Below are 42387 nucleotides of genomic sequence, written 5' to 3' on the forward strand. Positions count from 1 at the left end.
TTGCGCGGGTGGCATTCGCCTTGCTGAAAGGGCAAAGCGAATATCAGTCAAAGGTCAGTTGAGGGTTTCCCCTCAACCATAGAATCTCCCACAGTGGATTTTGTGGTGGGGTTGACGCTTAGGCGGCTTGCTGAAACTGCTGCCGATACTGATTCGGCGACAACTCGGTGTGCTGGCGGAACAGCCGCGCAAAGAAGCTCGCATCGTCATAGCCGACTTCATAGCTGATGGTCTTGATGCTCTTGCGGCTGCCCGACAGCAAACCCTTGGCGGTTTCGATGCGCAGGCGTTGCAGGTAATGCAGGGGCTTGTCGCCGGTGGCGGTCTGGAAGCGCCGCATGAAGTTGCGGATGCTCATGCCGTGTTCGCGGGCGACGTCTTCGAAGCGGAATTTGTCGGCGAAGTGTTCTTCGAGCCAGTGCTGGATCTGCAGGATGATCACGTCCTGGTGCAATTTCTGTCCGCCGAAGCCGATGCGTCCTGGCGAATAGCTGCGCTGCACTTCGTAGAGAATGTCCCGGGCCACGGCCTGGGAGACGTTGGCGCCGCAGAAACGTTCGATCAGGTAGATGTAGAGGTCGCATGCCGAGGTGGTGCCGCCTGCGCAATACAGGTTGTCGGCGTCCGTCAGGTGCTTGTCCTGATTGAGATAAACCTGTGGGAAACGCTCGGCGAAGGCATTGAAGAAGCGCCAATAGGTGGTCGCCTCCTTGCCGTTGAGCAGGCCGGCCTCGGCAAGCCAGAACACCCCGGTGGCCTCACCGCAAAGCACGGCGCCGCGAGCGTGTTGCTGACGCAACCAGGGCAGGACCTGTGGATAACGTTGGCAAAGGGTATCGAAATCGTCCCAGAAGGCCGGGAGGATAATGACGTCGGCATTTTCCAGGCCGCCGTCCACCGGCATGATCACATCGCTGAAGCTGTTCACCGGTTTGCCGTCGGGGCTGACCAGCCGGGTTTCGAACGCCGGTGTCAGGCCCTGGCCCAGTTGTTTGCCGTATCGCAGGCTGGCCAGATGAAAGAAATCCTTGGCTTGCATGAGGGTGGAAGCGAAAACCCGGTCGATAGCCAGGATGCTGACGCGCCGCAAGGGCGTGGAGACTTGGTTAGACATAATTCAACTTTATTCTTATAGGGGAAAGTGGTCACCAGACGGCTGGATCGTCTTATTTTTTGTCTGATGTGTCCAGTGTCCTGTATCGGATGCGGGGCTTAGTCTCTGAAGGTCAACTTCTTCCAACAATTAATGACAGGTGCCGCATGATCCCCAGAACCTTGTTCAGTTCCGAGCACGAATTGTTTCGCGACAGCGTACGAACGTTCCTCGAAAAAGAGGCCGTGCCGTTCCACGGGCAATGGGAAAAACAAGGCTACATCGACCGTAAACTCTGGAACAAGGCGGGGGAGGCGGGGATGCTTTGCTCGCACCTGCCGGAGGAATACGGTGGGCTGGGGGCGGACTTTCTCTACAGCACGGTGGTGATCGAAGAGGTCGGTCGTCTCGGCCTGACTGGCATCGGTTTTTCTCTGCATTCGGACATTGTGGCGCCGTACATCCTGCATTACGGCAGTGAAGCGCTGAAGCACAAATACCTGCCGAAACTGGTGTCCGGCGAAATGGTTACCGCGATTGCCATGACCGAACCGGGCGCCGGTTCCGACTTGCAAGGGGTGAAAACCACCGCCGTGCTGGATGGCGACGAGTACGTGATCAACGGCTCCAAGACCTTTATAACCAATGGCTTTCTGGCCGACTTGGTGATTGTCGTGGCCAAGACCGATCCGAAGGCTGGCGCGAAGGGCACCAGTCTGTTTCTGGTCGAGGCCAACACCCCGGGCTTCGACAAGGGCAAGCGCCTGGAAAAGGTCGGCATGAAGGCTCAGGACACGTCGGAGTTGTTCTTCCAGGACGTGCGGGTCCCCAAGGAGAATCTGTTGGGGCAGGCGGGCATGGGCTTCGCTTACCTGATGCAGGAGTTGCCGCAGGAGCGCCTCACCGTCGCCATTGGCGGGCTGGCGTCGGCCGAAGCTGCGTTGAAATGGACGCTCGATTACACCCGTGAACGCAAGGCGTTCGGCAAGGCGATTGCCGATTTCCAGAACACACGCTTCAAGCTGGCGGAGATGGCGACTGAAATCCAGATCGGCCGGGTCTTCGTTGATCGCTGCCTGGAGCTGCACCTGCAAGGCAAGCTGGATGTGCCGACCGCCGCGATGGCCAAGTATTGGGGGACTGACCTGCAATGCAAGGTGCTCGACGAATGCGTGCAGTTGCATGGCGGTTACGGATTCATGTGGGAATACCCGATCGCCCGAGCGTGGGCCGATGCGCGGGTGCAACGGATTTATGCGGGGACCAATGAAATCATGAAGGAGATTATTGCGCGGTCGCTTTGATTTTGCGGTGACTGTCAGGCCCTCATCGCGATCAGACTCACTCCTACAGGGATTGTGCAAAACCTGTGGGAGCGAGCTTTTCGCGATGGGGACTATGAGTCGATCAAGGCGCCGGGTTCGGGTGATCCTTGTGAATCGCCTCAATCCCCGCCAGCACTTCATCGGAAAGTTTCAGCTCGAAACTGGCGATGTTGCTCTCCAGTTGCTCCAGGGTTGTGGCGCCGATGATGTTGCTGGTCACAAACGGCTGCTGATTGACAAACGCCAACGCCATTTGCGCCGGGTCCAGGCCGTGTTCCCGGGCCAGTGCGACATAACGGCTGCACGCTGCTTCCGATTGCGGGTTGAAATAGCGGCTGAAGCGGCTGTAGAGGCTCAGGCGGCCTTTTGGTGGACGTGCGCCACCTTCGTACTTGCCCGACAGGAAACCGAACGCCAGCGGCGAATAGGCGAGCAGGCCGCACTGTTCGCGGATGGCGATTTCCGCCAGGCCGACTTCGAAGCTGCGGTTGAGCAGGTTGTACGGGTTCTGGATAGACACCGCGCGCGGCCAGCCACGGGCTTCGGCCAGGGCGAGGAAGCGCATGGTGCCCCATGGCGTTTCGTTGGACAGGCCGATGTGGCGGATCTTGCCGGCCTTGACCTGCTCGTCCAGCGCTTCGAGGGTGTCCTCCAGCGGCGTGAGGTTGGCTTCGGTCTGGTGTTTGTAACCGAGCTGGCCGAAGAAGTTGGTGCTGCGTTCCGGCCAGTGCAGCTGATAGAGGTCGATGTAGTCGGTTTGCAGGCGCTTGAGGCTGGCATCCACGGCTTCAGTGATGTGCTGGCGGTTGTGTCGCAGGTTTTTATCGCGGATGTAATCGATGGTGTTGCCGGGGCCGGCGATTTTGCTGGCGAGGATCCAGTCGGAGCGATCACCGCGACTTTTGAAGTAATTGCCGATGTAGCGTTCGGTAGTGGCGTAGGTTTCGGCCTTCGGCGGCACCGGGTACATTTCGGCCGTGTCGATGAAATTGATCCCGGCGTTCTTGGCCCGTTCGATCTGGGCGAAGGCTTCAGCTTCAGTGTTTTGCTCGCCCCAGGTCATGGTTCCGAGGCAGATGGCACTCACGTTCAGATTGGTTCGGCCTAGCTGGCGATAGTCCATCGGGTGCTCCTTGGGCAAAACAATCATAAAAGCAGGTTGAATTATTTTTCGCAATCTGCATAATTGCGCACCTCTTTCTGCAGTGGAAGTGATGCGCCGCCGCCGAAGAATCTTGCCGTTGAACGGACGCGCCGACCCGAGCCCCCGAAAGCGTCTGTATCCGGCTGCCTTTGACTTGTCAAAGTACGCACTATTCAGTAAGATCCGCCGTCTAATTTACAGGGCGGCCCCTGAGGCTATAAAGAATGAAAACTTTTACTGCTAAACCGGAAACAGTACAGCGCGACTGGTTTGTCGTCGACGCTGCAGGTCAGACCCTGGGTCGTCTGGCCACCGAAATCGCGAGCCGTCTGCGTGGCAAGCATAAAGCTGAGTACACTCCTCACGTTGACACCGGCGATTACATCGTCGTTATCAATGCCGAGCAGATTCGTGTAACCGGTGCTAAAACCACCGACAAGATCTACTACTCCCACTCCGGTTTCCCGGGCGGCATCAAGTCGATCAACTTTGAAAAGCTGATCGCCAAAGCCCCTGAGCGCGTGATCGAGACCGCGGTCAAAGGCATGCTGCCTAAGAACCCGCTGGGTCGCGACATGTATCGTAAGCTGAAAGTCTATGCGGGCGCTGTACACCCTCATACTGCTCAGCAGCCCCAAGAACTGAAGTTTTAACGGAATAGTTCATTATGTCGGCGACTCAAAATTACGGCACTGGCCGTCGCAAGACCGCAACCGCACGCGTTTTCCTGCGTCCGGGTACTGGTAACATCTCGATCAACAACCGCTCCCTGGATAATTTCTTCGGTCGCGAAACTGCCCGCATGGTAGTTCGTCAGCCGCTGGAATTGACCGAGACAGTTGAAAAGTTCGACATCTACGTCACCGTTATCGGTGGCGGTGTAAGTGGTCAAGCTGGCGCAATCCGCCACGGTATCACTCGCGCTCTGATGCAGTACGACGAAACCCTGCGTGGCGCTCTGCGCAAAGCTGGCTTCGTTACTCGCGATGCTCGTGAAGTTGAACGTAAGAAAGTTGGTCTGCGTAAAGCGCGTAAGCGTCCGCAGTACTCGAAGCGTTAATTCGCTTTCGCGTTCAAAAAGAACGCCCAGTTTCCTCGCGAAGCTGGGCGTTTTTTTATGGGCGCGATTTATCAAAGAATTGCGCTGTGACAACTTGCCACAGCCGTAGAAGCCCTATACTGCAAGGCTTGGCAGTGAAGCCCCTCGGTAATTACCTTGTCAGAATTGGGGCTTTTCATTACCATTCGGCAAAATTTTTATAAGTTCAGATTTTTACTTAGTAGACGCCTGATTTAACAGGCCACAAAGCTGATGGGAGAGGACTGAATGAGCAATGACGGCGTGAATGCAGGCCGGCGTCGCTTCTTGGTAGCAGCCACATCCGTGGTGGGTGCTGCAGGAGCGGTGGGGGCTGCGGTCCCGTTCGTGGGGTCATGGTTTCCCAGTGCCAAGGCGAAAGCCGCAGGTGCACCGGTGAAAGTGAATGTCAGCAAAATCGAACCAGGTCAGCAGATGATTGCTGAGTGGCGCGGTCAGCCGGTGTTCATTGTCCGCCGTACCGAGGAAATCCTGGGGAATCTGAAAAAGATCGAGGGCCAGCTGTCTGACCCGACCTCCAAGAACTCGACACAACCGACCTATGTCGACCCGGAAACGCGTTCGATCAAGCCAGAAGTTCTGCTGCTGATCGGTATCTGCACGCACCTGGGTTGCTCGCCGACCTTCCGTCCAGAAGTGGCACCTGCGGATCTGGGCAAGGACTGGGTGGGTGGTTATTTCTGCCCTTGCCACGGTTCCCACTACGATCTGGCTGGCCGCGTCTACAAGTCGCAACCTGCGCCTTTGAACCTGCCAGTTCCCCCGCATTCCTATGAGACCGATGACATCATTGTCATTGGCGTCGATACGGAGAAAGCGTGATGAGCAAGTTCATGGATTGGGTTGATGCACGCTTTCCCGCGACCAAAATGTGGGAAGACCACCTCAGCAAGTACTACGCCCCGAAGAACTTCAACTTCTTCTATTTCTTTGGCTCCCTGGCGCTGCTCGTTCTGGTCAACCAGATCGTTACCGGTGTCTGGTTGACCATGAGCTACACGCCATCGGCGGAAGAAGCGTTTGCTTCCGTTGAATACATCATGCGCGACGTCGAGTACGGCTCGATCCTGCGTATGTTGCATGCCGTCGGCGCTTCGATGTTCTTTATCGTGGTTTATCTGCACATGTTCCGTGGCTTGCTCTACGGTTCGTACCAGAAGCCGCGTGAGTTGGTGTGGGTCTTCGGCATGCTGATTTACCTGGCGCTGATGGCTGAGGCCTTCATGGGTTACCTGCTGCCGTGGGGCCAGATGTCCTACTGGGGCGCCCAGGTGATCATCTCGCTGTTCGGTGCGATCCCGGTCATCGGCAACGACCTGACCCAGTGGATCCGTGGTGACTACCTGATTTCCGGTATTACCCTGAACCGCTTCTTCGCCCTGCACGTTGTTGCCCTGCCGATCGTGATTCTCGGTCTGGTGGTGCTGCACGTCCTGGCGCTGCACGAAGTCGGTTCGAACAACCCGGACGGTGTGGACATCAAGAAACACAAAGACGAAAACGGCGTACCGCTGGACGGCATTGCCTTCCACCCGTACTACACCGTGAAAGATATCGTCGGCGTGGTGGTGTTCCTGTTTATCTTCTGCTCGATCGTGTTCTTCTTCCCGGAAATGGGCGGTTACTTCCTCGAGAAGCCGAACTTTGAAGTGGCGAACGCCTTCAAGACCCCTGAGCACATCGCTCCGGTCTGGTACTTCACACCGTTCTACGCGATTCTGCGGGCGGTTCCGGACAAGCTCCTGGGCGTTATCGCCATGGGCGCGGCCATCGCTGTGCTGTTCGTCCTGCCGTGGCTGGATCGCAGCCCCGTCAAGTCGATGCGCTACAAAGGCTGGCTGAGCAAAATCTGGCTGGTGGTGTTCTGCGTCTCGTTCGTGATCCTCGGCATTCTGGGTGTTCTGGCTCCGACGCCGGGTCGTACGCTGCTGTCGCAGGTATGCACCTTCCTGTACTTCGCCTACTTCATTCTGATGCCGTTCTACACCAGGCTCGAGAAGACCAAACCGGTTCCGGAAAGGGTGACTGGCTGATGAAAAAGCTATTTGCTGTACTGATTCTTGCTGCCATGCCTGTGTTGTCCTTCGCGTCGACGGCCGGTGCTCCTGAACTGGAAAAGGTCGATATCGACGTTTCTGACAAAGCGGCCATGCAGGACGGCGCACGTACGTTCGCCAACTATTGCATGGGTTGTCACAGCGCCAAGTTCCAGCGCTACGAGCGTGTTGCCGATGATCTGGGCATCCCGCATGACCTGATGCTCTCGAAGCTGGTGTTCACTGGCGCCAAGATTGGCGACCACATGAGCATCGGCATGCAGCCGGCTGACGCCAAGACCTGGTTTGGCGCCGCACCGCCTGACCTGACTCTGGTAGCGCGTGTTCGTGGTACGGACTGGCTTTATGGTTACCTGAAGTCCTTCTACGAAGATCCGTCGCGTCCTTGGGGTGTGAACAACAAGGTTTTCCCGAACGTGGGTATGCCTAACGTCCTGGTTGGCCTGCAAGGTCGTCAGGTTGTCGGTTGCAAGCAGGTTCCGATCGTCGAAGACGGCAAGAAGCAATATGATCCGCTGACCGGTAACGCGCTGACACATGAAGCGTGCGATCAGCTGACCATCGTGCCGAAGAGCGGTGCTCTGACCGAACAGCAGTTCGATGAGAAGGTCAAGAATCTGGTAACCTTCCTCGCTTACTCGGCTAACCCGGTTAAGCTGGAGCATCAGCGCATCGGTACCTATGTGTTGCTGTACCTGGCGTTCTTCTTCGTATTCGCTTACTTGCTCAAGCGTGAATACTGGAAAGACGTCCATTGATAAAGCTGTAAGCAATTGCTGTTAATCGCACGCGCCCAGGGGCGTCTCTGAAGGTGTAACGAGTCTGGCAAGCCAGACGTTACGGGAGGCGTCCTCTGGGCGCGTGCGTTTTTCCGCTTCCGATAATTTCAACAAGCGAGGAGGACCGCCATGGGCGTGACCAATCGGTTGGCCTGTTACTCCGACCCCGCCGACCACTATTCCCACCGAGTGCGCATCGTACTTGCAGAGAAGGGTGTCAGCGCAGAGATCATTTACGTGGAAGCTGGTCGCCAGCCGCCTAAACTGATTGAAGTGAACCCTTACGGAAGTCTGCCCACCCTGGTCGATCGTGACCTGGCGTTGTGGGAGTCGACCGTGGTGATGGAATATCTGGATGAGCGTTACCCGCACCCGCCCTTGCTGCCGGTTTATCCTGTGGCGCGTGCCAACAGCCGTCTGCTGATCCATCGTATTCAGCGTGACTGGTGTGGTCTGGTGGATCTGATCCTGGATTCGCGGACCAAGGAAGCCGCCCGCGTCGTGGCTCGTAAAGAGTTGCGTGAAAGCCTGACTGGCGTGTCGCCGTTGTTTGCCGACAAGCCGTTTTTCCTCAGCGAGGAACAAAGTCTGGTGGATTGCTGCCTATTGCCAATACTCTGGCGTTTGCCGATTCTGGGTATTGAACTGCCGCGGCCTGCCAAGCCGTTGCTTGATTACATGGAGCGCTCGTTTGCGCGTGAGGCTTTCCAGGCGAGTCTGTCTGGTGTCGAACGCGATATGCGCTAAGGCTTAAGGAGCCGCTATGAACTCCAGTCGACCTTATCTGGTCCGCGCGCTCTATGAGTGGATTGTGGACAACGATTGCACCCCGCACATGCTGGTCAATTCCGAGTATCCATCGGTGCAGGTGCCTCAGGGTTTTGCCAGTGACGGACAGATTGTCCTGAATGTATCACCGGCTGCCGTGCGTCATCTGCACATGGACAACGAGGCGGTCAGCTTCGAAGGGCGCTTCGGTGGCGTGCCGCACACTCTGTACGTGCCTATCGCATCGATCCTGGGCATTTACGCCCGGGAGAATGGCCAGGGTATGGTGTTCGATCTGGAATCGCCTATGGAAGACGTGGAAGATATCGAGCCGGATGATGACATTCCGCCGCCCGACAGCGAACCACCGCGTCCCAGCGGTCGACCCAGTTTGAAAGTGGTGAAATAAAAAAAGGGTGATCCGCAAGGATCACCCTTTTTTACTTCATGTAGGCGCCAGGCTTGCCGGCGAAGGCGTCTTTAAGAGCACCATCGCCGATAAGCCATATCAGTCAATGTACTCAAACAACTTCACAATCTTCTGCACGCCAGAAACGCTTTGCACCAGATTGGTAGCCTGCGCCGCTTCCTGCTTGGTCAGCAGGCCCAGCAGATAAACGATGCCGTTCTCGGTGACGACCTTGATGCGCGAACCCGGGATGTTCGGGTCGGTGAGCATCTGGGTTTTGATCTTGGAGGTCAGCCAGGTGTCGTTCTGACGGGCAAGGAAACCGGAGGGCGGCAGGACCTGCAGTTCGTTATGCACCTTCTTCACGCGCTGGACCGCGGCGGCAGCCTGTTCGGCCTTGGCCTTGAGCTCGGCAGTCGGTGTTTGCCCGGCGAGCAGCACGACGCCGTTGAAGCTGGTGACGACGATGTGCGAATCGTTGTCCAGGGCGGGATCGGCCTTGGCGACGTTCACGCCGACCTTGGTGTCGATCAGGGAGTCATCGATCTTGCTGCCGAAGGTGCGCGTACCGCGGTCATCTTCAATGGGTGCTTCACGGCTGGCTTTAACCACCGAAGTGCAGCCGCTGATGCCGAGGCACAGGGTCAAGGCCAGAAGGCCTAGGCGATTAGGGGTCATTCTTCACTCCCGAACAGTTGGCTGTCGATCAAATCGCAAAGGCAATGGATCGCCAGCAGGTGGACTTCCTGAATACGTGCGGTGACGTTGGCCGGTACGCGAATCTCGACGTCCTCGGGTAATAGCAACGACGCCATGCCGCCGCCATCGCGACCAGTCAATGCTACGACAATCATTTCGCGATCATGTGCGGCCTGGATCGCTTGAATAATGTTCGCCGAGTTACCGCTGGTGGAAATCGCCAGCAATACGTCACCCGGTTGGCCCAGCGCGCGGATCTGTTTGGAGAAAATTTCGTTGTAGCTGTAGTCATTGGCGATCGAGGTGATCGTCGAGCTGTCGGTGGTCAGCGCAATGGCGGGCAGGCTCGGACGTTCGCGCTCGAAGCGGTTGAGCAGCTCGGACGAAAAGTGCTGGGCATCACCGGCGGAGCCGCCGTTGCCGCAGGAAAGCATTTTGCCCTCATTGAGCAGGGCGTTGACCATTACCTGGCTGGCTTGCTCGATGTGCGGTGCAAGTACGTCCATCGCCATTTGCTTGGTGTCGATACTGGCCTGAAAAAGCTGGCGAATTCGGGATTGCATGTCCATCTGTGTGACCTTAATTAGCGCGGCTACTCGGCACATGAATGTGCAGCCCGCAAAGCAAAGAGCAAAAGTGTTGGGTAAAGGTGTGCGCTTCGGGGCGCAGGCGATCAGCTATCGAAGGCATTCTGCAACCAGTTCAACTGATCGAGGTTGCTGTCGATGGCAACCACGTCGAAGCGGCAGGGGGAATTGGCCCAACGCGACTCGCGCTGAAGAAAATACTGCGCGGCGAAAATCAGTTTCTGCCGTTTGCGCCCATCGATGCTGTCGAGCGCTCCACCCCACTGGGTGTTTTTTCTATAGCGGACTTCAACGAATACTACTGTATCGCCATCAAGCATGACCAGATCAAGCTCGCCGCGTTTACACAACCAGTTCTGCGCCAGCAGGCGCAGACCTTGCTGTTGAAGATGCTCGAGCGCATGGCGCTCGGCATCTTTACCGCTTTGCTGGCGTGACCTGTCAGGCATCAGCGTGAGGTATCCGGCAGGCGTTGAACCTGACCGCTGACGAACTGTGCCCAAGGCAACTGGCGCACCACGCGCTGGTTTTGAGTCATGCCCAGGCTGCCCGACTGACCTTCAATACGGCTGTCCGGCAGTGCCTTGAGTTGCCCCAGTCGCGGTGCCAGGCGATAGGCGTCAACGCCCATTGCGTAGAGGCGGCCGAGGCTGCCGGCGGCTTGCGGCCATTGTGCGGTGACCTGTTTGCGCAGCGGATCATTGGCGTCCAGCAACCATGGGGTTTCGCAGAAGCGGATGCCGTTCATGTCGTTGTACTGGTTCACGTCGCCGCTGGCACTGAACACGTGGGAGGTGGCGTAAACCGGCACATCGCCCGCGTACTGGAAGTTCAAGGTCGGTTTGATCTGCTGGGCCTGTTGCGGAGTCGCAGCCAGGAAGATGAACTCGATGTCCTGACGGCGCGAAGGCTGGGCTGCTATCTGCGAGCCGACGGTGCTTTGCAGGCTCTTGGCGCGACCTTCGCTCTGGCGCAGCTGGAACATGTCGGCAATCTGCTGGGCCAGTTGAACCGGTTGGTCAACGCGCTCGGTCGCGACAATGCTGCCGCCGTTGGCTTGCCAGTCCTGGCTGAATGCGCGCAACACGCGATCGCCCCATTCGCCTTTCGGCACCATGATGGCGGCGCGATGCAGGCCGTCGGCGCGAGCACGACGAGACACTTCACGGGCTTCGTCTTCAGCGGCCAGACCAAACTGGAACAGCTGGGCCGGACCTTGTTCACCTTCGCTGTAGTTCAGCGCCAGGGTGGTGATCGGCAGTTGCGGGCGAGCACTAAGCTGTTTGACCAGTGGTTTTTCCAGCGGACCGACCACCAGTTGCACGCCATCGGCCTGGGCCTTGCGATAGAACTCGTCCATCGAAGTCAGTTTCGAGCTGTCATAGAACTCAATGGCAGGCGGCTTCTGCCCGGCTTGTTGAGCCTGGTAGTGAGCAGCCATGAAGCCTTCGCGCAGTGCTTTGCCGACCGACGCCAGCGGGCCGTCTTGCGGCAGCAGCAGGGCGATCTTGCTCAGGGGCTGGCTGGCCAGTTCCTTGAGCTTGGTCAGTGGCAGAGGCAACTGAATGGCAGCCGGGTGCTTAGGGTTCTGGGCGCGCCAGTTGTCAATCGCGGCTTGCTGCTGTTCCAGGGTTCCGGCGGTTTTCACCGCCAGTGCCAGGCCCATCCAGCCGCCGAGGTCATCATTGGTGGTGGGCTGCAGTTGATCGGTTGGCAGCGAGGCGATCAGGGTCCAGATCGCTTCGTGGTTTTTGGCGGCGGCTTCACCTTCGAGCATGGGTGCGATGAAAATGCGCTCCCGTGCGGCGGCCAGCGTCTGTCCGTCGGCCTCAAGGGCGCGAGCATGGACAGTGCCGGTGCGAACCTGTTGCTCGACCGGCAATTCGCTCAGGCGTTGCAGGCTCGGATGGCTCAAGGCAGTCAACGCTGCCTTGGGCTGATTGCGCGCCATGGCCAGTTCAGCCGCCAGGGTGCTGGCGAAGACCTGTTGGCCTGGCTTGAGTTGTTCCACCGGAACCTGTTGCAGGATTTGCGCGGACTGGCCGGCATTGCCCTGACGATAGGCCAGGTCGGCCGCGCTCAGGCGCAGCAACGCAGCTTTTTCCGGGTCCTTGCTTTGAGCGGCCTGTTCGAGCAGCTGCTCGATACTGGCGTCAGGGGTCCGTGGAAGTTCGCCAAGGCTGGAGGAGGGCGAGCTGGCGCAAGCCGCCAGCAAGGCAGCGAGGCAGAGGGCAGTGAACAGCCGCAGGCAAGCGATCATGTAGTGTTCCTGATACTCGATCAAATTAGCGTGGAATTGTACCCAAGCACTGGCCGGGGCGCGATGTTACTGGCGTGAATCGATCAATTTAGCTCGTACAAATGTTGCAGCGCTGCACAAACGCCTGAAAAACCCGAGGAGGGCGGGGCGATCGCAAGCGCCGCTACGCGCTACAATGTCGCCTTTTACCGATCATGAGGTGTGCGCTTTGACTGCTCCAGGTGCTTTGAATTCCGCTGCTGGCTCGCTTTATGTGGTGGCGACGCCCATCGGCAACCTGGACGACATCAGTGCACGTGCGCTGAAGATCCTGCGCGACGTCGCGTTGATTGCCGCCGAAGACACCCGTCACTCACAGCGCCTGATGCAGCATTTCGGCATTCCCACGCCGCTGGCCGCGTGCCATGAGCACAACGAGCGCGACGAGGGTAGCCGCTTTATCACGCGATTGCTGGCGGGGGATGATGTGGCGCTGATCTCCGATGCTGGCACGCCGCTGATTTCCGATCCGGGTTATCACCTGGTGCGTCAGGCTCGTGCCGCCGGGATCAATGTGGTGCCGGTTCCGGGTGCCTGTGCATTGATCGCGGCATTGTCGGCGGCGGGGCTGCCGTCGGACCGTTTCATTTTCGAAGGCTTCCTGCCGGCCAAGGCCGTTGGTCGTCGTGCTCGTCTTGAACTGGTCAAGGAAGAGCCGCGCACACTGATTTTTTATGAGGCGCCGCATCGCATCCTTGAGTGCCTGCAAGACATGGAGCTGGTGTTCGGTCCTGAACGTCCGGCGTTGTTGGCCCGTGAAATCACCAAAACCTTCGAAACCCTCAAAGGCCTGCCGCTGGCCGAGCTGCGTGAGTTCGTCGAGTCGGACAGCAATCAGCAGCGTGGTGAGTGTGTGGTGTTGGTGGCAGGCTGGTCTGTGCCCGAGACCGAGGACGCGGTCAGCAGTGAGGCCATGCGCATCCTCAATCTGTTGCTTGAAGAGATGCCGCTCAAACGTGCTGCGGCATTGGCGGCGCAAATTACCGGTGAGCGCAAGAATGTGCTCTATCAGGTGGCGCTGGATAAACAGAAGGGCGAGTAAAAACCCGACGCGCAGGAGCAGCCGAAGGCGTTTAGCGCTTGTTCTTCGGCCGCTCTGCCGTTAACCTTCGCGGCGGAGAGTCGATTGGACAGTCGCTGCCCTCTATGAAAATTAGGGGGGGGAGGAAAGTCCGGGCTCCATAGGGCGAAGTGCCAGGTAATGCCTGGGAGGCGTGAGCCTACGGAAAGTGCCACAGAAAATAACCGCCTAAGCGCTTCGGCGCCGGTAAGGGTGAAAAGGTGCGGTAAGAGCGCACCGCACGTCTGGCAACAGTTCGTGGCTAGGTAAACCCCACTTGGAGCAAGACCAAATAGGGTCCCAAGGCGTGGCCCGCGCTGGGACCGGGTAGGTTGCTAAAGATGTCCAGTGATGGCCATCGTAGACGAATGACTGTTCAAGACAGAACCCGGCTTACAGATCGACTCTCCACCTTTTTCTCCTCCCTGCTTTAATCATTTAAGCAGGGCGCTGGTAGTAGCATTTTCCCTCCTTCCAGAATCGTTGCCAGAACACTTTCGTAATACCGAAAAAATCTTACTCTTAACAAACTACTTTAACTTTCGAACGCAGCCTTCTGTGCTGATTCAAGTTATTGGGCAAATTCAGCCGTCAGATTGTCGTTACCCCTCCGTTTACCCTCCTAAATCTCAGTTCTGTAAGGCTTTTCCTTTAAACCGCGCCTTGACGGTGCGGTGGCCGCATTCCTATAGTGTGCGCAAGTGGCGGAAAGTGGCATGAAGTGGGTTTTTTGAGCGTAAAACGCTAATATTTGGAGAAACGCTGACGTGTTTCGCGGAGCTAACGCTATCAGTCTCGACGCAAAGGGCCGTCTCGCTATGCCGAGCCGGTACCGTGACGAGCTCGTTTCGCGTAGTTCCGGTCAACTGATCGTCACAATTGATGCCGTTGATCCGTGTTTGTGTGTTTACCCCCTCGATGAGTGGGAAATTATCGAAACCAAACTGCGCGCACTGCCTTCGCTTCGCGAAGAGAACCGCCGCCTGCAACGTTTGCTGATTGGTAATGCCGTCGACCTCGAGCTCGATGGCAGTGGTCGTTTTCTGGTTCCGCCGCGTCTTCGTGAATATGCCAGGTTGGATAAGCGCGCGATGTTGGTAGGCCAACTGAACAAGTTCCAATTGTGGGACGAGGATGCCTGGGATGCGGTTTCTGCCGCTGACCTGGCTGCTATTCAACAACCGGGCGCCATGCCTGATGAACTGCGTGATTTGATCCTGTGACTATTGATAGCGGCTTTAACCACATCACCGTACTGCTTGACGAAGCCGTGGAGGCTCTCGCCGTACGTCCTGATGGCTGCTATCTGGACGGTACGTTCGGGCGCGGCGGGCACAGTCGGTTGATCCTCAGCCAGCTCGGCCCCGATGGTCGGGTCCTCGGATTCGACAAAGATCCTCAAGCGATTGCCACCGGGCAAACGCTAGCGGCCGAAGACGGCCGCTTTGTCGTTGTGCAGCGCAGCTTTGCCGAGCTGGGTTCGGAAGTGGCCGAACGTGGCCTGCACGGCAAGGTCAGCGCCGTGTTGCTCGACCTGGGCGTGTCTTCGCCACAGCTCGACGACCCTGAGCGCGGCTTCAGTTTCCTCAATGATGGCCCGCTGGACATGCGCATGGACCCGTCCCGCGGGATCAGCGCTGCCGAATTCGTCAACACCGCACCGGTGGAAGAGATCGCCCGCGTATTCAAGGAATACGGCGAAGAGCGTTTCTCCGGCCGCATGGCCCGTGCCGTAGCCGAGCGTCGCGACATCAAGCCGTTCGAGCGCACGGCCGACCTGGCTGAAGTCCTGAAAGTCGCCAACCCGGCATGGGAAAAGGGCAAGAACCCTGCCACCCGTGCGTTCCAGGGCCTGCGTATCCACGTCAACAACGAACTGGGCGACCTGGAAGCCGGCCTCGAAGCCGCACTGGACTGCCTGGAGATCGGCGGCCGTCTGGTCGTCATCAGCTTCCACTCGCTGGAAGACCGCATCGTCAAACTGTTCATGCGCAAGCTGGTAAAAGGCGAAGCCGACAACCTGCCGCGCAACCTGCCGGTCCGTCACGTCGCGTTCGAACCGATCATCAAAATCCATGGCAAAGCGCAGTCCGCCTCCGAGGCCGAACTCAAAGCCAACCCACGTTCCCGGAGCGCTGTCATGCGCGTCGCGGAGAAGCTGCGGTGAGCAAGCTTTTCGCCAAGCCTCTTCCCGGCGGAAGCTTTTTCATGCTGCTGCTGTTTATTGGCGTGCTCGTGTCGGCCATCGGCGTGTCGTACAGCGCCCACTGGAACCGTCAGTTGCTGAACTCGCTGTACGCCGAGTTGAGCGTGCGCGACAAGGCGCAGGCGGAGTGGGGCCGGTTGATTCTCGAGCAGAGCACCTGGACTGCGCACAGCCGTATCGAAGTGCTGGCCACCGAGCAACTGAAGATGCGCATTCCCGGCGCCGCTGAAGTGCAGATGGTGGCGCCATGATGAAACTCGAAGGCGCACTGTTCCCATGGCGTTTCCGCCTGGTGCTGGGCTTGCTCGGCATCATGGTCGCGGCGATTTGCTGGCGCATCATCGACCTGCAAGTCGTCGACCGTGCCTTCCTTAAAGGTCAGGGCGATGCGCGCAGCGTTCGTCACATTCCGATTCCGGCTCACCGTGGTCTGATCACCGACCGTAACGGCGAGCCTTTGGCCGTGAGTACCCCGGTCACCACTCTGTGGGCGAACGCCAAGGAAATGCAGCTGGCCAAAGATAAATGGCCAGCCTTGGCGGCCGCGCTGGGCCAAGACCCTAAAGCCCTGGCCGAACGTCTCGAAGCCCAGGCCAACAAAGAATTCATCTACCTGGTCCGCGGGCTGACCCCCGAGCAGGGCCAGTCCGTGCTCGACCTGAAAGTGCCGGGTGTCTACGGCATCGAAGAGTTCCGGCGTTTCTACCCGGCCGGTGAAGTCACCGCACACATGGTCGGCTTTACCGACATCGATGACCACGGTCGTGAAGGGGTCGAACTGGCCTACGACGAATGGCTGGCCGGCGTCCCCGGCAAGCGACAGGTCATCAAGGATCGGCGTGGCCGACTTATCAAGGATGTCCAGGTCACCAAAAACGCCAAGGCCGGCAAGCCCTTGGCGTTGTCCATTGACCTGCGTCTGCAATACCTGGCCAACCGCGAGCTGCGTAACGCGATCATCGAGAACGGTGCCAAGGCCGGCAGCCTGGTGATCATGGACGTGAAGACCGGTGAGATCCTCGCCATGGTCAACCAGCCGACCTACAACCCGAACAACCGTCGCAACCTGCAACCGGCGATGATGCGCAACCGCGCCATGATCGACGTGTTCGAGCCGGGTTCGACCATGAAAGCCATTTCCATGAGTGCAGCGATCGAAACCGGGCGCTGGAAACCGAGCGACACCGTCGAGGTGTACCCGGGCACTTTGCAGATTGGTAAATACACCATCAAGGACGTCTCCAGGTCCGAAGGCCCGGTGCTTGACCTGACCGGCATCCTGATCAATTCCAGTAACGTCGGCATGAGTAAGGTCGCGTTCGATATCGGCGGCGAAACCATCTTCCGCCTCGCGCAGAAAGTCGGCCTCGGCCAGGACACCGGTCTCGGCTTCCCGGGCGAACGCGTTGGCAACCTGCCGAACTACCGCGAATGGCGCAAGGCTGAAACCGCCACGCTGTCCTACGGTTACGGTATTTCCGTGACCGCGATCCAGCTGGTTCACGCCTTCTCGGCCCTGGCCAACAACGGTCGTCTCGCACCGCTCACCCTGATCAAAACCGACAAACCAGCGCAAACCACGCAAGTGCTGCCGGAAGCCGTCGCGAAAACCATGCAGACCATGCTGACCCAGGTGATCGAGGCTCCGCGCGGTGTATTCCGTGCGCAGGTGCCGGCGTATCACGTGGCCGGCAAGTCGGGTACTGCGCGCAAGACGTCGGTGGGCACCAAAGGCTACGCCGAGAATTCCTACCGCTCACTGTTCGCCGGCTTCGGCCCGATGAGCGATCCGCGCTATGCAATCGTGGTGGTGATCGATGAACCGACCAAAGCCGGTTACTACGGTGGTCTGGTATCGGCCCCGGTGTTCAGCAAAGTGATGTCCGGGACGCTGCGCCTGATGAACATCACCCCGGACAACCTGCCACCGACGCAAACCGCTAACGCCACACCGGTCGTTCCACTGAAAGCCAATGGAGGGCGCGGCTAATGTCTTTGAGCCTGAACAAGATTTTCGCCCACGCCGGCCGCGATCTGTTGATCCGCGAGCTGACCCTGGACAGCCGTAACGTGCGGGCTGGCGATCTGTTTCTCGCCGTTCCTGGCGGCAAGCTCGACGGGCGCGCGCACATCGCCGATGCCTTGCAACGCGGTGCTGCTGCCGTGGCTTACGAAGTCGAAGGCGCTACCGTTTTGCCGATCACCGACGTGCCGCTGATTCCGGTCAAAGGCCTGGCGGCGCAGCTGTCGGACATCGCCGGTCGCTTTTATGGCGACCCGAGCCGGCACCTGAACCTGGTTGGCGTGACCGGCACCAACGGCAAAACCAGCGTCACGCAATTGGTTGCACAAGCCCTGGATTTGCTCGGCCAGCATTGCGGCATTGTCGGCACCCTGGGTACCGGCTTCTACGGTGCACTGGAAAGTGGCCTGCACACCACGCCGAACCCTATCGCCGTGCAAGCGACCATGGCTGACCTGAAAAAGGCCGGCGCCAAAGCCGTCGCCATGGAAGTGTCTTCCCACGGCCTGGACCAAGGCCGCGTGACCGCGCTGGCATTCGATGTGGCGGTGATGACCAACCTGTCCCGCGATCACCTCGATTACCACGGCACCATGCAAGCCTACGGCGAAGCCAAGGCCAAGCTGTTTGCCTGGAACGATTTGAAGTGCCGGGTGATCAATCTCGACGACGAGTTCGGCCGCCAACTGGCTGCAGACAAACGTGAGTCGCGCCTGATTACCTACAGCCTGGTAGATTCCAGCGCTTACCTGTATTGCCGTGAAGCGCAGTTCGATGACGAAGGCGTGCGCGCCACGCTGGTCACGCCTCAGGGCGAACACCATTTGCGCAGCACCTTGCTCGGTCGTTTCAACCTGAGCAACGTGCTGGCCGCCGTCGGCGCCTTGCTCGGCCTGGACTACGCGCTGGACGAAATCCTCAAGGTGCTACCGAAACTCGAAGGTCCGGCCGGTCGCATGCAGCGCTTGGGCGGCGGCACTCAGCCGCTGGTGGTCGTCGATTACGCCCACACCCCGGACGCGCTGGAAAAAGTCTTGATGGCCCTGCGTCCACACGCCAAAGGCCGTTTGTTGTGCCTGTTTGGCTGTGGCGGCGATCGCGATCGCGGCAAGCGTCCGCTGATGGCCGAAGTGGTCGAACGTCTGGCCGACGGCGTGCTGGTCACCGATGACAACCCTCGCACCGAAGATCCTTCGTTGATTTTCGATGACATCCGCGCCGGTTTCACCGCTGTGGATAAAGTCACCTTTGTCGCTGGCCGTGGGCAGGCGATTGCCCAGTTGATCGCCAGTGCTTCGGCGGATGACGTGATTGTCCTGGCCGGTAAAGGTCACGAGGACTATCAGGAAATCAACGGCGAGCGTCATGCTTTCTCCGATCTGGTCGAGGCCGATCACGCCTTGACCGCATGGGAGGTGGCCCATGCTTAAAGCGTTGAAGCTGAGTGAGCTGACTGGCGCACTGAATGCACGATTGATCGCAGCCGATGCCACGTTCGATGGCGTCAGCATCGACAGCCGCGCGATCAAACCGGGCCAACTGTTTATTGCCCTGGCCGGTCCGCGCTTCGACGGTCATGACTATTTGAACGACGTCGCCAGCAAAGGCGCGGTTGCCGCTCTGGTCGAGCGCGAAGTCGCCGACAGCGCGCTGCCGCAATTGCTGGTCAAGGACACCCGCCAGGCGTTGGGCCAACTGGGCGCGATGAACCGTGCCGCGTTTACCAACCCGGTCGCGGCGATCACCGGTTCCATCGGTAAAACCACGGTCAAGGAAATGCTCGCCAGCATCCTGCGCACGCGCGGTCCGGTCCTGGCGACCCGTGGCAACCTGAACAACGACCTCGGCGTTCCGCTGACCCTGCTCGAACTCGCGCCGGAACATACCTCCGCCGTTATTGAACTCGGTGCTTCGCGTCTCGGCGAAATTGCCTACACCGTCGGCATGACCAAGCCGCACGTGGCCGTGCTCAACAACGCCGGGACCGCCCACGTCGGCGAGTTCGGCGGGCCGGAAAAAATCGTTGAAGCCAAGGGCGAGATCATTGAAGGGCTGGAGGCCGATGGCATCGCTGTGCTCAATCTTGACGACAAGGCGTTCGGCATCTGGAAGGCCCGTGCGGCCAGTCGCAAAGTCCTGACGTTCGCCCTGAACAACCCAAGCGCCGACTTCTATGCCAGCGACCTGGATCGCGATGCGCGCGGTTGCCCGGCCTTCAACCTGCACAGTCCTGAAGGTGTGGAGCGCGTTCAACTGAACCTGCTCGGCACCCATAACGTTACCAATGCCATGGCCGCCGCCGCTGCCGCACACGCCTTGGGCGTGTCGCTGTTCGGCATCGCCACCGGCCTCGGCGCGGTGCAACCGGTCAAGGGCCGCACCGTCGCGCAACTGGCCAGTAATGGCATGCGCGTGATCGATGACACGTACAACGCGAACCCCACCTCCATGTGCGCCGCCGTTGATATACTCGCCGGCTTTTCCGGCCGCACCGTTCTGGTGCTCGGAGATATCGGCGAACTGGGCGATTGGGCAGAGCAGGGGCACCGCGATGTGGGCGAGTACGCCCGCGGCAAGGTTTCCGCGCTTTACGCCGTTGGGCCACTGATGGCTCACGCCGTGAACGCTTTCGGTCCACAGGCCTTTCACTTCAGCACTCAGACTGAGCTGATCAAGGCCCTGGGCGCCGAGCAAGACACAAACACCACCATTTTGATCAAGGGCTCGCGCAGCGCTGCGATGGAAAACATCGTCGCCGCTTTGTGCGGGTCCAGTCCGGAGAAACATTAATGCTGCTGCTGCTAGCGGAGTATCTGCAACAGTTCTACAAAGGCTTCGCGGTCTTTCAGTACCTGACCCTGCGCGGGATCCTCGGTGTGCTGACCGCGCTGGTTTTGTCCCTGTGCTATGGCCCGTGGATGATCCGCACTTTGCAGAACCGTCAGATCGGTCAATCCGTTCGCCACGACGGTCCACAATCGCACTTGTCCAAGTCGGGCACCCCGACGATGGGCGGTGCACTGATCCTGTCGTCCATCGGCGTCAGCACCTTGCTCTGGGCTGACCTGAGCAACCGTTATGTCTGGACCGTGTTGCTGGTGACGTTGCTGTTCGGCGCTATCGGCTGGGTCGACGACTATCGCAAAGTGATCGAGAAAAACTCCAAAGGCCTTCCGAGCCGCTGGAAATACTTCTGGCAGTCGGTGTTCGGCCTGGGCGCGGCGATCTTCCTTTATATGACCGCTGCGACGCCGGTGGAAACGACCCTGATCCTGCCGATGCTCAAGGACTACAGCATTCCGCTGGGCATAGGCTTCGTCGTTCTGACCTATTTCGTGATTGTCGGCTCGAGCAACGCGGTCAACCTGACCGACGGCCTCGACGGTCTGGCGATCATGCCGACGGTGATGGTCGGCGGCGGTCTTGGCATCTTCTGCTACCTGTCCGGTAACGTGAAATTCGCTGAATACCTGCTGATTCCGTATGTGCCGGGCGCCGGTGAGTTGATCGTGTTCTGCGGTGCCTTGATCGGTGCGGGCCTCGGTTTCCTCTGGTTCAACACCTATCCGGCGCAGGTCTTCATGGGCGACGTCGGCGCGCTGGCGCTGGGCGCGGCCCTGGGCACCATCGCGGTGATCGTCCGTCAGGAAATCGTCCTGTTCATCATGGGCGGCGTGTTCGTGATGGAAACCCTGTCCGTGGTTATCCAGGTTGCTTCTTTCAAGCTGACCGGTCGCCGTGTGTTTCGCATGGCACCCATTCACCACCATTTTGAACTCAAGGGCTGGCCCGAGCCGCGTGTGATCGTCCGTTTCTGGATCATCACCGTGATTCTCGTACTGGTCGGCCTTGCCACCCTGAAGCTGAGGTAGAACGAGTGTCTCTGATCGCTTCTGACCACTTCCGCATCGTTGTCGGCCTCGGCAAGAGCGGCATGTCCCTGGTTCGCTTCCTGGCGAACCGGGGCACGTCGTTTGCTGTGGCCGATACGCGGGAAAATCCACCGGAACTGGCCGCGCTCAAGCGTGACTATCCGCACGTGGAAGTGCGTTGTGGCGAGCTGGACGTCGAGTTCCTGTGCCGTGCCGACGAACTCTACGTGAGCCCCGGCCTGGCGCTGGCGACTCCGGCCCTGCAGGCTGCTGCCGCCCGTGGCGTGAAATTGTCCGGTGACATCGAGCTGTTCGCGCGTAACGCGAAGGCGCCGATTGTCGCCATCAGCGGTTCCAACGCGAAAAGCACTGTCACCACCCTGGTCGGCGAGATGGCGGTGGCGGCGGGCAAGCGTGTCGCTGTCGGTGGCAACCTCGGTACGCCGGCGCTGGATTTGCTCTGCGACGACGTCGAGTTGTACGTGATGGAGTTGTCGAGCTTCCAGCTCGAAACCACCGATCAACTCAACGCCGAAGTGGCGACCGTGCTCAACGTCAGCGAAGACCACATGGACCGCTACAGCGGTCTGCCGGCCTATCACTTGGCCAAGCACCGGATCTTCCGTGGCGCGAAACAGTTTGTGGTCAACCGTCAGGACGCCCTGAGCCGTCCGCTGATGGGCGAGGGCCAGCCTTGCTGGACCTTCGGTTTGAGCAAGCCCGATTTCAAGGCTTTCGGTATCCGCGAAGAAGACGGCGAGAAGTACCTGGCCTTCGAATTCCAGAACCTGATGCCGGTGCGCGAGTTGAAAATTCGTGGCGCCCACAACCAGTCCAACGCGTTGGCAGCATTGGCCCTGGGCCATGCCGTCGGCCTGCCGTTCGACGCCATGCTCTCGAGCCTGCGCACCTTCGCCGGGTTGGAACATCGTTGCCAGTGGGTTCGTGAGCTGGACGGCGTGAGCTATTACAACGATTCCAAAGCCACCAACGTCGGTGCCGCACTGGCGGCCATCGAAGGCCTGGGTGCGGACATCGACGGCAAACTCGTGCTGATCGCCGGTGGCGATGGCAAGGGTGCCGAATTCAAGGATTTGCGTGACCCGGTGGCAGCCAATTGCCGCGCCGTGGTCCTGATGGGCCGTGACTCCGACTTGATCGGCCAGGCCATCGGCGATGCCGTGCCGCTGATTCGCGTCGGTTCGCTGGATGAAGCGGTTGCCCAATGCCGCGCCATCGCCGAACCGGGTGACGCCGTGCTGCTGTCGCCCGCCTGCGCCAGTTTCGACATGTTCAAGAATTACGAAGACCGTGGTCACCAGTTCGTCCGCGCCGTGGAGGATCTGGTATGAGCCTGATGAACATCATCAAGCCTTATCCGTCGCCGATCATCACCGGACGCGGGATCGACCTCGACTTCCCGATGCTCGCCGGTTGCCTGGCCTTGATCGGTCTCGGGCTGGTGATGATTGCCTCGGCGTCGACCGAAGTGGCGGCCGTGCAGTCGGGCAGTGCCCTGTACTACATGATTCGTCACTTGATCTACATCGTGCTGGGCCTGGGTGCCTGCGTCGTCACCATGATGATTCCGATCGCCACCTGGCAGCGCCTGGGCTGGCTGATGCTGCTCGGCGCATTCGGTTTGCTGGTGATGGTGATCATCCCGGGGATCGGCCGTGAAGTGAACGGTTCGATGCGCTGGATCGGTTTCAGTTTCTTCAACGTCCAGCCATCCGAGATCGCCAAGGTATTCGTGGTGATCTACCTCGCCGGTTATCTGGTGCGTCGCCAGAAAGAAGTGCGGGAAAGCTGGATGGGCTTCTTCAAGCCGTTCATCGTGCTGCTGCCCATGGCCGGTCTGTTGCTGATGGAACCGGACTTCGGCGCCACCGTTGTCATGATGGGCGCGGCGGCGGCGATGCTGTTCCTCGGCGGGGTCGGACTGTTCCGTTTCTCCTTGATGGTGGTCCTGGCGGTCGGGGCGGTGGTGCTGTTGATTCAAGTTCAGCCGTATCGAATGGCGCGTCTGACCAACTTTGCCGATCCATGGGCCGACCAGTTCGGTGCCGGCTATCAGTTGTCGCAGGCGTTGATCGCGTTTGGTCGCGGCGAATGGCTGGGCGTTGGCCTGGGCAACAGCGTGCAGAAACAGTTCTACCTGCCGGAAGCCCACACCGACTTCGTGTTCTCAGTCCTTGCCGAAGAGCTGGGTGCCGTGGGTTCCTTGTGCACGGTGGCGTTGTTCGTCTTTGTTTGCGTGCGTGGCATGTACATCGGCTATTGGGCCGAGAAGGCCAAGCAATTCTTCGCCGCCTACATCGCTTATGGCCTGTCGTTCCTGTGGATCGGCCAGTTCCTGATCAACATCGGGGTGAACGTTGGCCTGTTGCCGACCAAAGGCCTGACCCTGCCGTTCCTCAGTTATGGCGGCAGTTCGTTGGTGATTTGCGGTGCCTGTCTCGGCTTGTTGTTACGCATCGAGTGGGAGAGTCGAACCCACTTGGGCAGCGAAGAGATGGAGTTCCATGAGAGCGACTTCGCCGAGGAGCCGACCCATGGGCGCTAACGTCTTGATCATGGCGGGCGGTACCGGTGGCCACGTGTTCCCGGCGCTGGCGTGCGCCCGCGAATTCCAGGCCCGCGGTTACACCGTGCACTGGCTCGGAACACCGCGCGGGATCGAGAACGACCTGGTGCCGATGGCCGGTATCGAGCTGCATCGGATCAACGCCACCGGTCTGCGCGGCAAGGGCAAGTTGTCCCTGCTCAAGGCGCCGTTCATGGTGCTCAAATCCGTCTGGCAGGCGCGGGCGATCATTCGTCAGCTGCGGCCAGTGTGTGTGGTCGGCTTCGGTGGTTATGTGACCGGCCCCGGTGGCGTTGCAGCCAAACTGGCCGGCGTGCCGGTGATCGTTCATGAACAGAACGCCGTGGCCGGTACCGCCAATCGGTTGCTGGTGCCGTTGGCCGCCCGAGTCTGTGAAGCGTTCCCCGACACCTTTACCCTGTCGGACAGCCGTCGGACCACCGGTAACCCGGTGCGCACCGAGCTGTTCCTCGAAACACAGCGCCCCGCCCTGGCGGGTCGCAAAGCGCGTTTGCTGATTCTGGGCGGAAGCCTGGGCGCAGAGCCGTTGAACAAGTTGCTGCCTGAAGCCCTGTCGCAAGTCGCCCCCGACCTGCGCCCGGAAGTGTTTCATCAGGCCGGCAAAAATCACGATGAAGTGACTGCAGAGCGCTATCGCGCGGCTGGCGTCGAGGCGCAAGTGCAGCCTTTCATCAAAGACATGGCCCAAGCCTATGGCTGGGCCGACCTGGTGGTGTGCCGCGCAGGCGCATTGACCATCAGTGAGCTGGCTGCCGCCGGTCTGCCCTCGATGCTGGTGCCATTGCCCCACGCGATCGACGATCACCAGACCCGCAACGCCGATTATTTGGCCCGTGAAGGCGCTGCCTTCCTGATGCCGCAAAGAACGACTGGCGCAGCGGATCTTGCCGCACGCCTGACAGAGGTCCTGATGCAACCACAACGACTCAACGACATGGCCACTGCGGCACGCCGCCTGGCCAAACCCGATGCCACCCGTAACGTGGTCGATACCTGCCTGGAGGTGGCCCATGGTTGAGAAACAGAAAGCCATGCCGCAACCGGAAATGCGCCGCATCCGTCGCATCCACTTCGTCGGCATCGGCGGCGTGGGCATGTGCGGCATCGCCGAAGTGTTGTTGAACCTGGGCTATGAAGTGTCCGGTTCCGACCTGAAAGCTTCGCCCGTGACCGAGCGTCTCGAGTCTTTTGGCGCGCACATCTTTATCGGTCACCGTGCTGAAAACGCCGCTGCCGCTGACGTGCTGGTGGTATCCAGCGCCGTGAACACGTCCAACCCGGAAGTCGCCACCGCGCTGGAACGTCGCATCCCTGTGGTGCCACGCGCAGAAATGCTGGCCGAGCTGATGCGCTATCGCCACGGCATCGCCGTCGCCGGTACGCACGGCAAAACCACCACCACCAGCCTGATCGCTTCGGTGTTCGCGGCCGGTGGCCTGGACCCGACGTTCGTCATCGGTGGCCGCCTGAATGCCGCGGGCACCAATGCCCAGCTTGGCACCAGCCGCTACCTGATCGCCGAAGCCGACGAAAGCGACGCCAGTTTCCTGCACTTGCAGCCGCTGGTGGCCGTGGTCACCAACATCGACGCCGACCACATGGCGACCTATGACGGTGACTTCAACAAACTGAAGAAAACCTTCGTCGAGTTCCTCCACAACCTGCCGTTCTACGGTCTGGCGGTGGTGTGCCTGGACGATCCGGTGGTGCGTGAAATCCTGCCGCTGGTGAAACGCCCGACGGTCACCTATGGCTTCGGCGATGACTGCGACGTGCGCGCCATCAATGTGCGCCAGCAAGGCATGCAGACCTTCTTTACCGTACTGCGCCCTGATCGCGAGCCGCTGGATGTCTCGGTGAACATGCCGGGTAACCATAACGTGCTGAACGCGCTGGCCACCATCTGCATCGCCACCGACGAGGGCGTCAGCGATGAAGCCATCGTCCAGGGCCTGTCCGGCTTCCAGGGTGTCGGTCGACGCTTCCAGGTCTACGGCGAACTGCCGGTCGATGGCGGCAACGTCATGCTGGTCGATGATTACGGTCACCACCCGACCGAAGTCGCGGCCGTGATCCAGGCCGTCCGCGGTGGCTGGCCGGAGCGCCGTCTGGTGATGGTTTACCAGCCGCACCGTTACAGCCGTACCCGCGACCTGTACGACGATTTCGTCAATGTACTGGCCGATGCCAACGTCTTGCTGCTGATGGAAGTCTACCCGGCCGGTGAAGAACCGATTCCGGGCGCCGACAGCCGCAAGCTGTGCAACAGCATTCGTCAGCGCGGTCAGCTCGACCCGATCTACATCGAGCGCGGAGTCGACCTCGCGCCACTGGTCAAGCCGCTGCTGCGTGCTGGCGACATACTGCTGTGCCAGGGCGCCGGTGATATTGGTGGTCTCGCCCCGAAACTGTTGGCCAGTCCGCTATTTGCGGGTGCTGTTGCCGCGCCGACTGTGGGGAAGTTGAAATGACTGCTGCCTACGCCAACCTCGTCTCCACGGTCGCGCCGAAAGACTTCGGCCGCGTCGCCGTGCTGTTCGGCGGCAAGAGTGCCGAGCGTGAGGTGTCCCTGAAGTCGGGCAACGCGGTACTCGACGCGCTGCTGAGCGCCGGTGTGGATGCGTTCGGCCTCGATGTGGGCGATGACCTTCTGCAGCGTTTGCTGAACGAAAAGATCGACCGCGCCTTCGTCATCCTCCACGGTCGTGGCGGTGAAGACGGCAGCATGCAGGGCCTGCTCGAATGCCTGGGTATTCCCTACACCGGCAGCGGCATCCTGGCTTCGGCACTGGCCATGGACAAGCTGCGGACCAAACAGGTCTGGCACAGCCTCGGCATCCCGACGCCACGTCACGCGGTACTGAGCTCAGAGGCTGATTGTATTTCGGCAGCGACGGAACTGGGCTTCCCTTTGATCGTCAAACCGGCCCATGAAGGTTCAAGTATCGGGATGGCCAAAGTGACGTCCGCGTCGGAATTGATCGACGCCTGGAAAGCGGCCAGTACCTACGATTCGCAAGTGTTGGTCGAGCAATGGATTCAAGGTCCGGAGTTCACCATCGCCACCCTGCGTGACCAGGTGTTGCCACCGATTGCCCTGGGCACCACGCACAGCTTCTACGACTACGACGCCAAGTACGTGGCTTCCGATACTCAGTACCGGATCCCGTGTGGCCTGGACAGCACCAAGGAAAAAGAATTGATGGACCTCACGGCGAAAGCCTGTGAGGCGCTGGGTATCGCCGGTTGGGGCAGGGCAGACGTGATGCAGGACGCCGACGGGCAGTTCTGGTTCCTCGAAGTCAACACCGCACCGGGCATGACCGATCACAGCCTGGTGCCGATGGCGGCCCGTGCCGCCGGTCTGGATTTCCAGCAACTGGTTCTGGCGATTCTGGCCGCAAGTATCGAGGCGCGGGGTTAAGACCATGCAAGGCGCACAGCTGAGACATCAGCCCCCTCCAGCACCCGGCCGCAAGCCGGTGCCACGGGGTGCGAGCCGAATGGTGGCCAAAGAGCCGATGTCTGCGCGCCTGCCGAAAGCCAATTTTGGTTTTCTGAAAAGCCTGTTCTGGCCGGTGATGTTGGTTGCGCTGGGGTTCGGCACTTACGAAGGCGCGCAGCGTTTGCTGCCCTACGCCGACCGGCCGATCACCAAAGTCGCTGTGCAGGGTGACTTGAGTTACATCAGCCAGCAGGCGGTGCAGCAGCGAATCGCCCCTTATGTGGCGTCGAGCTTCTTCACCATCGATCTTGCGAGCATGCGCACCGAACTTGAAACGATGCCATGGATTGCCCACGCCGAAGTGCGTCGGGTGTGGCCGGATCAAGTAGTGATCCGCCTGGAAGAACAACTGCCGATAGCCCGTTGGGGCGATGAATCGCTGTTGAACAACCAGGGCCAGGCGTTCACCCCGCGTGAGCTGGCCAATTACGAACATTTGCCACAGCTGTTCGGCCCACAACGGGCGCAACAGCAAGTGATGCAGCAATACCAGGTGCTGAGCCAGATGCTCAGGCCGATGGGCTTCTCGATTGCACGCCTGGAGTTGCGTGAACGAGGCAGCTGGTTCCTGACCACCGGCGCCGGCAGCGCGGGCCCGGGGATCGAACTGCTGCTGGGACGCGGCAAGCTGGTGGAAAAGATGCGCCGCTTCATTGCCATCTACGACAAGACGCTTAAAGAACAGATTACGAACATTGCGCGCATCGATCTGCGCTACGCCAACGGCCTTGCTGTTGGCTGGCGGGAACCTGTAGCGCCCACGACAGCCCAACCCGCTGTCGCGAAGAATTAAGAAGAGGCAGGACCCATGGCAAACGTGCAAAGCGGCAAAATGATCGTCGGTCTCGATATCGGCACCTCCAAGGTGGTGGCGCTGGTCGGCGAGGTCTCGGACGACGGCACGCTCGAAATCGTCGGGATCGGCACTCATCCGTCCCGTGGCCTGAAGAAAGGCGTGGTGGTGAACATCGAGTCCACCGTGCAATCGATCCAGCGCGCGATCGAAGAAGCGCAGCTGATGGCCGGTTGCCGGATTCACTCGGCGTTCGTCGGCGTGGCCGGCAATCACATCCGCAGCCTGAACTCCCACGGCATCGTGGCGATTCGTGATCGCGAAGTCAGCTCCGCCGACCTTGAACGTGTCCTCGACGCCGCCCAGGCCGTGGCGATCCCGGCTGACCAGCGCGTACTGCACACCTTGCCGCAGGATTACGTGATCGATAACCAGGAAGGCGTTCGTGAGCCGCTGGGCATGTCGGGCGTGCGTCTGGAAGCCAAGGTTCACGTGGTGACCTGCGCCGTCAATGCCGCACAGAACATTGAAAAATGCGTGCGTCGCTGCGGTCTGGAAATCGACGACATCATTCTCGAGCAACTGGCGTCGGCCTATTCGGTCCTGACCGACGACGAGAAAGAGCTGGGCGTGTGCCTGGTGGACATCGGCGGCGGCACCACCGACATCGCGATCTTCACCGAAGGCGCGATCCGTCACACCGCGGTGATCCCGATTGCGGGCGATCAGGTGACCAACGACATCGCCATGGCGTTGCGCACCCCGACCCAGTACGCCGAAGAAATCAAGATTCGCTACGCCTGCGCCCTGGCCAAGCTGGCCGGTGCCGGTGAAACCATCAAGGTGCCAAGTGTTGGCGACCGTCCACCGCGCGAGCTGTCCCGCCAGGCCCTGGCCGAAGTGGTCGAGCCGCGTTACGACGAACTGTTCACGCTGATCCAGGCCGAACTGCGCCGCAGTGGCTACGAAGACCTGATCCCGGCCGGCATCGTGCTGACCGGCGGTACCTCGAAAATGGAAGGCGCGGTCGAACTGGCCGAAGAGATCTTCCACATGCCGGTCCGCCTGGGCGTGCCCCATGGCGTCAAGGGCCTGGACGACGTGGTCCGCAACCCGATTTATTCCACAGGCGTAGGCCTGTTGATGTATGGCCTGCAGAAGCAGTCCGACGGGATTTCGTTCTCGGGCATCAGCAGCCGCGACAGCTACAGCAATGAAGAACCGAAAGCCGCCTTGCTCGATCGCATCAAGAGCTGGGTACAAGGCAACTTCTGACGAAGCAGATTCAAGCGGCAAGCTACAAGCCGCAAGAGCAAGCAGTAAAAGCGACAAGCAGTAAAAGCAGTAGGCGAAAAAACTAGAGAACGTAAAGGAGAGGGAAAATGTTCGAACTCGTAGACAACATCCCCGCAAGCCCGGTTATTAAAGTTATCGGTGTTGGCGGAGGCGGCGGCAACGCCGTCAACCACATGGTCAAGAGCAACATTGAAGGCGTTGAATTCATCTGCGCCAACACTGATGCCCAGGCGCTGAAATCCATCGGCGCGCGGACCATCCTGCAATTGGGTACCGGCGTTACCAAAGGTCTGGGCGCCGGCGCCAACCCTGAAGTAGGTCGTCAGGCCGCTCTCGAAGACCGTGAGCGCATTGCCGAAGTCCTGCAGGGCACCAATATGGTGTTCATCACCACCGGCATGGGCGGTGGTACCGGTACCGGTGCTGCGCCGATCATTGCTGAAGTGGCCAAGGAAATGGGGATTCTCACCGTTGCGGTGGTGACTCGTCCGTTCCCGTTCGAAGGCCGCAAGCGTATGCAGATCGCCGACGAAGGTATCCGTCTGCTGTCTGAAAGCGTCGACTCGTTGATCACCATTCCCAACGAGAAGCTGCTGACCATCCTCGGTAAAGACGCCAGCCTGCTGTCGGCTTTCGCCAAGGCCGACGATGTACTGGCCGGTGCCGTTCGCGGTATCTCCGACATCATCAAGCGTCCGGGCATGATCAACGTCGACTTTGCCGACGTACGGACTGTAATGAGCGAAATGGGCATGGCGATGATGGGCACTGGCTGTGCCAGCGGTCCGAACCGTGCACGTGAGGCCACTGAAGCGGCCATTCGCAACCCGTTGCTCGAAGACGTGAACCTGCAAGGTGCACGCGGCATCCTGGTGAACATCACCGCCGGTCCTGACCTGTCCCTGGGTGAGTACTCCGACGTGGGTAGCATCATCGAAGCCTTCGCTTCCGAGCACGCGATGGTCAAGGTCGGTACCGTTATCGATCCGGACATGCGCGACGAACTGCACGTGACTGTGGTTGCCACCGGTCTGGGCGCGAAAATCGAGAAGCCTGTGAAGGTCATCGACAACACCGTTCACACCTCCATGGCCTCCCAGCCGCAACAATCGGCGCCCGCTCGTCAGGAACAACCGGCGGTAAATTACCGTGACCTGGACCGTCCGACCGTCATGCGCAACCAGGCTCAGGCCGGTGCTGCGACTGCCGCGAAGATGAATCCGCAAGATGATCTGGATTACCTGGACATCCCGGCTTTCCTGCGTCGTCAGGCTGATTGATGGAATGTATCAGGGCTATGAAGGTGATTGGTGTTCAGCAAAGGTCTGGTCTGCTATTATCGCCAGCCTTTGTTGATACCAGTTCGCAATTTGCGCTGAAGCGGCCCAAGCCATGATTAAACAACGCACACTGAAAAATATTATCCGTGCTACAGGTGTAGGCCTGCACTCCGGGGAGAAGGTTTACCTGACCCTCAAGCCTGCACCTATCGACACCGGCATTGTGTTTGTTCGTGCCGACCTCGACCCTGTGGTGCAGATTCCTGCCCGCGCGGAAAACGTTGGTGAAACCACGATGTCGACCACATTGGTCAGTGGCGACACCAAAGTGGATACGGTGGAGCACTTGCTCTCGGCCATGGCTGGCCTGGGCATCGATAACGCCTACGTCGAGCTCTCCGCGTCCGAAGTCCCGATCATGGATGGTAGCGCTGGACCTTTCGTATTCCTGATTCAATCGGCCGGCCTGGAAGAACAGGACGCACCGAAGAAGTTCATCCGGATCCTGCGGGAAGTGACAGTGGAAGACGGCGACAAGCGCGCCACTTTCGTCCCTTTCGAAGGCTTCAAGGTGAGTTTCGAGATCGATTTCGATCACCCGGTTTTCCGTAACCGCACACAAAGTGCAAGCGTGGATTTTTCCAGCACTTCGTTCGTAAAAGAAGTCAGCCGCGCCCGTACCTTTGGTTTCATGAGTGACATCGAGTACTTGCGCAAGCACAACCTCGCACTCGGCGGCAGCGTTGAAAACGCTATTGTGGTCGACGCGGATGGTGTACTGAACGAAGACGGCCTTCGCTATGAAGACGAATTCGTGAAGCACAAGATCCTCGATGCAATTGGTGACCTCTACCTGCTGGGCAATAGCCTGATTGGTGAGTTCAAGGGCTTCAAGTCCGGACATGCATTGAACAACCAGCTGCTGCGCAAGTTGATTGAGCAGACAGATGCTTGGGAAGTCGTGACTTTCGAAGACGCCAGCACTGCACCGATCTCTTACATGCGTCCCGTAGCGGCCGTGTAAGTCAAAAACCTCTCTAGTTTTTAAAGGCTGCCTTCGGGTGGCCTTTTTTTATGCCCGCGGGAAAGAGGTAGACCGAGCGCCATTGTAGGAGCGAGCGGTGCGGCGATCCGACGTGCCCGCGAAGAGGCCAGTAGCGACACCGCAGATTTCAAGCCGTGTCGACCACCCGATTCCGTCCGTTTTCCTTGGCCTGATACAACGCCTTGTCCGCCGCAAACAGCAAACTCTCCAGGCTGATATCCGTCGCTGTCGTCCAGGTGCTGATCCCGATACTGACAGTCATCGGCCCATCAGCTCCCTCAACCAGCGGCAACCGCTCAACGGCCTTGCGGATGTTTTCGGCAATCTGCCGCGCACCGGCGCTATCGGTTTCCGCCAGGATCACCGAAAACTCCTCGCCGCCATAACGGGCAGCCAGGTCCGCCGGTCGTCGCGCGTGGGCGCTGATAACGTTGGCCAGCGAGCGCAGCGCTTCGTCGCCGGCCTGATGGCCATGGCGGTCGTTGAACGCTTTGAAATGGTCGGCATCAATCATCATCAGTGACAAAGGCATGCCGGAACGTTGAGCGCGAAACCATTCATGGCGCAGGGCCTGATCCAGCGTCCGGCGGTTGGCCAGCCCCGTCAACGCATCGGTGGCGGCCAGTTGCGCCAGTTCGTGTTCGGCATTGTGACGCCGGCGCAATTCCCGGCGCAGCACCCACGTCAGCCACAGCAGGCTCACGCACAAGGCAGCGGTTGCAGAGCTGACCACCACTGCAGTGCGTTTCCAGGCCGAAAAGACTTCATCACTGGACAGTGCAACGATGACGATCAACGGCAAATTTCCGACCTTGGAAAAGGTGTACAGGCGTTTGTCACGGTATAGATCGGACATGCTGGTGAAGCTGCCGTTGCCTTCTTTGACGATGCGCTGGAAATTGGGGCGGTTACTGAAATCCTTGCCGATCAGCTCTTCGGCCAGGCGTGGTTGCTGGGCCAGGAGAATCCCGTTCTTGCTGATCAGATTGACCGTGCTGTCGCGGCCGATGCTCAAACTGTTGAACAACTGATCGAAGTAACTCAAGCGCATGGCGGCTTCGGCAACCCCCAGAAACTCACCCTGAGCGCCACTCACCCGTCGACTGAAACTGATACGCCAGTCGTGTTCGGGTGACCTGGCCCGGAAGGGCGGGCTGATGAACATGCCCGGGGCCGGGTTGTTCACGTGCGACTGGAAGTATTCGCGATCAGCGTAGTTGCCTTGCCTGGGTTCCACCGACGCCGAGTCGGCGATCACGTCGCCCTTGTTGTCGAGCAACAAAATGTCGCCCTTGTACGGCGCGGCGGTGGCGCGGTCGAAATAGGCCAGATGGCGAATGGTGGGAGAAACGCTCTTGAGATCTTCTCGCCGGGAGGCGGCGATCAAACCCAGCAGGGAAATATCATAGAGTTCGACATTGCGCAGCACATCGGCGTCGATCAATTGCACGATGTTGTTGGCGGCGCGAGCGGCGGACAACTCGGCGTTGGCGCGTTCACGGATCAGCAGGAAGGTCACAATGCCGAATATCGCAATCACCAACAGCACACTGCCGAGAGTCAGAAGTTGCTCCGATCGTGTCGAGCTGATCGGATGTTGAGATTTCTCATTGCTCACACTCATGGTTCTGACTTCTGCAAATAAGACGTTATAAAAGTTTTTTACAAGAATCGGGCAGAGTTCCAGAAACCGGTCGCGTCCAGAGCGCTTGTATAAATGCCGGATAAAAAAAAGGCCAGCAAAAAAATGCTGGCCTTTTGCTTAGTGAAGCTTAGAAGACATTGAGCGGGTAGTCGACGATCACCCGGTATTCATCGGTGTCCTGATCCAGCGCGCCATAGCCATTGCCGCCGCGGTTGGTGGCCCATTGCATGCGCACCGCCAGATCCTTGGCCTTGCCGCCCTGGATCACGTACTTGAGATCGATGTCGCGCTCCCAGTGCCTGGCGTTTTTGCCGTCGGCGCTGTACCACGAGGCGTAGCCGCGGCTGTCCGGATCGACTTTGGTCAGGTCCAGTTCGCCTCGGGAGTAGGACAGCGCCGAGGTCAGGCCGGGCAGGCCGAGACCGGCAAAGTCGTAGGCGTACTTGAGTTTCCACGAGCGCTCGTTCGGGCCGTTGAAGTCAGAATACTGCTGGGAGTTGTCGAGGAAGACGCTGTCGCCCTGGCTGATGTAGTCGAACGGCGTGTTGCCGTTGACTCGCTGATACGCCGCCGTAACGCTGTGAAAGCCCACGCCGACGGTGAAATGCAGGCTGTAGGCGTTGTTGTCGATGTGACCCAGCAGTGCATCGCCGGTGTCTTGCGTCTGATAGAAATGCAGGCCCGGGTTGAGGCTGACCAGGTCGTTCAGCGCGTAGGTGTAATCCAGATCGTAGTAGTACTGGTTCCAGATGTCCTTGAGTTCGGAGGCGTACAGGCTGCTGGTCAACCCCGGCAGACCGCTCCACGCCACACCGGCCCAGTTCAGGTGCTGACTGTTGTCACCGTCTGCCAGGCTGCCGTAGGAGGTGCCGATGCGGGTGTGACCGCTCTGGTTGTACGGCTTGGTGAAGCTCGCCTGGCCACCTTCGATCAGGAAGCCGTCGAAGCTGTGGTTGGTCAGGCTGACCCCACGAAAGGTCTGCGGCAACATGCGGGTTTCGCCGCCGGCAATCACCGGGTTGGCGAGGAACAGGTCGCCGGCCTTCAACTCGGTATCAAAAGCACGCATTTTGAGCGTACCACCTGCCGTTGAGAACGACCCAGGCGCTTTGCCGTTGCCATCGCTGATCGGCAGGATGCTCGAACCATCCGTGCCGCCACCGCCGTCGAGCTTGAGCCCCAGCATGGCGTGGGCATCAACGCCGAACCCGACGGTGCCCTGGGTGAAACCCGATTCAAAGAGCCCGAGGAAACCCTGACCCCACTCGATGTTGTCGTCCGTCTGCTGCAGGCGGTTGCGGTTCATGTAGTAGTTACGGACATTAAGGTTGAGGCTCGAACCTTCGACAAAACCTTCCTGACTGGATTCGTCGGCGGCGTAGGCGGCGGGGGTCATCGTTGCAGCGATTGCAATGAACAACGGGTTGAAACGGAGAGGGAAACGCACTTGCGGTAAAGCTCCTTGGTCAACTAAACACTTCATACTCTTGAAGTGCAAAATGTTTCTTGTCAGTGAAGACGAACTGGACGGCGTTTAAACCACAACGAAAAAAAGCCGCTGATAGCAGCGGCTTTGAAGACAACTTTTCAAAGGGAAGAGCCGATGAAAAGTGTCGAGGGAAAAGGAGCAAATGAGTCGGATCAGCTGTCTTTCTCAACCCGTGGTTGGCTTGAAGACATTGATGCTTGAGGGGTTTGCGCAGCCTCTTTAGCCTTGGCTGTCATTTCGCCCTGATGCTCTTCATACGAAGCGGCGCGTGCGGCATTGTGCGCGACGAAGGCCGGCGATTCTTCAGCCACGGCGAACGGAGACAGGAACAAAGAGGACAAAACGAAAGCGCTGGCAATACCCATAGTGTTGGACATCTTTAAAACCTTCTTGCTTGGCAAGTGCTGTTTGGTGCGGCAAAGATAAGGGGGATTGGACAGGGGAAAAAGAGCGGATTCATGAAAGGACTGTTGCGCTAAAAGCAACAGTAGCCAGCAGCGGGAAATGGCTTTTGTGGCGAGGGAGCTTGCTCGCGCTCGACTGCGCAGCAGTCGCAAACACCCCCCCGATTTTCCTGAGGAACCTGAGTGGCTGATTTGGGGCTGCTACGCAGCCCAGCGCGAGCAAGCTCGCTCGCCACAGGGAAGGGTCTAGACAGGGAGGTGGATGCCGAAGGTGTTCATGCCGTGATCACTGCGCACAAACACATCACCGCCATGCATCAGCGCAATCGCCTTGACGATCGCCAACCCCAGCCCATGGTTATTCCCGCTGTTGCTGCGCGATGCGTCGACGCGATAAAAACGCTCGAACAATCGAGGCAAATGCTCGCTGGCAATCGGCGACCCGGGGTTGGCCACGCCGATGCTCACCTGGTGCTCCTCGACCTCGATCCGCACCTCAATCACCTGCCCGGGCCCGGTGTGTTGCACCGCGTTACTCAGCAAATTGATCAACGCCCGGCGCAGATGCGCAATCTCGATCCGCACCTGCGCATCTCCACTGACCTGCACCTGAACCTGCGCATCCTCAAGAATGAAATCCAGGTATTCAAGAGTCGTGGCCACTTCGTCGGCCAGCGAGGTGGAAGTCAGTTTGGTCGCCTTGCTGCCCTGATCCGCGCTGGCAAGAAATAGCATGTCATTGATGATCGAACGCAGCCGTTCCAGCTCTTCGAGGTTCGATTGCAGCACTTCGAAGTAGTGTTCCGCCGAGCGTCCACGGGTCAGCGCGACCTGGGTCTGGCCGATCAGGTTGGTCAGCGGCGAGCGCAGTTCGTGGGCGACGTCGGCGTTGAACGACTCAAGCCGCGAATAGGCCTGCTCGACCCGCTCCAGTGTGGAGTTGAACGAATTGACGAACTGATTGAGCTCCGGCGGCAGCGGCGATAAGCGCAAACGCCCGGAACGCAACGGCGGTGCCAGGCGTTGGGCTTCCTGCGACAACTTGATCAAGGGTTTGAGGCCAATCCGCGCCACCCAATAACCCAGTGCCGAGGCCAGCAACACGCCGATAATTGCCAGGCTGATCAGCGCGATCAGCAAATGATGCTGGGTCTGGAAAAACGTCTCGGTGTCGATACCGATCATGAAACGCAGCGGCGGCCGTTGATCCTTGGCCGGGAACTGGCTGACCAGCACTTTCAGCGGATACGGCTGGTCCGGCAACGTCATGTCGCGCATCCCCAGGGGCCCTTCGGCAAAGGCGCGGATCTGCGGTGTCAGGTTGCCGTATTCGTAGTGAGGGTCGCCGCTGATGATCCAGAAACTGATGCGCTTGTCTTCTTCGCCGAGCAACTTGAGCTTGTTGTTGATCTTCACCCAATGCTCCGGCGTGCCATATCGCCCGACGGTGGATTCGAGCACGCTGTAACGCGCGTCCAGCTCCGCCTCGGGCAGCAAACCCAGGCCTTTGTCGACCTGCTGGTACAAGGCCCAGCCGATCAACAGGAACACCAGCAGCGCCACCAGCGTGAACATCCCGCTCAGGCGCAGGGCAATCGAATTACTGGACACCGCGGCTCTCCAGCACATAACCCATGCCCCGGATCGTGTGCAGCAGTTTTTCGTCGAACGGCCCGTCGAGCTTGGCCCGCAGGCGTTTGATCGCGACTTCTACGACGTTGGCGTCGCTGTCGAAATTGATGTCCCAGACCATCTCGGCAATCGCCGTTTTCGAGAGGATTTCACCTTGCCGACGGGCCAAAACGCTGAGCAGCGAGAACTCCTTGGCGGTCAGGTCCAGGCGGGTGCCGGCGCGGGTGGCCTTGCGGCTGATCAAATCGATCCACAGGTCGGCGATGCTCACTTGCACGGGTTCGTGGCCGCCGCTGCGCCGGGTCAGCGCTTGCAGGCGCGCCACCAGTTCGAGGAAGGAAAACGGCTTGCCGAGGTAATCGTCGGCCCCGTCGCGCAAGCCTTTGATGCGGTCTTCGACCCGCTCGCGGGCGGTGAGCATGATCACCGGGGTTTGCTTGCGCGCACGCAGCGCGCGCAATACGCCGAAGCCGTCGAGGCCCGGCAGCATGACGTCGAGGACGATCACCGCGTAGTCGCTTTCCAGCGCCAGGTGCAGGCCTTCGACGCCGTCGCGCGCCAAGTCCACGGTGTAACCCTGTTCCGTCAGGCCGCGGTGCAGATAGTCCGCGGTTTTTTCTTCGTCTTCGATAATCAGAACGCGCATGACCCCGCCTCAGTCTGTGGTTGCCAGCGCCGGCATCGGTGCGGGTTTGGGCTTATGGAAAAGCCGCTCAAGCCACAAGTATATGACCGGAGTGGTAAACAGCGTCAGCGCCTGGCTCACCAGCAAGCCGCCGACCACCGCGATGCCCAATGGCTGGCGCAGTTCGGCGCCGGTGCCGTAGCCGAGCATCAACGGCAGGGCGCCGAGCAGGGCGGCGAGGGTGGTCATGATGATCGGCCGGAACCGCGTGATACAGGCCTGGTAAATCGCCTCTTCCGGCGGCAAGCCACGATTGCGCTGGGCATCGAGAGCGAAGTCGATCATCAGGATGCCGTTTTTCTTGACGATGCCGATCAGCAACACCAGCCCGATCAGCGCCATGATCGAAAAGTCCTGGCCGCAGATCCACAGCATGATCACCGCGCCAAGCCCCGCCGATGGCAGCGTTGAAATAATGGTCAACGGATGGACGAAGCTCTCGTAGAGCACGCCGAGAATGATATACACCGCCACCAGCGCCGCCAGGATCAACCACGGCTGGCTGGCCAGCGAACTCTGGAACGCTTGCGCCGCGCCCTGGAAGTTGCCGCTCATGGCGGCCGGCATGCCGATGTCGGCCTTGGCCTGATTGAGCATGATCACCGCATCGCCCAACGCCACGCCGGGCGCCAGGTTGAACGACAAGTTGGCGGCCGGGAACATGCCGTCGTGAGCAATAGACAACGGGCCAACCGTTGGCGCATCGAATGTCGCCAGGGCCGACAACGGCACCATTTCCCCGCTCAGCGGCGAGCGCAGGTAGAAATAATTGAGGCTTGCGGCCTTGCCGCGTTGCTGGGTGTCCAGTTCCAGGATCACGTTGTATTGGTTGATCTGGGTCTGGAATTCATTGATCTGCCGTTGGCCGAACGCATCGTACAGCGCTTCATCGACATCACTGGCGGTCAGGCCGAAACGCGCGGCGGCGCTGCGGTCAATGCTGATGTGGGTGATGCTGCCGCCCAGTTGCAGGTCGTTGGAAATGTCGCGGAACGCCGGGTTGGCGCGCAGTTTTTCGGTCAGGCGTTGGGTCCAGGTGCTGAGCGTTGCGCCGTCGTTGCTCTTGAGCACGTATTGATACTGGGCGCGACTCGGGCCGGAGCTGAGGTTGATGTCCTGGCCGGCGCGCAGATAGAGCACGATGCCCGGGACTTTCATCAGTTTCGGACGGATCCGGTCGATGAACTGGCTGGCCGAGACGTCGCGGTCGCCGCGTTTTTTCAGGGAAATCCAGAAGCGGCCATTGGCGATGGTCTGGTTACTGCCCGAGACCCCGACCGAGTGGGAAAACGCCGCAACCGCTGGGTCTGCGGCGACGATTTCGGCCATCGCCAGGTGTTTTTTCACCATGTCGCCGTAGGAAATATCGGCGGCGGCTTCGGTGGTGCCGAGGACAAAACCGGTGTCCTGCACCGGGAAGAACCCTTTGGGAATAAAGATGTAACCGGCCACCGCCAGGCCCAGTGACAGGAAGAAAACCCCGATCATCAGTTTCTGGTGGGCGAGGGCACGGCGCAGCAGTTTTTCATAACCTGTCAGCAAGCGTTCGCCAAACGTGGGTTTGCTGTGGGCGTGATGCACCGGGGCGCGCATGAACAGCGCGGCCAGGGTCGGCGCCAGCGTCAGCGACACCACCACCGAAATCATGATGGTCGAAGTGGCGGTCAGGGCGAATTCCTTGAACAGCCGCCCGACCACGCCACCCATGAACAGCAGCGGAATGAACGCCGCCACCAGCGAGAAGCTGATCGAAACCACGGTAAAACCGATCTCGCCGGCACCCTTGATCGCCGCCTCGCGCATGCCGTCGCCGGCCTCCAGGTGGCGGTGAATGTTCTCCACCACCACAATCGCATCGTCGACCACAAATCCCACGGCCACCACGATTGCCACCAGCGTCAGGTTGTTCAGGCTGAAACCCATGATGTACATCAGGGCGAAACTGGCGACCAGCGAAACACCCAGCACGGCGGACACAATCAGGGTCGCCGACCATTGGCGCAGGAACAGCGCCATCACCGCCACCACCAGCATGATCGCGATCAGCAGGGTAATTTCCACTTCATGCAGGGAGGCGCGGATGGTCTGGGTGCGGTCGACCAGCACCTTGACCTGCACCGAGGCCGGCAGCATGGCTTCGAGGCCGGGCAGGGCGGCCTGGATGCGATCAACGGTTTCGACGATGTTGGCGCCCGGCTGCCGGGAAATCACCAGGTTCACCCCGGGTTGATCACCGGCCCACGCCTGGACGTAGGCATTTTCTGAACCGTTGACGACTTTAGCGACATCCTTGAGGTGAACCGGGGCACCGTCCTTGTAGGAAACGATGAGCTGGTTGTATTCCTCGGGGTGGAACAATTGGTCGTTGGTCGACAGTGTCGAGATACTCGACTCACCGTACAACGCACCTTTGGCCAGGTTGAGGCTGGTTTGCTGGATCGCCAGCCGAATGTCCGCCAGGGTCAGGCCGATGGCCGCGAGTTTGTCGGCCGAGACTTGAACACGGATTGCCGGACGTTGCTGGCCGGTGATGTTGATTTGGCCTACGCCGTCGATCTGACTGATCTGACGCGAGAGCAGGGTTTCCACCAAGTCACTGAGTTCGGTGCCGGGCATCAAGGTTGAGTTGATGCTGAGAATCAGCACCGGGCTGTCGGCCGGGTTGACCTTGCGCCACGTCGGCAGGTTCGGCATGTCCTTGGGCAGCTTGCCGGCGGCGGTGTTGATTGCGGCCTGCACTTCCTGGGCGGCGGTGTCGATGCTTTTGTCGAGGGTGAATTGCAGGGTCAGGTTGGTCGAGCCCAAGGCACTGCTCGAGGTCATCTGGGTCACGCCGGGGATGGCGCTGAATTGCACTTCAAGCGGCGTGGCCACCGACGACGCCATGGTTTCGGGGCTGGCGCCGGGCAATTGTGCGGCGACTTGAATGGTCGGGAATTCGGCTTCCGGCAGCGGCGCAATCGGCAGGCGCGGGAAGGCGATGACGCCGAGCAACACCAGGGCAAAGGTCAGCAGGATCGTCGCCACCGGATGATCGATACACCAGGCTGAGACAGAACCGTGGCCCTTCATGGCTTCGACTCCGATTGCACCACTTGCGGCGGCTCGGTCATTACCTGCACGGTCGAGCCGGGTTTGAGCCGCGACTGGCCGTCGCTGACCAGCACGTCACCCGGTTTTACGCCTTTGATGATGTCCTGGCCGCTGCCTTGGTAGACCATTTGTACGGTGACGGTTTCGACCTTGTCGCCGTTGACGCGGTACACGAAATGTTGATCGAGGCCACGCTGTACGACAGTGGGCGGGACCACCAGCGCATCTTTATCCAGGGCGGTCTGAATTTTTACCGTCACCAGCAGGCCCGGCCAGAGCTTCTGTCCGGGATTGTTGAATTCCGCCTTGGCGCGGATGGTCCCGGTGTTGGCGTTGATCTGGTTGTCGATCAGGGTCAGGTGGCCTTCGCCCAGCAGGTTGCCGGTTTCGCCGTCGGTGTCGGCGCCGATATAGGCCTTCACTTGTGCGCGCTCGGGGTCGCCGATCAGGCCTTGCAGGGTAGGCAGCATTTGTTGCGGCAGGGAAAACTCGACGGCGATCGGGTCAATCTGGGTCACGGTGAACAGGCCCAGGGTGTCGGTCATGCGCAGGAAGTTGCCTTCGTCCACCGTGCGAATACCGACGCGGCCGGTGACCGGGGAGCGAATCTGTGTGTAGGAAAGCTGCACCTGAGCGGCGTCGATTGACGCCTGATTGCCTTGGGCGGTGGCTTTGAGCTGGTTGACCAGGGCTTGTTGCTGGTCGTAGGTCTGCTTGGATACGCCGTCGTCGACGCTGAGCAGTTTGTAGCGCTTGAGGTTGACCAGCGCGACTTGCAGTTGCGCCTGGCTTTCGCCGAGTTGTGCCCGAGCCTGGTCGAGGCTGGCGCGGATCGAGCGGTCGTCGATGGTGGCGAGCAGGTCGCCTTGTTTCACCAATTGGCCTTCTTTGACCAGGATTTTGGTGAGGATGCCGTCGATTTGCGGGCGGACTACGACGCTGTGCAGGGACAGGACCGAGCCGATGCCGGTGACGTAGCGGGGGACGTCTTTTTCGGTGACGCTGACGACTCGAACCGGGATCGCTGTGGGCGCGGCGAGTTTGGCGGTGGCGGGTTTGGTGGCGTACCACGCGCCACTCGCTGCCAGGGCGATCAGCAGGCCTGCGATCAAGGCGGTTTTTTTCTGGGTTCGCATGCGAGTGGGGGCGCCGGGCTAGGTGGTCGGGAGTCGGGTCGGGTTTATACCTTCCTTTATAAACCTGTTCGGCGGTCAGGAAGGTGACTGCTAACTGACGGCGCTGTCAGTTTGGGCTTGGCGGCCTGGTAGCCGACCATGCTGCTGTTGATGGCGTACATATCCATTACTGCGGTAACGGCTGCTGGCGGTTTCGCTCTTACAGCGAGTCCCTTTTGCAAACGCCCAAAAGGAACCAAAACGCTTCGCCCCAGCGTCCGACCCCTCGCCTGGGCTCGGCGTTCCTTCGCTCCGGCATTCATCTGGGGGCATCGCCTCCGGTCGGCTTCGCTTCGACCTCCTCTCGATGTGTGCGG

General features: G+C 59.8%; 38 protein-coding genes and 1 other RNA gene. 26 read left to right on the forward strand and 13 right to left on the reverse strand.

The features are described 5' to 3' along the window. Positions 1-118: 118 nt before the first annotated feature. The gene (locus FBY01_RS30500; protein WP_169857917.1) at positions 119-1015 is read right to left on the reverse strand and encodes a GlxA family transcriptional regulator; all 897 of its coding nucleotides are present in this window, start codon (positions 1013-1015) and stop codon (positions 119-121) included. Positions 1016-1260: 245 nt separating this feature from the next. Between FBY01_RS30500 and FBY01_RS30505 the strand changes: the two genes are divergently transcribed. After that, complete coding sequence (locus tag FBY01_RS30505; RefSeq protein WP_010458159.1) at positions 1261-2397, forward strand: acyl-CoA dehydrogenase family protein; 1137 nt, start codon at positions 1261-1263, stop codon at positions 2395-2397. 103 nt (positions 2398-2500) lie between these two features. Here the strand turns inward: FBY01_RS30505 and FBY01_RS30510 are convergent, their stop codons facing one another. Further along, positions 2501-3541: an NADP(H)-dependent aldo-keto reductase gene (locus FBY01_RS30510; RefSeq protein WP_010458157.1), complete on the reverse strand. Its 1041-nt coding sequence runs from the start codon at positions 3539-3541 to the stop codon at positions 2501-2503. A 245-nt stretch (positions 3542-3786) separates the two neighbouring features. Between FBY01_RS30510 and rplM the strand changes: the two genes are divergently transcribed. The 7 genes from rplM to FBY01_RS30545 all read left to right on the forward strand — a co-directional run bounded on the left by rplM (position 3787) and on the right by FBY01_RS30545 (position 8674). After that, positions 3787-4215 (forward strand): 50S ribosomal protein L13, encoded by a 429-nt coding sequence (gene rplM, locus FBY01_RS30515; RefSeq protein ID WP_007905295.1) that lies wholly within the window; start codon positions 3787-3789, stop codon positions 4213-4215. Between the two features lie 14 nt (positions 4216-4229). Beyond that, positions 4230-4622, forward strand: coding sequence for a 30S ribosomal protein S9 (rpsI, locus tag FBY01_RS30520; RefSeq protein WP_002555064.1), 393 nt, complete (start codon positions 4230-4232; stop codon positions 4620-4622). 267 nt (positions 4623-4889) lie between these two features. After that, the gene (gene petA / locus FBY01_RS30525; RefSeq protein ID WP_007905300.1) at positions 4890-5483 is read left to right on the forward strand and encodes a ubiquinol-cytochrome c reductase iron-sulfur subunit; all 594 of its coding nucleotides are present in this window, start codon (positions 4890-4892) and stop codon (positions 5481-5483) included. Next, the gene (locus tag FBY01_RS30530) at positions 5483-6694 is read left to right on the forward strand and encodes a cytochrome bc complex cytochrome b subunit (RefSeq protein WP_083375773.1); all 1212 of its coding nucleotides are present in this window, start codon (positions 5483-5485) and stop codon (positions 6692-6694) included. The genes petA and FBY01_RS30530 overlap by 1 nt, the downstream gene beginning before the upstream one ends. Beyond that, positions 6694-7476 carry a cytochrome c1 gene (locus FBY01_RS30535; protein WP_010458152.1) on the forward strand — a complete coding sequence of 261 codons (783 nt, stop codon included), beginning with the start codon at positions 6694-6696 and terminating at the stop codon, positions 7474-7476. Before FBY01_RS30530 ends, FBY01_RS30535 begins: the two co-directional genes overlap by 1 nt. Before the next feature lie 150 nt (positions 7477-7626). Continuing rightward, the gene (locus tag FBY01_RS30540; protein ID WP_007905304.1) at positions 7627-8244 is read left to right on the forward strand and encodes a glutathione S-transferase N-terminal domain-containing protein; all 618 of its coding nucleotides are present in this window, start codon (positions 7627-7629) and stop codon (positions 8242-8244) included. Positions 8245-8260: 16 nt separating this feature from the next. After that, positions 8261-8674, forward strand: a complete 414-nt coding sequence (locus tag FBY01_RS30545; protein WP_010458147.1) for a ClpXP protease specificity-enhancing factor — start codon at positions 8261-8263, stop codon at positions 8672-8674. A 99-nt stretch (positions 8675-8773) separates the two neighbouring features. On the opposite strand, the gene FBY01_RS30550 is transcribed toward FBY01_RS30545, so the two are convergent. The 4 genes from FBY01_RS30550 to FBY01_RS30565 all read right to left on the reverse strand — a co-directional run bounded on the left by FBY01_RS30550 (position 8774) and on the right by FBY01_RS30565 (position 12220). After that, the gene (locus FBY01_RS30550) at positions 8774-9352 is read right to left on the reverse strand and encodes a BON domain-containing protein (protein WP_010458144.1); all 579 of its coding nucleotides are present in this window, start codon (positions 9350-9352) and stop codon (positions 8774-8776) included. Next, entirely contained in the window at positions 9349-9942 is a 594-nt protein-coding gene (locus FBY01_RS30555; protein ID WP_008025961.1) for a phosphoheptose isomerase, read from the reverse strand. Before FBY01_RS30555 ends, FBY01_RS30550 begins: the two co-directional genes overlap by 4 nt. A gap of 104 nt (positions 9943-10046) precedes the next feature. Beyond that, a complete protein-coding gene (locus FBY01_RS30560; protein WP_007904371.1) occupies positions 10047-10409 on the reverse strand; it encodes a YraN family protein in 363 nt (120 codons plus the stop codon). Beyond that, positions 10409-12220, reverse strand: coding sequence for a penicillin-binding protein activator (locus FBY01_RS30565; RefSeq protein WP_077748995.1), 1812 nt, complete (start codon positions 12218-12220; stop codon positions 10409-10411). Before FBY01_RS30565 ends, FBY01_RS30560 begins: the two co-directional genes overlap by 1 nt. A gap of 175 nt (positions 12221-12395) precedes the next feature. Between FBY01_RS30565 and rsmI the strand changes: the two genes are divergently transcribed. The 18 genes from rsmI (at position 12396) to lpxC (ending at position 31926) form a co-directional block, all read left to right on the forward strand. Beyond that, a complete protein-coding gene (gene rsmI / locus FBY01_RS30570; RefSeq protein WP_167362276.1) occupies positions 12396-13301 on the forward strand; it encodes a 16S rRNA (cytidine(1402)-2'-O)-methyltransferase in 906 nt (301 codons plus the stop codon). A gap of 76 nt (positions 13302-13377) precedes the next feature. Then, an RNA gene (gene rnpB / locus FBY01_RS30575) (RNase P RNA component class A) lies at positions 13378-13731 on the forward strand. 355 nt (positions 13732-14086) lie between these two features. Next, entirely contained in the window at positions 14087-14542 is a 456-nt protein-coding gene (mraZ, locus tag FBY01_RS30580) for a division/cell wall cluster transcriptional repressor MraZ (RefSeq protein ID WP_008025967.1), read from the forward strand. Continuing rightward, entirely contained in the window at positions 14539-15486 is a 948-nt protein-coding gene (gene rsmH, locus FBY01_RS30585) for a 16S rRNA (cytosine(1402)-N(4))-methyltransferase RsmH (RefSeq protein WP_372241914.1), read from the forward strand. The genes mraZ and rsmH overlap by 4 nt, the downstream gene beginning before the upstream one ends. Beyond that, positions 15483-15776, forward strand: a complete 294-nt coding sequence (ftsL, locus tag FBY01_RS30590; protein ID WP_010458132.1) for a cell division protein FtsL — start codon at positions 15483-15485, stop codon at positions 15774-15776. The genes rsmH and ftsL overlap by 4 nt, the downstream gene beginning before the upstream one ends. Beyond that, the gene (locus tag FBY01_RS30595; RefSeq protein WP_178113326.1) at positions 15776-17515 is read left to right on the forward strand and encodes a penicillin-binding protein 2; all 1740 of its coding nucleotides are present in this window, start codon (positions 15776-15778) and stop codon (positions 17513-17515) included. The genes ftsL and FBY01_RS30595 overlap by 1 nt, the downstream gene beginning before the upstream one ends. Continuing rightward, a complete protein-coding gene (locus FBY01_RS30600) occupies positions 17515-18978 on the forward strand; it encodes a UDP-N-acetylmuramoyl-L-alanyl-D-glutamate--2,6-diaminopimelate ligase (RefSeq protein ID WP_145310947.1) in 1464 nt (487 codons plus the stop codon). The genes FBY01_RS30595 and FBY01_RS30600 overlap by 1 nt, the downstream gene beginning before the upstream one ends. Further along, the gene (gene murF, locus FBY01_RS30605; RefSeq protein WP_145310944.1) at positions 18971-20338 is read left to right on the forward strand and encodes a UDP-N-acetylmuramoyl-tripeptide--D-alanyl-D-alanine ligase; all 1368 of its coding nucleotides are present in this window, start codon (positions 18971-18973) and stop codon (positions 20336-20338) included. The genes FBY01_RS30600 and murF overlap by 8 nt, the downstream gene beginning before the upstream one ends. After that, positions 20338-21420 (forward strand): phospho-N-acetylmuramoyl-pentapeptide-transferase, encoded by a 1083-nt coding sequence (mraY, locus tag FBY01_RS30610; protein WP_010458126.1) that lies wholly within the window; start codon positions 20338-20340, stop codon positions 21418-21420. Before murF ends, mraY begins: the two co-directional genes overlap by 1 nt. 5 nt (positions 21421-21425) lie before the next feature. After that, a complete protein-coding gene (gene murD / locus FBY01_RS30615) occupies positions 21426-22772 on the forward strand; it encodes a UDP-N-acetylmuramoyl-L-alanine--D-glutamate ligase (RefSeq protein ID WP_145310941.1) in 1347 nt (448 codons plus the stop codon). Then, positions 22769-23986 (forward strand): putative lipid II flippase FtsW, encoded by a 1218-nt coding sequence (gene ftsW / locus FBY01_RS30620; protein ID WP_010458121.1) that lies wholly within the window; start codon positions 22769-22771, stop codon positions 23984-23986. Before murD ends, ftsW begins: the two co-directional genes overlap by 4 nt. After that, on the forward strand, positions 23976-25046 hold the full coding sequence (gene murG, locus FBY01_RS30625; protein ID WP_010458119.1) for an undecaprenyldiphospho-muramoylpentapeptide beta-N-acetylglucosaminyltransferase: 1071 nt from the start codon (positions 23976-23978) through the stop codon (positions 25044-25046). Before ftsW ends, murG begins: the two co-directional genes overlap by 11 nt. After that, positions 25039-26499, forward strand: a complete 1461-nt coding sequence (murC, locus tag FBY01_RS30630) for a UDP-N-acetylmuramate--L-alanine ligase (protein ID WP_077748991.1) — start codon at positions 25039-25041, stop codon at positions 26497-26499. Before murG ends, murC begins: the two co-directional genes overlap by 8 nt. Next, entirely contained in the window at positions 26496-27452 is a 957-nt protein-coding gene (locus FBY01_RS30635; protein WP_010458115.1) for a D-alanine--D-alanine ligase, read from the forward strand. The genes murC and FBY01_RS30635 overlap by 4 nt, the downstream gene beginning before the upstream one ends. A gap of 4 nt (positions 27453-27456) precedes the next feature. Next, the gene (locus tag FBY01_RS30640; protein ID WP_010458113.1) at positions 27457-28326 is read left to right on the forward strand and encodes a cell division protein FtsQ/DivIB; all 870 of its coding nucleotides are present in this window, start codon (positions 27457-27459) and stop codon (positions 28324-28326) included. A gap of 15 nt (positions 28327-28341) precedes the next feature. After that, positions 28342-29601, forward strand: a complete 1260-nt coding sequence (ftsA, locus tag FBY01_RS30645; protein WP_008147519.1) for a cell division protein FtsA — start codon at positions 28342-28344, stop codon at positions 29599-29601. Positions 29602-29708: 107 nt separating this feature from the next. Continuing rightward, complete coding sequence (gene ftsZ / locus FBY01_RS30650) at positions 29709-30902, forward strand: cell division protein FtsZ (protein ID WP_007943486.1); 1194 nt, start codon at positions 29709-29711, stop codon at positions 30900-30902. Between the two features lie 112 nt (positions 30903-31014). Then, positions 31015-31926 (forward strand): UDP-3-O-acyl-N-acetylglucosamine deacetylase, encoded by a 912-nt coding sequence (gene lpxC, locus FBY01_RS30655; RefSeq protein WP_008147525.1) that lies wholly within the window; start codon positions 31015-31017, stop codon positions 31924-31926. 148 nt (positions 31927-32074) lie between these two features. On the opposite strand, the gene FBY01_RS30660 is transcribed toward lpxC, so the two are convergent. The 7 genes from FBY01_RS30660 to FBY01_RS30695 all read right to left on the reverse strand — a co-directional run bounded on the left by FBY01_RS30660 (position 32075) and on the right by FBY01_RS30695 (position 42031). Continuing rightward, on the reverse strand, positions 32075-33571 hold the full coding sequence (locus FBY01_RS30660) for a sensor domain-containing diguanylate cyclase (RefSeq protein ID WP_145310939.1): 1497 nt from the start codon (positions 33569-33571) through the stop codon (positions 32075-32077). 148 nt (positions 33572-33719) lie between these two features. Next, positions 33720-35039: an OprD family porin gene (locus FBY01_RS30665; protein ID WP_145310937.1), complete on the reverse strand. Its 1320-nt coding sequence runs from the start codon at positions 35037-35039 to the stop codon at positions 33720-33722. Positions 35040-35233: 194 nt separating this feature from the next. Then, a complete protein-coding gene (locus FBY01_RS32160) occupies positions 35234-35458 on the reverse strand; it encodes a hypothetical protein (RefSeq protein WP_010458093.1) in 225 nt (74 codons plus the stop codon). Positions 35459-35731: 273 nt separating this feature from the next. Next, complete coding sequence (locus FBY01_RS30680) at positions 35732-37096, reverse strand: heavy metal sensor histidine kinase (protein WP_077748987.1); 1365 nt, start codon at positions 37094-37096, stop codon at positions 35732-35734. Beyond that, positions 37086-37763 (reverse strand): heavy metal response regulator transcription factor, encoded by a 678-nt coding sequence (locus tag FBY01_RS30685; RefSeq protein WP_007916978.1) that lies wholly within the window; start codon positions 37761-37763, stop codon positions 37086-37088. Before FBY01_RS30685 ends, FBY01_RS30680 begins: the two co-directional genes overlap by 11 nt. A gap of 9 nt (positions 37764-37772) precedes the next feature. Beyond that, positions 37773-40874 (reverse strand): multidrug efflux RND transporter permease subunit, encoded by a 3102-nt coding sequence (locus FBY01_RS30690; RefSeq protein WP_102593547.1) that lies wholly within the window; start codon positions 40872-40874, stop codon positions 37773-37775. Next, entirely contained in the window at positions 40871-42031 is a 1161-nt protein-coding gene (locus FBY01_RS30695) for an efflux RND transporter periplasmic adaptor subunit (RefSeq protein ID WP_010458085.1), read from the reverse strand. Before FBY01_RS30695 ends, FBY01_RS30690 begins: the two co-directional genes overlap by 4 nt. Between the last annotated feature and the right edge of the window lie 356 nt (positions 42032-42387).

This window comes from Pseudomonas sp. SJZ077 (genome assembly GCF_007993905.1).
GTDB classification, from domain to species: Bacteria; Pseudomonadota; Gammaproteobacteria; order Pseudomonadales; family Pseudomonadaceae; genus Aquipseudomonas; species Aquipseudomonas mandelii.

Coding starts and splice junctions, on each gene's coding strand:
- FBY01_RS30555 (WP_008025961.1), bottom strand. CDS start 9,942: ATGGACATGCAATCCCGAATTCGCCAGCTTTTTCAGGCCAGTATCGAC.
- FBY01_RS30600 (WP_145310947.1), top strand. CDS start 17,515: ATGTCTTTGAGCCTGAACAAGATTTTCGCCCACGCCGGCCGCGATCTG.
- murF (WP_145310944.1), top strand. CDS start 18,971: ATGCTTAAAGCGTTGAAGCTGAGTGAGCTGACTGGCGCACTGAATGCA.
- FBY01_RS30550 (WP_010458144.1), bottom strand. CDS start 9,352: ATGACCCCTAATCGCCTAGGCCTTCTGGCCTTGACCCTGTGCCTCGGC.
- FBY01_RS30640 (WP_010458113.1), top strand. CDS start 27,457: ATGCAAGGCGCACAGCTGAGACATCAGCCCCCTCCAGCACCCGGCCGC.
- FBY01_RS30560 (WP_007904371.1), bottom strand. CDS start 10,409: ATGCCTGACAGGTCACGCCAGCAAAGCGGTAAAGATGCCGAGCGCCAT.
- FBY01_RS30595 (WP_178113326.1), top strand. CDS start 15,776: ATGAAACTCGAAGGCGCACTGTTCCCATGGCGTTTCCGCCTGGTGCTG.
- lpxC (WP_008147525.1), top strand. CDS start 31,015: ATGATTAAACAACGCACACTGAAAAATATTATCCGTGCTACAGGTGTA.
- FBY01_RS30685 (WP_007916978.1), bottom strand. CDS start 37,763: ATGCGCGTTCTGATTATCGAAGACGAAGAAAAAACCGCGGACTATCTG.
- murG (WP_010458119.1), top strand. CDS start 23,976: ATGGGCGCTAACGTCTTGATCATGGCGGGCGGTACCGGTGGCCACGTG.
- ftsW (WP_010458121.1), top strand. CDS start 22,769: ATGAGCCTGATGAACATCATCAAGCCTTATCCGTCGCCGATCATCACC.
- FBY01_RS30535 (WP_010458152.1), top strand. CDS start 6,694: ATGAAAAAGCTATTTGCTGTACTGATTCTTGCTGCCATGCCTGTGTTG.
- FBY01_RS30510 (WP_010458157.1), bottom strand. CDS start 3,541: ATGGACTATCGCCAGCTAGGCCGAACCAATCTGAACGTGAGTGCCATC.
- FBY01_RS30545 (WP_010458147.1), top strand. CDS start 8,261: ATGAACTCCAGTCGACCTTATCTGGTCCGCGCGCTCTATGAGTGGATT.
- FBY01_RS30635 (WP_010458115.1), top strand. CDS start 26,496: ATGACTGCTGCCTACGCCAACCTCGTCTCCACGGTCGCGCCGAAAGAC.
- FBY01_RS30660 (WP_145310939.1), bottom strand. CDS start 33,571: ATGAGTGTGAGCAATGAGAAATCTCAACATCCGATCAGCTCGACACGA.
- mraY (WP_010458126.1), top strand. CDS start 20,338: ATGCTGCTGCTGCTAGCGGAGTATCTGCAACAGTTCTACAAAGGCTTC.
- rsmI (WP_167362276.1), top strand. CDS start 12,396: ATGTCGCCTTTTACCGATCATGAGGTGTGCGCTTTGACTGCTCCAGGT.
- murC (WP_077748991.1), top strand. CDS start 25,039: ATGGTTGAGAAACAGAAAGCCATGCCGCAACCGGAAATGCGCCGCATC.
- FBY01_RS32160 (WP_010458093.1), bottom strand. CDS start 35,458: ATGTCCAACACTATGGGTATTGCCAGCGCTTTCGTTTTGTCCTCTTTG.
- FBY01_RS30565 (WP_077748995.1), bottom strand. CDS start 12,220: ATGATCGCTTGCCTGCGGCTGTTCACTGCCCTCTGCCTCGCTGCCTTG.
- rplM (WP_007905295.1), top strand. CDS start 3,787: ATGAAAACTTTTACTGCTAAACCGGAAACAGTACAGCGCGACTGGTTT.
- FBY01_RS30690 (WP_102593547.1), bottom strand. CDS start 40,874: ATGAAGGGCCACGGTTCTGTCTCAGCCTGGTGTATCGATCATCCGGTG.
- FBY01_RS30695 (WP_010458085.1), bottom strand. CDS start 42,031: ATGCGAACCCAGAAAAAAACCGCCTTGATCGCAGGCCTGCTGATCGCC.
- ftsZ (WP_007943486.1), top strand. CDS start 29,709: ATGTTCGAACTCGTAGACAACATCCCCGCAAGCCCGGTTATTAAAGTT.
- FBY01_RS30530 (WP_083375773.1), top strand. CDS start 5,483: ATGAGCAAGTTCATGGATTGGGTTGATGCACGCTTTCCCGCGACCAAA.
- ftsA (WP_008147519.1), top strand. CDS start 28,342: ATGGCAAACGTGCAAAGCGGCAAAATGATCGTCGGTCTCGATATCGGC.
- petA (WP_007905300.1), top strand. CDS start 4,890: ATGAGCAATGACGGCGTGAATGCAGGCCGGCGTCGCTTCTTGGTAGCA.
- FBY01_RS30540 (WP_007905304.1), top strand. CDS start 7,627: ATGGGCGTGACCAATCGGTTGGCCTGTTACTCCGACCCCGCCGACCAC.
- FBY01_RS30505 (WP_010458159.1), top strand. CDS start 1,261: ATGATCCCCAGAACCTTGTTCAGTTCCGAGCACGAATTGTTTCGCGAC.
- rpsI (WP_002555064.1), top strand. CDS start 4,230: ATGTCGGCGACTCAAAATTACGGCACTGGCCGTCGCAAGACCGCAACC.